At 46.8% G+C, this 57,671-nt stretch carries 46 protein-coding genes and 2 riboswitches (1 of these 48 running past the window's edge); of the genes, 33 read left to right on the top strand and 13 right to left on the bottom strand.

The window, feature by feature from the left end; all coding sequences use genetic code 11:
• Nucleotides 1–341 carry the 5' end (the start) of an ABC transporter ATP-binding protein gene (locus D829_RS0119110; protein ID WP_017690531.1) on the bottom strand. Its footprint begins 427 nt before the window's first position, so only the first 341 of its 768 coding nucleotides appear in the window; its start codon is at nucleotides 339–341; the stop codon falls past the left edge of the window.
• A gap of 160 nt (nucleotides 342–501) precedes the next feature.
• A riboswitch (TPP riboswitch) is annotated at nucleotides 502–604 on the bottom strand.
• Between the two features lie 206 nt (nucleotides 605–810).
• Between D829_RS0119110 and D829_RS0119105 the strand changes: the two genes are divergently transcribed.
• The 12 genes from D829_RS0119105 (at nucleotide 811) to D829_RS32565 (ending at nucleotide 17,015) form a co-directional block, all read left to right on the top strand.
• Nucleotides 811–1,686, top strand: a complete 876-nt coding sequence (locus D829_RS0119105) for a radical SAM/SPASM domain-containing protein (protein ID WP_017690530.1) — start codon at nucleotides 811–813, stop codon at nucleotides 1,684–1,686.
• A 349-nt stretch (nucleotides 1,687–2,035) separates the two neighbouring features.
• Complete coding sequence (locus D829_RS0119100) at nucleotides 2,036–2,704, top strand: pectate lyase (protein ID WP_017690529.1); 669 nt, start codon at nucleotides 2,036–2,038, stop codon at nucleotides 2,702–2,704.
• Nucleotides 2,705–2,747: 43 nt separating this feature from the next.
• A riboswitch (TPP riboswitch) is annotated at nucleotides 2,748–2,858 on the top strand.
• Between the two features lie 228 nt (nucleotides 2,859–3,086).
• The gene (locus tag D829_RS0119095) at nucleotides 3,087–3,680 is read left to right on the top strand and encodes an ECF transporter S component (protein WP_017690528.1); all 594 of its coding nucleotides are present in this window, start codon (nucleotides 3,087–3,089) and stop codon (nucleotides 3,678–3,680) included.
• The gene (locus D829_RS0119090) at nucleotides 3,681–5,252 is read left to right on the top strand and encodes an ABC transporter ATP-binding protein (RefSeq protein ID WP_017690527.1); all 1,572 of its coding nucleotides are present in this window, start codon (nucleotides 3,681–3,683) and stop codon (nucleotides 5,250–5,252) included.
• Nucleotides 5,227–6,021 (top strand): energy-coupling factor transporter transmembrane component T, encoded by a 795-nt coding sequence (locus D829_RS0119085; protein ID WP_017690526.1) that lies wholly within the window; start codon nucleotides 5,227–5,229, stop codon nucleotides 6,019–6,021. Before D829_RS0119090 ends, D829_RS0119085 begins: the two co-directional genes overlap by 26 nt.
• 100 nt (nucleotides 6,022–6,121) lie before the next feature.
• Nucleotides 6,122–8,425: a PQQ-binding-like beta-propeller repeat protein gene (locus tag D829_RS0119080; RefSeq protein WP_017690525.1), complete on the top strand. Its 2,304-nt coding sequence runs from the start codon at nucleotides 6,122–6,124 to the stop codon at nucleotides 8,423–8,425.
• 131 nt (nucleotides 8,426–8,556) lie between these two features.
• Nucleotides 8,557–9,366 carry a methionine ABC transporter ATP-binding protein gene (locus D829_RS31530; protein WP_017690524.1) on the top strand — a complete coding sequence of 270 codons (810 nt, stop codon included), beginning with the start codon at nucleotides 8,557–8,559 and terminating at the stop codon, nucleotides 9,364–9,366.
• Nucleotides 9,363–10,034, top strand: coding sequence for a methionine ABC transporter permease (locus D829_RS0119070; protein WP_017690523.1), 672 nt, complete (start codon nucleotides 9,363–9,365; stop codon nucleotides 10,032–10,034). Before D829_RS31530 ends, D829_RS0119070 begins: the two co-directional genes overlap by 4 nt.
• Before the next feature lie 46 nt (nucleotides 10,035–10,080).
• The gene (locus D829_RS0119065; RefSeq protein WP_026081287.1) at nucleotides 10,081–10,938 is read left to right on the top strand and encodes a MetQ/NlpA family ABC transporter substrate-binding protein; all 858 of its coding nucleotides are present in this window, start codon (nucleotides 10,081–10,083) and stop codon (nucleotides 10,936–10,938) included.
• Between the two features lie 286 nt (nucleotides 10,939–11,224).
• A complete protein-coding gene (locus tag D829_RS0119060) occupies nucleotides 11,225–13,222 on the top strand; it encodes a methyl-accepting chemotaxis protein (RefSeq protein WP_017690521.1) in 1,998 nt (665 codons plus the stop codon).
• A gap of 69 nt (nucleotides 13,223–13,291) precedes the next feature.
• Nucleotides 13,292–13,597, top strand: coding sequence for a hypothetical protein (locus tag D829_RS0119055; protein ID WP_017690520.1), 306 nt, complete (start codon nucleotides 13,292–13,294; stop codon nucleotides 13,595–13,597).
• 193 nt (nucleotides 13,598–13,790) lie between these two features.
• Nucleotides 13,791–17,015, top strand: coding sequence for a response regulator (locus D829_RS32565; RefSeq protein WP_193748488.1), 3,225 nt, complete (start codon nucleotides 13,791–13,793; stop codon nucleotides 17,013–17,015).
• 21 nt (nucleotides 17,016–17,036) lie between these two features.
• Here the strand turns inward: D829_RS32565 and D829_RS0119045 are convergent, their stop codons facing one another.
• Nucleotides 17,037–17,711 (bottom strand): response regulator transcription factor, encoded by a 675-nt coding sequence (locus D829_RS0119045; protein WP_017690518.1) that lies wholly within the window; start codon nucleotides 17,709–17,711, stop codon nucleotides 17,037–17,039.
• Nucleotides 17,712–17,845: 134 nt separating this feature from the next.
• Nucleotides 17,846–18,709 (bottom strand): helix-turn-helix transcriptional regulator, encoded by an 864-nt coding sequence (locus D829_RS0119040; RefSeq protein WP_026081285.1) that lies wholly within the window; start codon nucleotides 18,707–18,709, stop codon nucleotides 17,846–17,848.
• Nucleotides 18,710–18,847: 138 nt separating this feature from the next.
• Here D829_RS0119040 and fabF point away from each other — a divergent pair, with 138 nt between their 5' ends.
• The 5 genes from fabF to D829_RS34085 all read left to right on the top strand — a co-directional run bounded on the left by fabF (nucleotide 18,848) and on the right by D829_RS34085 (nucleotide 27,381).
• A complete protein-coding gene (fabF, locus tag D829_RS0119035; RefSeq protein ID WP_017690516.1) occupies nucleotides 18,848–20,086 on the top strand; it encodes a beta-ketoacyl-ACP synthase II in 1,239 nt (412 codons plus the stop codon).
• A 514-nt stretch (nucleotides 20,087–20,600) separates the two neighbouring features.
• Entirely contained in the window at nucleotides 20,601–21,020 is a 420-nt protein-coding gene (locus D829_RS0119030; protein ID WP_017690515.1) for a hypothetical protein, read from the top strand.
• Between the two features lie 24 nt (nucleotides 21,021–21,044).
• On the top strand, nucleotides 21,045–26,015 hold the full coding sequence (locus D829_RS0119025) for a DUF4132 domain-containing protein (protein WP_017690514.1): 4,971 nt from the start codon (nucleotides 21,045–21,047) through the stop codon (nucleotides 26,013–26,015).
• 380 nt (nucleotides 26,016–26,395) lie between these two features.
• Nucleotides 26,396–26,827, top strand: coding sequence for a WXG100 family type VII secretion target (locus tag D829_RS34090; RefSeq protein ID WP_017690513.1), 432 nt, complete (start codon nucleotides 26,396–26,398; stop codon nucleotides 26,825–26,827).
• A complete protein-coding gene (locus D829_RS34085; protein ID WP_241230796.1) occupies nucleotides 26,770–27,381 on the top strand; it encodes a hypothetical protein in 612 nt (203 codons plus the stop codon). Before D829_RS34090 ends, D829_RS34085 begins: the two co-directional genes overlap by 58 nt.
• Nucleotides 27,382–27,644: 263 nt before the next feature.
• Here D829_RS34085 and D829_RS0119015 read toward each other — a convergent pair whose 3' ends face one another.
• The 3 genes from D829_RS0119015 to D829_RS0119000 form a co-directional block, all read right to left on the bottom strand.
• On the bottom strand, nucleotides 27,645–28,433 hold the full coding sequence (locus D829_RS0119015; RefSeq protein WP_017690511.1) for a formate/nitrite transporter family protein: 789 nt from the start codon (nucleotides 28,431–28,433) through the stop codon (nucleotides 27,645–27,647).
• A 75-nt stretch (nucleotides 28,434–28,508) separates the two neighbouring features.
• Nucleotides 28,509–28,769, bottom strand: coding sequence for a hypothetical protein (locus tag D829_RS0119010; protein ID WP_017690510.1), 261 nt, complete (start codon nucleotides 28,767–28,769; stop codon nucleotides 28,509–28,511).
• Nucleotides 28,770–29,162: 393 nt separating this feature from the next.
• Entirely contained in the window at nucleotides 29,163–30,152 is a 990-nt protein-coding gene (locus D829_RS0119000) for a zinc-binding dehydrogenase (protein WP_017690508.1), read from the bottom strand.
• 181 nt (nucleotides 30,153–30,333) lie between these two features.
• On the opposite strand from D829_RS0119000, the gene D829_RS0118995 reads away from it, so the two are divergent.
• The 4 genes from D829_RS0118995 (at nucleotide 30,334) to D829_RS0118980 (ending at nucleotide 33,805) form a co-directional block, all read left to right on the top strand.
• Nucleotides 30,334–31,194, top strand: a complete 861-nt coding sequence (locus tag D829_RS0118995; RefSeq protein WP_017690507.1) for a LysR family transcriptional regulator — start codon at nucleotides 30,334–30,336, stop codon at nucleotides 31,192–31,194.
• 14 nt (nucleotides 31,195–31,208) lie between these two features.
• On the top strand, nucleotides 31,209–32,309 hold the full coding sequence (locus tag D829_RS0118990) for a beta-eliminating lyase-related protein (RefSeq protein ID WP_017690506.1): 1,101 nt from the start codon (nucleotides 31,209–31,211) through the stop codon (nucleotides 32,307–32,309).
• 115 nt (nucleotides 32,310–32,424) lie between these two features.
• Entirely contained in the window at nucleotides 32,425–32,895 is a 471-nt protein-coding gene (locus D829_RS0118985) for an SMI1/KNR4 family protein (RefSeq protein ID WP_017690505.1), read from the top strand.
• A 31-nt stretch (nucleotides 32,896–32,926) separates the two neighbouring features.
• Nucleotides 32,927–33,805 carry a LysR family transcriptional regulator gene (locus D829_RS0118980; protein ID WP_017690504.1) on the top strand — a complete coding sequence of 293 codons (879 nt, stop codon included), beginning with the start codon at nucleotides 32,927–32,929 and terminating at the stop codon, nucleotides 33,803–33,805.
• Here D829_RS0118980 and D829_RS0118975 read toward each other — a convergent pair.
• Together D829_RS0118975 and D829_RS0118970 are read right to left on the bottom strand one after the other, a co-directional pair.
• Nucleotides 33,802–34,791, bottom strand: coding sequence for an aldo/keto reductase family protein (locus tag D829_RS0118975; RefSeq protein WP_017690503.1), 990 nt, complete (start codon nucleotides 34,789–34,791; stop codon nucleotides 33,802–33,804). The genes D829_RS0118980 and D829_RS0118975 overlap by 4 nt on opposite strands.
• 105 nt (nucleotides 34,792–34,896) lie before the next feature.
• On the bottom strand, nucleotides 34,897–35,931 hold the full coding sequence (locus D829_RS0118970) for a PocR ligand-binding domain-containing protein (RefSeq protein WP_017690502.1): 1,035 nt from the start codon (nucleotides 35,929–35,931) through the stop codon (nucleotides 34,897–34,899).
• 304 nt (nucleotides 35,932–36,235) lie between these two features.
• On the opposite strand from D829_RS0118970, the gene D829_RS0118960 reads away from it, so the two are divergent.
• The 5 genes from D829_RS0118960 (at nucleotide 36,236) to D829_RS0118940 (ending at nucleotide 44,584) form a co-directional block, all read left to right on the top strand.
• Complete coding sequence (locus D829_RS0118960) at nucleotides 36,236–37,378, top strand: glycerol dehydrogenase (protein ID WP_017690500.1); 1,143 nt, start codon at nucleotides 36,236–36,238, stop codon at nucleotides 37,376–37,378.
• Nucleotides 37,378–39,147, top strand: coding sequence for a dihydroxyacetone kinase subunit DhaK (gene dhaK, locus D829_RS33000; protein ID WP_017690499.1), 1,770 nt, complete (start codon nucleotides 37,378–37,380; stop codon nucleotides 39,145–39,147). Before D829_RS0118960 ends, dhaK begins: the two co-directional genes overlap by 1 nt.
• Before the next feature lie 233 nt (nucleotides 39,148–39,380).
• Nucleotides 39,381–41,528 carry a hypothetical protein gene (locus tag D829_RS0118950; RefSeq protein WP_017690498.1) on the top strand — a complete coding sequence of 716 codons (2,148 nt, stop codon included), beginning with the start codon at nucleotides 39,381–39,383 and terminating at the stop codon, nucleotides 41,526–41,528.
• A 466-nt stretch (nucleotides 41,529–41,994) separates the two neighbouring features.
• Nucleotides 41,995–43,173 carry an alanyl-tRNA editing protein gene (locus D829_RS0118945; RefSeq protein WP_017690497.1) on the top strand — a complete coding sequence of 393 codons (1,179 nt, stop codon included), beginning with the start codon at nucleotides 41,995–41,997 and terminating at the stop codon, nucleotides 43,171–43,173.
• A 106-nt stretch (nucleotides 43,174–43,279) separates the two neighbouring features.
• On the top strand, nucleotides 43,280–44,584 hold the full coding sequence (locus tag D829_RS0118940) for a hypothetical protein (protein WP_017690496.1): 1,305 nt from the start codon (nucleotides 43,280–43,282) through the stop codon (nucleotides 44,582–44,584).
• Between the two features lie 343 nt (nucleotides 44,585–44,927).
• Here the strand turns inward: D829_RS0118940 and D829_RS0118935 are convergent, their stop codons facing one another.
• Together D829_RS0118935 and D829_RS0118930 are read right to left on the bottom strand one after the other, a co-directional pair.
• Nucleotides 44,928–45,275 (bottom strand): DUF1801 domain-containing protein, encoded by a 348-nt coding sequence (locus D829_RS0118935; RefSeq protein ID WP_017690495.1) that lies wholly within the window; start codon nucleotides 45,273–45,275, stop codon nucleotides 44,928–44,930.
• A complete protein-coding gene (locus tag D829_RS0118930) occupies nucleotides 45,272–45,847 on the bottom strand; it encodes a GNAT family protein (RefSeq protein ID WP_017690494.1) in 576 nt (191 codons plus the stop codon). Before D829_RS0118930 ends, D829_RS0118935 begins: the two co-directional genes overlap by 4 nt.
• Before the next feature lie 255 nt (nucleotides 45,848–46,102).
• On the opposite strand from D829_RS0118930, the gene D829_RS0118925 reads away from it, so the two are divergent.
• The 4 genes from D829_RS0118925 (at nucleotide 46,103) to D829_RS0118910 (ending at nucleotide 50,395) form a co-directional block, all read left to right on the top strand.
• On the top strand, nucleotides 46,103–46,558 hold the full coding sequence (locus D829_RS0118925; protein ID WP_017690493.1) for a GNAT family N-acetyltransferase: 456 nt from the start codon (nucleotides 46,103–46,105) through the stop codon (nucleotides 46,556–46,558).
• Between the two features lie 166 nt (nucleotides 46,559–46,724).
• On the top strand, nucleotides 46,725–46,853 hold the full coding sequence (locus tag D829_RS34280; RefSeq protein WP_017690492.1) for a hypothetical protein: 129 nt from the start codon (nucleotides 46,725–46,727) through the stop codon (nucleotides 46,851–46,853).
• A 137-nt stretch (nucleotides 46,854–46,990) separates the two neighbouring features.
• On the top strand, nucleotides 46,991–48,343 hold the full coding sequence (locus D829_RS0118915; protein ID WP_017690491.1) for an amino acid permease: 1,353 nt from the start codon (nucleotides 46,991–46,993) through the stop codon (nucleotides 48,341–48,343).
• Between the two features lie 297 nt (nucleotides 48,344–48,640).
• Nucleotides 48,641–50,395 carry a HAMP domain-containing methyl-accepting chemotaxis protein gene (locus tag D829_RS0118910; RefSeq protein ID WP_017690490.1) on the top strand — a complete coding sequence of 585 codons (1,755 nt, stop codon included), beginning with the start codon at nucleotides 48,641–48,643 and terminating at the stop codon, nucleotides 50,393–50,395.
• 115 nt (nucleotides 50,396–50,510) lie between these two features.
• Here D829_RS0118910 and D829_RS31515 read toward each other — a convergent pair whose 3' ends face one another.
• Complete coding sequence (locus D829_RS31515) at nucleotides 50,511–51,422, bottom strand: LysR family transcriptional regulator (protein WP_017690489.1); 912 nt, start codon at nucleotides 51,420–51,422, stop codon at nucleotides 50,511–50,513.
• A 141-nt stretch (nucleotides 51,423–51,563) separates the two neighbouring features.
• Between D829_RS31515 and D829_RS0118900 the strand changes: the two genes are divergently transcribed.
• Nucleotides 51,564–52,607, top strand: coding sequence for a 2,3-butanediol dehydrogenase (locus D829_RS0118900; RefSeq protein WP_017690488.1), 1,044 nt, complete (start codon nucleotides 51,564–51,566; stop codon nucleotides 52,605–52,607).
• Between the two features lie 133 nt (nucleotides 52,608–52,740).
• Here the strand turns inward: D829_RS0118900 and D829_RS0118895 are convergent, their stop codons facing one another.
• The gene (locus D829_RS0118895) at nucleotides 52,741–53,253 is read right to left on the bottom strand and encodes a GNAT family N-acetyltransferase (RefSeq protein WP_017690487.1); all 513 of its coding nucleotides are present in this window, start codon (nucleotides 53,251–53,253) and stop codon (nucleotides 52,741–52,743) included.
• 129 nt (nucleotides 53,254–53,382) lie between these two features.
• Nucleotides 53,383–54,147 carry an AraC family transcriptional regulator gene (locus tag D829_RS31510; protein WP_017690486.1) on the bottom strand — a complete coding sequence of 255 codons (765 nt, stop codon included), beginning with the start codon at nucleotides 54,145–54,147 and terminating at the stop codon, nucleotides 53,383–53,385.
• Nucleotides 54,148–54,557: 410 nt separating this feature from the next.
• Here D829_RS31510 and D829_RS0118885 point away from each other — a divergent pair, with 410 nt between their 5' ends.
• Together D829_RS0118885 and D829_RS0118880 are read left to right on the top strand one after the other, a co-directional pair.
• The gene (locus D829_RS0118885; RefSeq protein WP_017690485.1) at nucleotides 54,558–56,879 is read left to right on the top strand and encodes a beta-L-arabinofuranosidase domain-containing protein; all 2,322 of its coding nucleotides are present in this window, start codon (nucleotides 54,558–54,560) and stop codon (nucleotides 56,877–56,879) included.
• An 82-nt stretch (nucleotides 56,880–56,961) separates the two neighbouring features.
• Nucleotides 56,962–57,528, top strand: coding sequence for a Uma2 family endonuclease (locus tag D829_RS0118880; protein WP_017690484.1), 567 nt, complete (start codon nucleotides 56,962–56,964; stop codon nucleotides 57,526–57,528).
• The last annotated feature ends 143 nt before the right edge of the window (nucleotides 57,529–57,671 follow it).

Below are 57,671 nucleotides of genomic sequence, written 5' to 3'. Positions count from 1 at the left end.
CGTAACTTGTCCTTGTCTTGTCGGCCTGGTGCCAACTCGGCAGGCAGCATGCAGTTCTCCATGACGGTTCGCCAGGATAACAGCAGATCTTTCTGCGGCATATAAGCGACTCGTCCGAGCCGTTGTCCTTGCGGTACATCAGCTATATCGATGGTGCCAACGGTTGGCTCATGCAAGCCTGCGAGCAGCTTGAAGAGAGTACTTTTACCTGATCCGCTGGAGCCGATAAGCGAGACAAATTCCCCTTGTTGAACCTGAAGCGACACATTGGAGAGCACGGGGGAATCCTTTTTTTCGGGAAAAGCGAAGCTTACGTTGTGAATGGTTACATGGTTATCCATCTGATCCTCACCCCCTTAATTTCAGACTGCTGCAATAACAACGGCATCCTATGCTCTGCAAAAGGAACAAAAAAGACCCACCCATTTCCGGAGAAATGAGTGGGTCTGTAAGTTGAATCCGCAATTTATCTTCACATAAACATGAAAAAATTCCGCTTACTAAAAGGCCGCTCCACTTCCCTCCGCTGGTATGATCCAGATCAGGTTCAAAGGGTCCGAATAGTCATATTCGTCTCAGCCGCAAGGCTCCCCTAGTGCAAAAGTTCAAGATATGCAGTTGTCTGTTCAGCATATATCACTCGAACATGAACTGTAAAGAGGCAGCATGATGGAATTCTTGAGATGAACTCGAACAACTGAACAATTTACCTTGGCTCATGAACCCGATATAATAGGGATGGCCCGTATAGGCCGGATCACAAAATGCAGGTGGGATTGTTCTCCCTCCTAGGCAGAATGGGGACCCGAGTTGAAAACGTTCAAAAAAGTATATATTGAGATCACGAGTATCTGCAATCTGGCTTGCAGCTTCTGTCCGCAGACGCAACGTGCCAAAGGATTCATTGACCCTGAAGTCTTCAACAATATACTGGAACAAGTTAAACCACACACCAATCATATTTATCTACATGTCAAAGGTGAACCCTTGTTGCATCCCAAAATAGATCTGTTGCTCGATTCCGCACATGAGAAGGGACTCAAGGTAAATATTACAACGAATGGTACACTGCTGCCCAAGACTCAGCATAAATTGCTTGGCAAACCGGCGCTGCGGCAGATGAATTTCTCCCTGCACAGCTTCGATGGGCATGAAGGTTCAACAGACCGTGACGGGTATCTGCGTCATATTTTGTCCTTTGTACACGAGGCTGTTAAGCACAATGTCATCATCTCATTCCGGCTGTGGAACTTGACGCAGGATAACTTCACGAATGCTCAGATGAATCGAAATCGGGAGACCCTTGAAGTACTCGAACGTGAGTTCAATCTGGACTTCCGCATTGAGGAAAAAGTAGTTCCAGGCAGCGGGGTCAGAATTGCCCCAAATGTATACTTGAATCAGGACCATGAGTTCCAGTGGCCAAGTCTGGATGCACCAGAAGATGACGGCAAAGGCTTCTGTCATGCATTGCGTGGTCAGGCAGCTGTGCTTGTAGATGGAACGGTAGTTCCATGCTGTCTCGATGGCGAGGGTGTGATTAACCTGGGTAATGTGCACGAGAAGTCATTCTCGGAGATTATTGAGGGTGAGCGAGCGAACAATCTGGTATATGGTTTCTCCAAACGGGAAGCTGTAGAAGAGTTGTGTCGAAAGTGCGGTTATCGTCAGAGATTCGGAGCCTGATATCTTATATCAGCAAGCTAGAAGACATTCAAGATCACACATTTGGAGACAAATGTAGTGGTCTTTCTTTGTTATCGGGAATTCAAGTGAGGGGTACATACGTTACAAATGAGCATACCAGAGGTTGATATCAGCATATTGCTTGAGAGACCTGGCATGCAAAAAATGCCGATATGACAGGGATTGCAGGATGTCATGATATATCTGATCTAATGATTATTCTAGTTACCTTCCTTATTTGGTAGGATTAGGTTGTGGGTCGGACAGAGGTGCACCTCTGACGAACTTCCAGGACAAGCTCAGGCTTGTACAATACCAAATAACGAGAGAATGAGGGAGGAATAAAGTTATGAAAAAAATATTGACGTTGTTGTTGTCCGCTGGTTTGGTTGCTTCCATATTTGGTGTAGCTCCGGTTGCTGCTGCACCTACAGTTGTAAATTCAACGATTGTTGTTCCAAAGGGCACGACCTATGACGGTCAAGGCAAAACCTTTGTAGCCAATCCTTCCACACTGGGCGACGGATCTCAAGCAGAGGGTCAGAAGCCAGTCTTCCGTCTGGAGGCAGGGGCCACGCTCAAAAACGTAAACATTGGATCACCAGCTGCTGATGGTGTTCACTGTTATGGTAACTGTAATATATCGAATGTAGTCTGGGAGGACGTAGGCGAGGATGCACTGACATTGAAGTCGGCTGGAACGGTCAACATTACCGGCGGGGCAGCGTACAAGGCCTATGATAAAGTGTTCCAGATCAACGCAGCCGGAACGATTAACATCAAAAATTTCCGTGCAGATGATATCGGCAAGCTGGTACGTCAAAATGGTGGAACTACCTTCGCGGTTAACATGACGCTGGATAACTCCAACATTTCCAATGTGAAAGATGCTATTATGCGTACAGACAGCAGTGTATCTCAAGGGAAAATTACGAATACGCGCTATTCCAAAGTACCAACGTTGTTCAAGGGGTTTGCTTCAGGGAAAACGAGCCAGTCTGGGAACACGCAATATTAAAGGATTGCCACAAATACCCATCTGATGTACATTAGAAGCAATGAAATAAGTGAACCGGGAGCTCAATGAAGTTGGGCTGAGAGAGTGGCCGTGTGCTGCTGACCGTACATCTGATCTGGGTAATGCCAGCGTAGAGAACATGGATTTGCGATATGTAAGGGTGAATTGTAGGAAATGAACGTGATGAACAACAGACCTCTTTGAACTGTGGTGGTGTATCTGCCAGGGCGGAGGGGGATGGTTGATATTCCGTATTTTCGACATCCATCCAATACATCATTGTGAGGATTGTACACTGTGCGTAAGGCCTGCCCGGAACCGGGGAGGCTTTTTCGTTTATTTTGATAACCCTCACAGGGAACAGAGGAAGGACGTAGAGAACATGGCAACAACAGCAGGCAACAAGCGATTGAAACTAACGGATATTCTGGTAACCATCGTGATTGCAGTGGTGTTTGGGGTGATTTACAAGATATGGGGACCTACATATGACTTGATGAAACCATTTGGCGTTCATGCGGAGCAGATGATCTACGGCATGTGGTTTATGGCGGGCACGTTTGCATTTGTTATCATTCGTAAACCAGGCGTGGCGATTCTTGCCGAGGTTGCGGCTTCAACGGTAAGTGCTTTTCTGGGCAGTGAATGGGGCATGTCCACACTTGTATACGGCCTGTTGCAAGGATTGGGAGCCGAGATATTCTTCGCCGCATTTTTGTATCGCAAAACCAATCTGTTCGTTACCTCTCTTGCAGCCATAGGAGCCGCAGCGGCTTCGCTTTTGCTGGATTACCAATACGGGTATATTGATTCACTCTCGGCCTGGAATTATACGTTATTTATCGGATTCCGCTTCATCGGAAGCATCCTGATTGCTGGAGTGTTCGCTTATTATCTTGCCAAAGCATTGGAACTGACCGGTGTAACACGCTCACTCAGACCGGTATCCAAACAGGATTATGAGGCGCTGGATTAGATGAGCGGAGAGGGGGATTCGCAAGCGGTAAGTGTGACAAATCTAAGATGCAAGTTCCCGGGAGAGAAAGCCTTGGTATTTCAAGGCTTGTCTCTCTCTGTGCATCAGGGGGAGAAAGTGCTGTTACTTGGCCCAAGTGGCTCCGGTAAATCGACGTTATTGCAAATATTGAGCGGTCTGATACCACGTTCGGTTGAGATTCCGATGAAATGTGATGATATTCAGGTTCCCGCCAAAGCAGGAGTGGTCTTTCAAGATCCGGATACCCAGTTCTGTATGTCCTTTACGGATGAAGAGATCGCATTTGTTTTGGAAAACCGAAATATTCCGCGTGAAGAGATGCCTGCTCTGATTGAATATTATCTGAAACAAGTGGGGTTATCCTTTGAACAGAATCGTGTATTGATCCAGTCCATGTCTCAGGGGATGAAGCAACGTCTTGCGATTGCTTCGATGCTTGCCATGGACCCGGAGGTATTGTTTTTGGATGAACCCACTGCACTGTTGGATGATGAGGGGACTTCCCAGGTGTGGGATACCGTCAGACGAATTGCTAGTGACAAAACGATCATCATCGTTGAACACAAAATAAACAAGATTGTGGATATGGTCGACCGCATCATTGTGTTATCATCTGAAGGAAAAATTGTGGCGGATGGGCCAGCACAGCAGGTATTTACGGAAGAACGGGGCAAGCTGAAGGCTTATGGAGTCTGGTATCCAGGCATATGGGAGGAGCAAGAGAGGCTAGCTAAGGAAGAAGAGGGAAGTGCTTCTGGAAAGCTTCAAGTGTGTGTGGATCACGGCATCTCAAGTTTGGAAGCACAGGAATCGTCTGGCTCATCCGATACACCGGGTATATCCCCCATATCTCAAGTCTCAACCTTATCACCTGTATCACCCGCCTATCTGCCTGCACTGGACTTGCAGCAGTTCATCGGATGGCGTGGGAAAACACCTTTCATTCAGGTGGAACAGGCCAAAGTATGGCATGGGGATTGGATTGGTATTGTCGGAGCTAATGGAGCTGGCAAGAGCTCATTGTTGTTATCTCTGATGAATATCCTGAAAACAACAGGCCATTATCAGGTGGACGGTCAGCCTTCTGGAAAAACGGAGCAGCTTGCAGATCGAATCGCGTTTGTATTTCAGAACCCGGAGTTTCAATTTGTGACTAACACCGTCGCGGAAGAAGTGGAATTCTCATTGCTGGGGGGCAGGCTGACAACGGAAGAAAGACTTGTCAGGACTGATCAGATGCTGAATCAATTTGGTCTAATCGATCTGTCCGAGCGTCATCCCTACCAATTATCGATGGGGCAGAAACGACGCTTGAGCGTTGCGTCTGCACTGGTGAGAGAGCAGCGAATACTGCTGCTGGATGAACCTACTTTTGGACAGGATGCCCGCAATACGTTCGCCATGTTAGCACAGCTGGAGCAATTGCGGAGAGAGGGAACAGCTATTGTTATGGTTACCCATGATCGTGAAATTGTAAAAAGATATTGCACCCGAATCTGGACGGTGGATGAGGGGAGGTTATCTAATGCAACTGTCGTTTCCTCACCGTGAAACCTGGCTTCATAACGTCAATCCAGGATTAAAGATGATCATTCTGACGATGATGTTTGTCATCGTTATCCTCATTCACAATCTGAATGTAATGGCCAATGTTGCTGTGGCGATGATGTTATTACTGTGCTGGACAGGCCACCCGTGGTACAGATTGATACTGTACGCATCACCATTCATTCTGGTTTTTATCTCCACGTCTACAGGCATGATGATGTTTGGTAAGGGCGAGACCACATGGTATAAGTGGGGATTGATCCACATAACCGAAGAGAGTTTCTATCGCGGTCTACACTTGGGTTTTCGCTCGCTGACTATGGCCGCGGCTGGGTTACTCTTTGGTCTTACGACCAAGCCTGTGAGACTGTTTTATTCCCTGATGCAGCAGTGGCGGCTTCCCGCAAAATATGCCTATAGCTTTCTGGCCGCGATGCGCATGATCCCGATTTTGCTGGATGAATTCCAGACGCTCCGTTACGCTATTCGTATTCGTGGAACACAGCAACGCGGCTCTCGCTGGAATGTGTATGGTGCACTCAAGCGTTACGCTATTCCGCTGCTGGCACAGAGCATTCGCCGTGCACAGCGAATGGCGGTAGCGATGGAAGCGAAAGGATTTACGGATGGCGCGAGCCGAACGTATTACATTCAGATTGGCTATTCCCGAGCTGATCTGTGGTTTGTATTTTATTATATCCTCACCTTAACAGCTGCTTATTACATCGGGGTTACCTTTCCTTATCATGCTACGATGGTGGATGTAAGGTAATACGGGGAGATAGAGAGAAATATATTGAGGTAACCGGTAACTTTTTCCTGTTTGCAGCGTCTATATGGAAATAACTTCTAATGGATGGGGATGAACGAGAGTGAAGACGGGTCCTGATTGGCAGAGAATGGGGTACAAGTGGATTACCATGACTGGATTATCAGCTGTGCTGTTGACGGGATGGATGCTGCTGGATTCCAAAATGGTCGTGCTTGGAGGACAAGCTTTGGTTACAACGCCACAAGCTTTGGGTGCAAGTTCTCAAGTCTTATCAACACAGTTGGCCTACAAACAAGGAGAACCCGTTACACTCATGAATGACATTCCTCTGTTCAAAAACAGGAGGGACGGCAGTGTGGCTGCTGACCAAATGGGAATTGAATACTATACAACAAAAAACGAAAAGTATACGTTGTCATCGGTTCGAGGCGAGTGGGTGCAGTTCAAGTCAACCGATCATGGAGACTTTTGGCTGCCAAGTTGGTATGCACTGAAGGAGAGCAGAAGCATGACGGAAACAGCTCCCCAAAGCTTCACGCTCAAATCAGGGAGTAAGCTGTATCTGGCTCCGGATAGTTCTACAACTTGGTCTAGTGAGAAAGCGCTAACAGATAAGGCTGTTATTGTTGCAAAGTGGAAAGGATGGTATGGGGTCTCCATTGCCCCACGAGTCTGGAATAAAGAATCCTTCACGTATCGGCCAGGACTCTTCTGGATCAAGGCACAGGCTATAGAACAGCGGATGAATGTGGCGGATGGTTGGTTCCAACAGGATGCATCGCTGCCAACTTCGGTTATACGCCATCTGACAGATATTAAGCTGAACAAGGCAACCACCTCCAAACAAGTGGCTGGGTGGTTAGGCGAGCCGGATTGGAAAGAGAGTTCAAGCAATCTAAATTTCACGGGTTATTCAATGAGTATTGGACAGACCTGGAGATATGAACGGGAAGATGCGCAATTTCTGGTCACATTCAACAAGAATGGCAGACTGGTCAGAACACGCTGGAATTTAGCACAGGATAATCGAAATGCTTTTGTTTCCGATTGGAACATCAGTCGGGCGGATGAATATGGGTTCACAACAAAAATCTATGGCACAACACTGCCGACGACAATCCCTTGGAAACCGGTATGGACCAACCAGGGGGATATTAACTACACTTTTTTACAAGCAGCCACGGATGATGTACTCCTGATGAAAGGGGATGATGGTGGATTTAGCGGTGATTACTACGAAGGTTCCATATATGCCCTTGACCGACATTCCGGCCAGCAATTATGGGAGATCAACGGGGGTTTTGGAAGACAGCAGGCAGAGGTGGATGCAGAGCGCAAATACGTTACAATCTACACTGATTATGACCCTGACAAGAAAAAATACGTGGATCGTATTCGTCATCTGAACTTGAAGAACGGAAAGGTCGCGTGGACGTACACCCCTAAGCAAAATTTTAGATTAAATGGCATCACCGCTGCTAAGAACGTTGTGGTTGTGGATAACCCGGTTGTTGAGAGCTCAAGCAACAGTTGGTTAACGGTTCTGGACAGTGCAAACGGAAAAACATTGTGGACGCGAAAACTGGCTACAGGTTATGAATTATTAAACAAGAGTGCAGATGACCCCTATGTGTTGTATTGGGAAAAGAATAAGCTGATTGCAGCCGATCCGCAATCCGGGCGAACCGTATGGAGCTTAAAGGGCAAACGATCCACCATAGAACAACTTTGGAATGATCCATATACTGGTGGAATTGAACGTCTTGATCCCTTTGCAACCAGGAATGCTGAAAGATGGCTATCACTAGATAATCAGTGGCTTTTGCTTGATCTGAACACGGGGAAAAAGCTTGCCCAATTTCCTGCTCGGGTAGGACAGAGATTTGAGGAGTTGAATGATGGCATGCTGTTGATCCGTGAGAACAAAAACGGCGATCATTACGGAGAAAATGAAGATTTTACAACCACCCTGTACGATGCTAAGACAGGCAAAACACGCTGGACGCTCAAGGGTAAGATTGAACGAGGACTGGTGGAAGAGGATCAGTTGTATGTGATTAAGAATGGCTATCCAGCGGCTTTGGATTATGATACGGGGGAGACGCGTTGGAATGCAAAAGATACGATTGCAACTCTAAGGTATCCAACGAATCAGGGAAGTTATCTGGTCATTGATGATCAGTTGCTGTTGCCCATGGACGAAAATCTTCTCGTAATGAATAAAAATAATGGAGCATTGTTAGGTCGTGCACATGACGTTGTGATGGGAAGCCCGGAGCACCGGGACCGGGATGCGAAGAATGGAATGATTAACCGAATCGGAAATGAAGTGTATGTGGGTTCGTCCAACGGACGTTTTCGTGTATATGAAGCCAGCCGCCTTCAGGAGGCAATCTCATCTTAAAAGCTTGTCTCGTAAGGGATGTTGATTTATTATAAATGAACAGGCTTGCTCGCGCTCCGGTTATCGGCTGTGCGGGCTTTCTTCATGTGTTCTTAAAGAACCATGCATGATCATTCACGGGAGGACTCTCCATGATCTCATTATATGGTGTAAGCAAACGTTATAACGAGCGCGGTTCCCGTGCAGATCAGGGATTCGAAGCATTAAGCTCGGTGTCCCTCGAAGTGGGACAAGGAGAAATACATGGCATCATCGGATCGAGTGGTGCAGGCAAATCCACACTTCTGCGGATGCTCAACGGATTGGAAAAGCCGGATGATGGTGAGGTTGTTGTGAATGGGCAGCACTTGACCCAGATGAATGAACAGAGTCTGCGTCAGGCACGAAGATCCATTGGCATGATCTTTCAACACTTCAATCTTGTCAGTAACCGAACGGTGAGTGGCAATGTCTGCATGCCATTGGAACTGGCAGGTATATCTCGTGCGCAGCGAGTTGAACGTGGACTTGAGGTACTGCGGTTTGTTGGACTGGAAGACAAGGCAGATCAATATCCTGCTCAGCTTAGCGGAGGACAGAAGCAGCGTGTAGCAATTGCACGAGCGCTGGCCAGTCGTCCGGATGTGCTGCTCTGTGATGAACCGACCTCTTCGCTTGATCCACAGACCACGAACGGTATCCTGGATGTGCTGCGTCATATCAATGAAACGCTGGGCGTGACCATTGTTGTAGTGACGCATGAGATGGAAGTGGCTCGCAGACTATGTCACAGGATATCCGTCATGAAGGATGGGCGGCTCGTTCGAACGTTGACTGAAGCGGAAGTGAGCAGTATTCCCGCTCCGCAGCCTGATCTGCTGACCTCCTTGCTTGCGGGTGACGAATATGGGATGGCAGGTTCGTCTTTGTTCCGTCAGGCAGACCAGGAGGACAAGTCATGAAGTTACCTGAATCTGTGCTCAAGTATCAGCATGAGATATGGCAGGCGATCGGAGAGACTTTTGTCATGGTGGGCATCTCCATTGCGGCAGCTGTTCTGATTGGGTTACCTCTGGGTACTCTGCTGTACTTATTCCGTAGAGGACAACGGTATCAGAATCAAGCATTTTCCTTTGTACTCGGTAGTGTCGTCAACATCGTTCGTTCGTTTCCGTTCTTACTGCTAGTTGTATTCATGATTCCATTCACACGGATTGTCGTGGGAACGTCCATAGGTACGCTGGCGGCAACCGTGCCACTCTCGGTTATTGCGATTGCCTACTACGCCAGACTGGTGGAACAAGCGTTGTTGGATGTACCGAGGGGAGTGGTTGAAGCTGCTGCTTCCATGGGGGCATCGACGATGCAACTTGTGGTGAAATTCTTGTACGTGGAGGCACGATCTGGCCTTGTACTGGGACTCACGACAGCTACGATTAGCTTCATCTCCTACTCGACGGTGATGGGCATTGTAGGTGGCGGCGGGGTTGGCGATTTTGCCATTCGCTACGGTTATCAGCGCTTCGAAACGGAGATTATGGTATTTACGATCATCATTATGATTATCCTGGTACAGATGATCCAATTCACAGGTAGCAGACTGTCCCACTGGCTGGATCGCAGATCCTGAACGGTTGGACCGTGCATTATCACGAATAACCAATACAGATTATACGATGAGGGGTAGACATGAAATGAAAGCAAAAATGATGCTTATGTTGCTTGCAGTAATGCTTGTTGTAGCTGCTTGTGGCAAAAAAGAAGAAACACCTGCGGCTGAAGGAACAAAGGAAGACACACAGGCAGCACAAGAAGTTACGTTGAAAGTGGCCACGTTGATTCCACCGATGACAGATGTGCTGGATATTGTTAAACCGCTATTGAAGGAAGATGGCGTCAATCTGGAAGTTGTTGTGTTGTCAGATAACGTTCAACCAAATACGGCACTCGCGAATAAGGAAGTGGATGCAAACTTCTTCCAACACGTGCCTTACATGACCCAGTATAATGAAGCGAACAATGCCAATCTGGTGGCTGTACAGCCTATCTATAATGCCATCTATGGCGGCTACTCCAAAAAGTACAAAACGATTGAGGAATTGCCAGAAGGTGCAACGATTGCAATTGCAAACGATCCTTCCAACATTGGTCGCTCTCTTGTGATGCTGGAGCAGAACGGATTGATTAAGCTGAAAGAGGGCGTAGGTTTTAACGCCACACTGGCAGACATCACCGAGAATACGAAGAACTTCAAGTTTGAGGAAGTGGACTTGTTGATGCTGGCTCGCATGATGGATGATGCTGATCTGGTAGCCATGACTCCGGCATATGCCAGTCCGCTCGGTCTTACACCGAAGAAGGATGCACTGTTAACCGAGAAGGATGATTCCCATTTTGCAATTACCATGGTTGCTCGTGAGGATAATAAGGACTCCGAAGCAATCCAGAAGCTGGCTAAACGCATGGCGGGTCCAGAGGTCAAAGCCTTCTTCGAAGAGAAATATGCAGATATCGCGATCCCGGCATTTAAATAGAGAATACGTTGGTCCAATGTAAATAACCTTTAGATCTGAGCGATAACGCTTGGATCTTTTTTTTTGTCGTCCGCGTGCTTATTAACAAGTATTTAAAAACTTAACAATTTGGTCATATCCACGGAACACTTTATTTAATAGTTTTTTTGTATAATTTGTTTAAAACTAGTTCTTTAGGATTGTAAATTAAGAGATTTTAATCATTTTTTTAGCGAGATAAATGTTTGTTACGGAGAAGTGAGACCTAGTTTTTAACTAAAAATTAATCTGGAAGAGGTAGAGAAATTTGTCCCGAAAAAATAGCAAATCGAATTGGTTCAACAAGATCCATAATAACTTTAAGACGAAGTTGATCGTGTCCTTTATTGCTTTCCTGGCCATTCCTTCGTTAAGTATTGGAGTTTTATCGTATAACAGTGCAAAAGATGAAGTGGAGAAGCAAATTTTACATAGTGCGATGGAAAATGTGAACCTTGCCAGTGCAACGATAGATCTTTCAGTCAATGCCAAGCGGAACCACATTGAATATTATGCGAGTACACTCGCGGAGCAATTGCGTCAAGAAGATGCCGAGGTTCGGGTTGTGAACGAATTGAAGGGGTATGCCGCGCAGAACACAGATATCATCACCATAGGTGTAGGCACAGAGGCAGGTGTGTATCTGATGTCCTCCGATGCGGAAATGCCTGAAGATTACGATCCGCGAACAAGACCATGGTACACAGAAGCGATGGGTGCTCCACAGCAGGTCATTGTTACAGACCCTTATATTTCTGCCGAGACAAAAGAGATCACCATTACGATTGCAAAGGCACTGGAAGACCAATCCGGCGTGGTCCAATTGGATCTCAATCTGTCGGACATTAGTCAATTGGTTAGCGGAATTAAAGTAGGAGAAAAGGGACATCTGATTCTGCTGGATGCCAGCGAAAAGTATATCTATCATCCGACGATGCAACCTGGAGCAGATGCAACAGAAGATTTTTGGACACAAGTGTATACGAATGAATCCGGCAACTTCAACTATACTTTTGATCAGGTTGATAAGGTCATGTATTACGCTACGAATGCATCCACGGGATGGAAGGTTGCAGGTACCATGTTCTCTTCTGAAGTAGAGGATGCCGCTGAGCCTATTCTGAATCGAACAATTATGGTGATCGTTTCCTGTCTTGTCATCGGAATTTTGATCATTTGGCTGGTGATGCGATCGATTGTTAAACCGATTCGTCAGTTGAAGGATCAGGCGATTCAGGTGAGCGAAGGGGATCTAACCCAGACCATAACAAGTACAAGTCATGATGAGATTGGTGAACTGAGTGATGCTTTTGGCAAAATGCAGAGCAATCTGCGTGTGTTGATTCAAAATGTGGAGAACAGCGCCAGTCAGGTAGTCATCTCATCCGATGAAATGACTCAGAGTGCGGAATCAACCAGTGCAGCCAGTGAGCAGGTAGCGCGAGCCATTCAGGAAATTGCGAGTGGTGCGGAGAAACAGACCGAAGGTATTGAACATAACCATCAGGCCATGAATGAAATTACGATTGGTATTACAAGAATCGCCGAACGTTCCATACATGTCGCTGATTTGGCGAAACATACAACCGTACAAGCAGAAGAAGGCGGCAACACCGTCAAGCAGACGGTGAGTCAGATGCAATCGATTCAAGAGACGGTAGAACAGACAAACCAATTGATTCAGGCGTTATATGAACGATCACACCAAATCTCAGCGATCACGGAGTTAATCGGAAATATAGCCAAACAGACAAACCTGCTCGCGTTGAACGCATCCATTGAAGCTGCTCGTGCAGGTACACATGGCAATGGATTCGCCGTTGTAGCAGCAGAGGTTCGCAAGTTGGCAGAGCAATCCGGACAGTCTGTCAATGAAATCACCGTGCTGACTACGGCGGTACAGGAAGATATGGCTGCTTCCGTTCGCATGATGGAGAAGGTGACTTCAGAGGTTGGAGAGGGCATGGACATCTCTACAGAAGCGATTCGGAAGTTTGAACGTATTCTGGATAGCATGCGGGAAACGACACCTCAGATTGAAGAGATTGCTGCCACGTCGCAAGAGATCACAGCAGGTGTACAGGAAGTATCTGCTGTATCCAATGAGTTGGCAGGCATTGCGTCAGGCAACGCCGCAACTTCCGAAGAAGTGGCCGCTTCCTCAGAGGAGCAACTGGCAGCGATGGAGCAGATTTCTTCCTCGGCTCGTGGCTTGTCTACCCTGGCTGAAGAGCTGCAGCGCCTGATTAGACAGTTTAAGTATTAAACGGGATCGCAGAAGAGAGTATCACAGGGACAGCATCACATCATGTTTCATTAGAGGGAGTGGACAACCATGCAAACGGAACTCAAAGCCTTCTTATTGCTAACGGATGCGGTCATGATTACAAATGAGGAGGGTGTGATTCTGGATGTGAATTCCGTTTATGTAACCAAAACAGGATTCTCACGGGAGAGCACCATAGGTCAGCCTGCCCGATTGCTAATGGATACCCACTGGAGAGGAAATCAGACCTGGTCCGGCGTAGCCAAACTGATGAAGGCTGATCAGGAAGTGTGGGAAGCCCAAGTTACGATTACATCGGTCCATTTGGATGATTCTCTTTTTTATATCAGCATATTTAATGATGAATTTTCATGAAAAAAAACGTTGTTTGGTGATAAGGGGATGTTAGCTGAAAGTAGTAATTATTTTCAAGAAAATGGTCAATATCGTCAATTGAATAAGGGAGCACGGCATACTATGATTTGTGTACTGGGGAATTGCGACCATGAATCTGACAACATTCATTGAATGCATGAAATCCTGAAGTCGTAATGTGGACGGTGACCATTTGCTACGCGATCTTGTATTAAATTTCACGCTAATTTTGATCTTTGTTTTCCTAATTCATCACTACCTGAACCATACAAATGCTACCCGTTCAACATCCATCACGACTCGGATCATTATTGGTGTTACGCTGAGCATGTTGGGCACGGCGCTCTATTATTTCTCTATTGTGCTTGAGGATGGTACATTGTTGAATTTCCGGGCCAGTGTGTATCTGCTTGCTGCTTATTTTGGTGGGAGTGGGTCTGCTTTCGTTACTTTTGCATTCATGTGGATTTTTCGGATTAATATGGGGCGTAATCCCTTGTTGGAGAACTGGCAATATGCGTTGCTAGAGTTGTTATTTGTTGCAGCCATATGCCTAATCTTTAAATATGTCAGGGGATTTATGCAGAAGTGGTTGTCCGGAGCGTTGCTGCTGATTACTGTGTATGAGTTTTTTGTACTAAAGACATATTCTCCTTCTCTACCGATTCAGGGGAAGACTCTATTTTTTCAATGTATCTGCCTGCTATCCGTTATATTATTCCTTTATTATCTGAACCAAAATCATCGATATAGGAGATTGGTCATTCAGAGGGATCAGGAAATGCTGGAGATGCTTCGTATGCAGCCGGGGTTTACTTTTAAAATCCGAAAACAGAATGGGAAATTCGAGTATCTTGTGCTTGAAGGAGAGATGCTCTCCCGACTGGGCTTGGATATGAGGAGTCTGAAGCAAGATTACAAACTGGGCACATTGGATATTTTACCTCAGGAAAAGGTAGAATTTCTGCGAAAGCAGTTTAACCGGGCATGGGAAGGGGAATCTTTTTTTTACGAGTTTGAGCATGAAGGTTACTATTCGCTGGTGAAAGTTCGCCCTCTGCGAGAAGAGGGTGTGGTGAAATATGTCGTGGGATATGGACTCGATATTACGGAACACAGAGCAGTTAAACGAAGGATTCAAGAAAGTGAAGAGCGATATCGAACACTTGAGCGAGTGTCGGCAGACTGGCTTGTCGGATTGGATAACAACAGATGTATTGTGTCAGTTAATCAGAAATTTCTGGATGATCTCGGTCTCGGCAGGCAGGAAGTGATTGGGCGTCAGTTTGAAGATTTGTTGTTCATTGAGCAGCCGGAGAACTGGTTGTTCGTTTTTCAAAAAGCCTTACATCACAATATAGCACAGGATACGGAACTGAGATTCATTGTTGGAGAAGGTCATGAGCAGCATGTTCGGGTTCACCTATACCCTGTTAAAGTACTAAATTCGAGTGAGAAAATCAAGGCAGTCATTCATGACATTTCGGATCACTATAGACGTGTTAAGGCCGACAAAGCAAGCCAGGCAAAGAGTGAGTTTCTCGCATTCATGAGTCACGAGATTCGTACCCCACTGAGCGGCATTATCAGCTTTTCGTTGTTGCTTCAACGAACAGATCTATCTCCACAACAAAAGGATTATTTGAGTAAAATCAACGCGTCCTCTCAAACCTTGCTTGCCCTCGTAAATGATATTCTTGATTTTTCGAAAATTGAGGCAGGCAAACTGATGTTAGAGAAGGTCTCTTTTTCACCAGAGGATGTGATCAAACGTGTGGCAGATCAGATCGGCGTGGCCATCGGGCACAAAGATATCCAAGTGATCTTTACAACCGATCCCGATCTCCCGTTAACAGTGATTGGTGATCCGTTCCGACTTGAACAGGTTTTATTGAATCTGCTCAGTAATGCAATTAAATTTACGGAGCATGGATATGTAACGTTGCAGGCAGAGGTACTTTCATTGGAGGCGGAGCGAGTTCAGGTCTGTTTTGAGGTAGAGGACACGGGAATCGGAATTTCACCCGAACAATTGGAACGGCTTTTTGTCCCGTTTACTCAAGCGGAACCCTCGACGTATCGAACATATGGTGGTTCTGGACTTGGGCTGGTCATCTGTTACCTTCTGGTGACCTCCTTGGGAGGAGACTTGCGGGTGGATAGTGTGTTGGGAGAGTACAGTCTGTTTTCATTCGACTTGATATTTGAACTTGCAGATTCGGAAGAAGAAAGTTCCTTCCTGCAAACATACCCTCTTCTATATTGTGCGGATGATGTGGTTATCGTTGAAGAGGATGAACGAATGGGCGAGAATCTGAAGCAGATACTCTACTCATTCGGAATGAAGCCGAAGCTGTATCCTTCGTTGAACCATATGATGGAAAGTGATTGGTGTGTCCCTCATGTAGATGGGGCAAGTTCCATGTTGATGATGATGGATATGGATGCAGAGGACACCGTCAACGGATCGTCATGGGACAGCTTCATGAAGCGATTGAATCGAACCAAATTTCAAATGGTGGGTTATACCCATGCCTTTAGTGAAAATGCCCTGTGGAGTGAGGAGAGATCCTTTCGCCCGGATCTCATGATGATCAAACCGATTACACGTCTGGGATTGTTCGAAGTGTTACTTGCACTTCAGGGTGAAGGGCCATTAGAGAAAAAGCGGATGATAGAAGGCGACGAATCCTATTTGCTTAAATCCAAAGGGCACATTCTGATCGCTGAAGATCATGAAATCAATCAACTGGCCATTCGGGCCATGTTGGAACATACCGGATTCAAGGTGACGCTGGCATACAGTGGCACAGAGGTTTTGAAAAAATTGGATGAACAAACATGGGAACTGATTCTGATGGACCTCTATATGCCAGACATGAATGGAATGGATGCAGTACGACACATTCGCAAGATGAGGAAATATGATCGTACACCCATTATTGCGCTTACAGCGAATGGTTTAAAAAGGGACCATGAATTATATCTTGAAGCAGGCATGAATGCCATACTGACTAAGCCCATACATGAACAACAGATCACAGACATTTTAGCCATATGGACTGATCTAAAAGGCATAAGGGAGATCAATGGAATTGATGCAGATAAGGCGATCAGACAGATGGACGGCAAGCCACATATTCTGCAATATGCGCTCACGAAATTCAGAATGGAGTATGGCTCGTTTCAGAAAAAACTGGCGATTCAGCTTCAGCAACAGCAGATTGCTGATGTAATTCGTAGTGTTCATTCTCTTCGAGGCGTAGCTGCGAATCTGCATGCAGTGGACCTGATTTGTGCGGTTTTCCAACTGGAATCGCTCTTGTCCCGTCCATTATACGAAGAAAAGGAACTAAATTCGGTATTGGAGAAGGTACAACAGGAAATTGATAAAATAACCGGGTCTCTGCCATGGTGATCGGAATGAAGCTGTGTTGTTTTAAGGTGTAAACTTATATCCGACCCCCCAGATGGTTTGAATATATTGGGGGTTTTTTGGATTGTCCTCAATTTTTTTGCGAAGCTTGGTAATGTGCACATCGATGGTGCGATCATTAATGTAGGCATCAATACCACGAATGGCTTCAATCAGGGCATACCGACTGTAGACCTTGCCAGGATTGAGAATAAACAGCTTCATGATCTCAAATTCGGAAAACGTCATCTCCACGCGCTGGTTATTCAACAGAACGGTTCTTCTCGCCAGGTCGAGTGATATTCCGGTTTCCTGTTCAGTGACAACAGAGCTGTTTAATATGGAGTAACGACGCAATACAGCCTCAATACGTGCTTTCAGCTCCTGCATGCTGAAAGGTTTACAAACATAGTCATCAGCCCCATCTGATAATGATCGAATCCGCTCAGAAACTTCGGTTAACGAAGAGATGACAATGATGGGGATCGCCGTATGTTGGCGCATGAGAGAACAAGGATTCTTATTACCCAAATCAGGGAGAATCAAGTCAAGAAGCAGGATATCAGGCCGCGCTTGAAGCTGTAGAAGACCATCTCTTGCGTTATCGACACGGATAACATCATACCCTTCACCTTGCAAATACAAGGATAATGTATCGCCTAACATGTTGTCGTCCTCTATGATAAGCACTTTCGTCATGATATTCCTTTCTGAACCCCTTCTTGTAGAAGGACTAAGATCCATGGATTAACTTAATATACCTGATATTTAAAACATGCAACATGAGGATGTCAAGACTCTAACATGACTCCAAGAAGGTGAGAGACTCTGATTTAATGCTTGCCAAGATGTGAATCAGTTTCACGCTGGATCAGGCGCATCAGTTTGCGCTCGGTAGCGGTCTCTGGCGCAGGGGTGTAGACACTGCAACGCAGATCGGAACTACCCTGAACCTGCAACGAAGTCAGATCAAACAACATTTTGCCTGCTTTGGAATGCCTGAATTCGATTAATACGTCCGGGGCACTGCTGACGCTGCTTTGTTTCCAAAGGGTATGAAAATCGGGATGTCTGTTCATCATGTCATCCAAAAATAAATTATACCATTCATCATCAACGTACTGACCATAGTAAGCACGAAAAATCGCCAGAAATCCGCTAACAAAATCCTCCCAGTTCACCGCGAGCCTGCGAAATTCCTTTCGATCAAATAACAGACTGATCATATTCCGCTGTTCGGGGGGGATCTGTTCAAAATCCATAAAAACATGCCGGGCAGCATCATTCCAGCCGACAATGTAACAACGCCGATCCGAGATCACGGTAGGGCAGTGGTGAAGTTCTTGCAAGATTTTCTGCAAGGAAGGGTGAAGTTGAAACGGTTCTTCTTCCAGTGTGGGCAGCTCCGTATGATGCTCCATGGCGAGCGAAAACAGATACTTTCGTTCATCTGCAGTAAGCCTTAGTGCTGAAGCAATGTTATCCAACACGGAATGGGATACCTGAATATCCCGACCTTGTTCAAGCCAGGTATACCATGTTGTACTCACTCCCGCCAGTTGGGAAACCTCTTCTCTCCTCAGCCCAGGCGTTCTTCTCCGACTTCCAGTGGGTAAACCGACCGATTCGGGAGAAATTTTGGAACGTTGTGTTTTCAGAAAAGTAGACAATGCCTGTAACCTGACATCGTAGTTCAATTCATCACCTTCAATCCTCGTTATCATGGTAGTCATTATACTATTATAATTGACAACTTGTAATAGGATATTCAAAAGTGCACTATTAGTGGCAGAGCGTGAGATTAAGGTAGACAATAGCGCTGAAGGAGGATGGACATGGAACGAGTCGTGATTACAGGTATGGGAGTCATCTCTCCTTTGGGAAATGATGTACATACATTCTGGAATGGATTAATTGAGGGTAGATCAGGTGTATCGCCTATAGAGCATTTTGATACAGCTTCGTACAAAACCAGAATCGCTGGGGTGGTCCATGATTTTGATGGTGAAGAGCGTTTTGGGCGTAAGGAAGCAAGGCGTATGGACCGATTCGTTCAATTTGCTGTTGCTGCTGCGGACCAGGCTGTATCGCAATCGGGTCTTGTGATGGATGAACTGGACCGTGAACGGGTAGGTGTATATATTGGTTCAGGCATAGGCGGCATCCAGACATTGATGGAACAAGGCAAGACGTTGTCAGATCGGGGACCTGCGCGAGTCAGCCCAACACTGGTACCTATGATGATATCCAATATGGCTGCGGCGATGGTCAGTATGAGGTTCGGTTGCTGGGGGCCGACGTTGTCGCCAGTAACGGCTTGTTCCATTGGCAATACAGCCATTGGAGAGGCTTTCCGGTTAATTCGTCATGGCGGAGCCGATGTCATTATTGCTGGCGGGACAGAAGCGGCTGTAACCGAAGTGTCACTGGCAAGCTTCGGTAATGCGACAGCGTTATCAACAAGAAATGAAGCGTTCCAAACAGCGAGTCGTCCATTTGATGCGGGGAGAGACGGTTTTGTCATGGCGGAGGGCGCTGGAATTCTGGTTGTTGAGTCACTATCTCATGCACTGGGAAGAGGGGCGAATATTCTTGCCGAAGTGATTGGATATGGTGCCAGTTCAGATGCGTATCATATGGTAGCTACCCACCCGGAAGGACGGGGGGCATATCTGGCGATGAAAGCATCACTGAAAGAGGCTCAGATTGGACCTGAAGACATTGATGTAATTAATGCTCATGCCACCAGTACGGAGGCGGGTGACCTCTCTGAGACAAGAGCGATTAAACAACTTTTCGGGACAGGTGCCTATGATATTCCGGTCACAGCGAATAAGTCCATGACGGGACATATGCTTGGTGCAGCAGGCGGTGCGGAGGCGATCTCACTTATTCAAACCCTGCGGCATGGTATCATCCCTCCAACTATTAATCAAGAGCAGAGGGACCCCGAATGTGATTTGGATTACGTACCTAACGAGGCAAGAAAAGCAGAGTTGCGGATCGGGATGTCTAATTCCTTTGGATTCGGTGGACATAATGCCGTTATTGTTCTTCAAAAATATTCTTCTTAAGTAAAAAGAACAGCGCACCCTGGTGGGATTGCGCTGTTCTTTGGTTACTTATGGATCACTCGTAAACACTGTACCTTGGTTAACGGCCGAGTGGTTGTACGCCTCAGGAAGAGAGGGATGTCGATTCGGCCATGCCTTTGTTGCCTCGGCTCAGCCAGCTTACACGCCAGCGGGATTGCATGAAGAGAACAACGAACAGGGAAGCTGCCAAGCTGATATATAATGGTAGCTAAGCGGCTGCCCAGTCCCATAGTTATATGAGACTGTGCGGCTTTTTTTGCGTATATGTACGCAAGTAGGCCATAGTTCCGTGGTTCCACGTAAACATGAGGATTGGCTCATGAATATAGCTTGAATTTTAGTTATGATGTTCATTAGGGGTACATATGTACGTATTTTTGATTTTATTTTGAGACAGATCGTCATTTCGAGTTTAGGTTATTCCGCATCGTGGTATAGATATCGGGGCTTATGGAAGCTTCTTCAAATAGAGCAGGACAAGGGAGGGAATGCAGTGAACGTATGGATAACGGTAAAAAGTCTGGGTAAGCGCAAGCCGGTACTTGCCAAGCAAGCTGCCGAACTTCCGGAAACAACTCATACGTTAAGGCAGCTCATTAAGAACATGGTGGCTCTGCAAGTAAAAGCGCTTCAGGACAAGAAGCAACAGGCTGAATTACTAGCCTACCTGATGCCGGATGATATTGAGACGCAGGGAGCGGCGGGGAAAGTCGGTTTTGGCGCAGTATACAATGAGGGCGTTCCTGATCTGGAAGTTGCGATGGAGACAGCTATAACCGCCTATGAGGATGGATTGTACAAAGTGTTTCTCAACGATGAAGAATTGCAGGAGCTGGATGAGTCACTTGTTGTAAAAGACGGAGATAACGTGGTATTTATTCGTTTTACAATGCTTGCTGGACGTCTGTGGTAGAGAGCGATGAAGGAGGAGAACAGGATGAATCAGGAAGAGCAAGTACAGGTGTATATGGATGGATTGCAGGAAAGAGCCAAGTCGTTAACGGGGGTACAGCTCGAGTTGGCAAACTATGTTGTGGAGATCGCCGGGTCTACCTATTTGCGTGGAGACGAAAAGATGTTTTTGAATACTGATGAGTTGCTTGGAAGGTTGGCTGCAGAAACGCAGAAACCATTATTCCAGCCACTATTGGATGTGCTCCAGCATCTGGCGAGCGAGTCATTGGTTGCACGATTCCGTTATATTGCAGAGCGTGGGACTCGTTTCCCATACAGTAACAACTATGAACGCCGGCCTTTTCGCACATCCGATCCGGAGCAGCATGTAGAACAGGTCATTCGCAAACTGATGGGATTGTTCCGTATGGAAATGAAAAATTTCTCCCTAGAAGAATATGTGTCACTTCGTGAGTACAAGCTGGATTATTTGCATGAGATCCGTTCGGTACTGCCGGATTGTATTGCTTATGAACTGGATCATCAGGGCGGAGATATGAAGCAGGCACTGCATGATATTATATATGGTGACAATCAGACAGCGTTGTTAACCCATGAAATGATCAAAGGTATATTCATGAGCGATCAGGCGGATGCCTACCAGATGGTGGGTGAGTTGCTCGTTGCAGCAAGGTTACAGGAAGGGCTGCGCCAAAGCATTGTGGAGCGGATGGATGAAGGGACACTGGAAGCCTATATTTACATATTAAAAATCATTATCGACAACAACCTGATTCGTTTCAGTTCCGTTGTAAGAGCGCTTGCCGTATGGACGGGGATCGGCATAGAAGCAGCTAACCAGCGTGTTGCCGCACAGTTGATTGAACAGGCCTATGAGTCCCTTGTGCAACCAGAAGTACGCGAGGCCTGGCAGCAGGAAGCGAACGCCAACAAACTCTTTATCAGTTTGTGGGCGACAGCGGTCATTGAAGAGAATGAATTGAAGAGCAAGATAATCGAGATTATGGATCAAGGTCAGTTATATCAGAAGATTGTTGCCCAATACGTACTGGCTAACAGCCAGAACAGGGAGCTTCGTTTGCACATTGCACGTCGTTATCTGGAGGCGCAGGATACTGAGTTGATGCACTGGATTGTGACAAACTATGATGCGATGTATATGTACAACTGGAGTTTCGAGAATGGAGAGAATCAGCGTAGCGTGTACGTGTGGCCATTGCCTGCTCTGGGAGATAAGGCCTTGCGGCGCCAGGACTTTGATCGGTTCAAACAGATGCTGGCTGCCATTCCAAAAGGCGGGTCAGGTGGACCGTCGGGTGTACTTGAGTATGTTAACTACCGGATTGATACGGATGATGTAGTCAAGAAAATGTTATATTTGGCCGCTTATGATATGGACCCGGAGTGGATCGGGGAGGTCATTGCAATCAAGGACCGTTTAAGCCCGGAACTGCGCGGAGAACTGTTGTCCCAGTTTGTTCAGCATCCCGATAATGAGGTGCAAAGAGAGTTTGTGTTTGAGAGTTTGTCTGATAAAAGCATCAGTAATCGGGAGAGTGCACTCGCCAAGGCGAAGCGGCTCACGTTGACGGTTGAAGAGATGAAACAGATGGAGGCGTTGATGAAGCTCAAGACTGGCTCACTTCGTCAGAAGGTCATCCATGTATTGTTACTGCAACCCGTGGACCAATTGACCATCTCACTGAAGCGACTTTTGCAGGCCAAGAGTGAACTGCAGCGCTTGGGTGCGCTAGAATTATTGACCGAGATTGCGGTAGATCCAGAGCGGATAGATCAGCAGGAGCAATTGCAGCCATTGGCGCAGCTGATTGAGACACCCACTGCCAAGGAACAGAAACTGCTGGATAAGCTGACCGATCAGGGGAGTCGTTACACAGCCTCTAATGGATTTGGTTTATTTGATCCGAAGCGACGTGAGCCATTGCTGGATGAGAAGCGTGATCTCAAGGGCCATAATCCGAAGGATATCTTTACACTCTTTCTGGATAAGACCAGACCATTTCTGGAGGGACTTAGTGAATTAGTGCATGAACACAGGGATTATGAGTATCAAGTGGAATACTACGCTGGCTATAAAGACACATTGTTAGTCGGAGCGAGTCTTCGCTCCAAGGTTCCATATGGAGAGCGGAATGAAATGAAGCAGATGGAACAGTTTCCGCTTCATGACGTATGGGAGAACTATATTCAACATGCCGGGTTCAGCAGTGTGGAACTGATGCAGCTATACATGGCTATACAGCTTCGGGAGTTCAATGGCAATTTGAGCGACCATTACAGTTATTTCCGTGAGCAGTATGACTATGACGAATTGCAGAAGATTCCGTTATTGGAAGGCTGGCGCAAGTCGTTTACCGAACAGATCTATCCTCTGGATGACATCGAAAAGCTGCAGCAGATGCTGGATTCGTTAACGTATAAGGATCAGGTAATGGCACTGATATCGGCGGCATTTCTGGATAGCGATCCGATCGACACGTTTGAAATAGCTGAGAAAACCTGGGCCTCCATCATCGCGAGTATGCCTGCTGATCGACTCGAGAAAGAGTCAGGCATGCTTCATATTCTGACTGGACCTTGGAATTATGTAGTTCGTAGCAAAATCCATGACGACAACAGCTTCAAACGTTTCTTCCAGACAGCTTACCAGTTCACCAGTCTTGTAGAGAGTAGTCAACCGCTGTCTCTACTGTCACTTGAAGATTTTCTGCGTGCGTACCAGTTGAACCTGATTGATGATCAAGAGATATATCGACAGGTGCTGGTCGGTGGGAATCGTCTGTTGTTTATTCGGGACTTAACATCCACTCGTACAGAAGTGATCGCGAGTGATCCAAAGCTTGTTCAATTGCGAGATGCGGTGGTCGATCGCATTCTGGAGATTGAGCTTACTCGGGGTGAACTATCCACAGAAGTAAGTACACTTGCCATGAAACTGAATCGAATTGAAGGCATGGAACACTGGGTACATCTGGTCTCTGCGATGGATCAGGATACATTTGTCCGTGGATATATCTATAGTTATGGGGACAACACAACACGTAAAGAGACGTTTAGCTATCTAATTCAGAATGGTCATCCACGGGATGGAGAGGATGAGAAGCGTCTTGGGGAATTGCTCCAGAAGTATCCGGTGAATGAGAAAAAATTACTGGAAGCAGCCATGTACGCCCCGCAGTGGATGGAGATTGTAGCGAAATATCTGGGATGGGAAGGTCTTCGCAGTGCGGCCTGGTACTTCCATGCCCATATCAATGAACGCTTTACTGCGGAGAAAGAAACCATCGTGGCCCACTATTCTCCAATCTCGCCACAGGACTTCAATGAAGGTGCGTTTGATATCGCGTGGTTCGAAGAGGCCTATGCTGCTGTCGGGGAGGAACGGTTCAATCTGTTATACGATTGCGCCAAGTACATTTCCGGGGGAGCTAACCACCGCAGATCCCAATTGTTCGCAGATGCTGCACTGGGCAAGCTTCGATTGGACGATATGCGTGAGTCCGTGTCAGACAAGCGAAACAAGGATCATTTGTTAACCTACAGCCTGATCCCATTCGCGGCTAATCGGGAACAGGATCTGCGTGAGCGATACGACTTCATTCAGAAGTTTCTGATGCAGAGCAAACAATTCGGTGCACAACGCCGTGCCAGTGAAGGTGTGGCATCACAGATTGCACTGGGCAATCTTGCTCGTAATGCAGGTTATGCTGATGTTACGCGGCTGATGTGGGACATGGAAGCACGTAAGTTGGATGAGATGAAATCTTTCTTTGAACCTCATGCATTGGATGCTGACACGACAGCGCAATTGGTCATCGATGAGGAAGGCCAACCCGAGATGGTTATCGTTAGCAAAGGTAAGACACTCAAATCTGTACCTGCCCGGTTCAAAAAAGATGGATATATCGCTGAACTGAAAGAGCTCAAATCGGATCTGGTGGATCAGTATCGCCGGGCACGACAGGAGCTGGAACGCTCGATGACTGCTGGAACGTCATTTACACGTCAGGAAATTGCCAGTCTGATGCAAAATCCGGTTATACAACCGCTGGTAAGAACACTTGTATTCCAGTCAGGTGACAAGACTGGACGATTCGATGTATCGACCAGTGGTTTGGTTGCTCCAGGACCGGAGGGTACGATCCATGCACTATCGGAACAGGATCAACTGTTGATTGCTCATTCGCTTCATCTGTATCAGAGCGGAAGCTGGAGTGAATTCCAGCGGGATCTGTTCACCCGTCAGGAGCGTCAGCCGTTCAAGCAGGTATTCCGTGAGCTGTATCTTCCTAACGAGGACGAATTGGCTAATGGTACGGTGTCCCGCCGATATGCCGGGTATCAGATTCAACCGAAAAAAGCAGTAGCTCTGCTTAAAGGACGCCAATGGACTGTCAGTTATGAAGAAGGTCTGCAGAAGGTAAGCTATGAGCACAATCTGATTGCGAATCTCTATGCCATGGCAGATTGGTTCTCACCAGCAGATACCGAGGCACCTACCTTGGAGACGGTGCAGTTCTACGATCGTAAGAGCTACAAACCTGTAGCGCTGCAAGATGTGCCGCTGACGTTCTTCTCGGAAGTTATGCGTGATATCGATCTGGTGGTCAGCGTTGCACATGTGGGAGGCGTAGATCCGGAAGCCAGCCTGACAACAATAGAGATGCGTCACGTCATTGTGAACGAGTCGTTGCGTCTGCTGAAGATTGACAATGTACGTCTGGATGGGAATTACGCGCGGATTGATGGTGAATTGGGTGAGTATGCTGTTCATCTGGGTAGTGGCAATGTGTTCAAACAAGCCACAGGTGCGCTCCAGATTGTACCGGTGCACAGCCAGCATCGGGGCCGAATCTTCCTGCCATTCCTCGATGAAGATCCGAGAACGGCTGAGATTCTGTCCAAGGTGATGTTGCTTGCCGAAGATAAAAAGATCAAGGACCCGCAGATTCTTGCACAGTTACAGAACTAGGAAACCAGATGTGGGTATGGACGCAGATTCGTTTCGGTATGCAATACCTTCCCGATCTGCCACAATCTTTCGTTGGATTGCGTAATTGGTAGTAGGATGTTGACTCAAGATTAGCCATTATGGGTACAGATTGAGTAATGGACATGGTAAAATACATGTAGAGTTATTTCAAGTTTGATGTATCAAACAAGTCCGATCCCAGGATCGGGCTTTTACATAACCTTTTACTGTTAGTAGAAAAGGAGCATACGTTGGACATGTTAGTCTCTGCATATCGGGAACAGGATCATGACAAGTTAGTCGAGATCTGGGAGAGTGCTGTTCGGGCAACACATTGGTTAACCACGGGATATAAATGACCACGAAGGGGAGTGTGCAGGATGACACAGATCAAGGTGACACCGGAACAACTGGAGACGGTCAGTGGGCAGTTCGCTGAGGCACATCAGCAATTATCGGGCTTCATGTCTACATTGGACGGCAAGATGAGTGTCATGCGCAGCAACTGGGATGGGATGGAGCGTGAGCGTTTTTATAACGATTATTCAACGGCTCAAGGCACGATGAAATCTGTTCTGGAACTGGTTCTGTCCATTCAGTCGGAGCTTAAGAAGATTGCCGAGCGTTTCCGCACGACAGATGAAGAGGCGGTGAGCCAGGCAATCATGACGGCGCTGACCGCAGCGCGGGCGCTATCAACCATGGGCAAAAATAAAGGCGATGATCTGGACAAAACGCCAGGTCCACCAAGAACATGGATGAATGGGATGAGAAGGATGCCGAGAAATACCAGAACTATGAGGAAATGCTGAAGAAAGCCAAAGAGATGGGTGACGAAGAACTGGCGCAGCAGATTCAGGCCAGTATGAACATCATTCGGCTTCAGTATGAAGATGTAATCTATCAGACTGACCCCAATACGGGCAAGACGGTAAAAATAACCGAGGATTCCATCGTAGGTACGTATCAGGTGAAAAGCGACAAGGGCGAAACAACCACCATCAGTCTGGATAAACAGGGCAATGTGGTGGACTATAGCAAGGATACGGAAAAGTATAGGTATTCGGAGCAAACGCACACGACTAGTCAAGGAGAGCATCTCTTTGGCAAAGCGGCACAAACGGCTACAGCCTACGGGATTGGTCTGCTGCTCACAAGCAAGACGGGCTCTGCCTTTACAGAACATGCCACTGGACTTGGTTCTTCCTTCGTTGCGGACAAGTTCCTGTTCTCTGTACCGGAAGAAGGCGAGACACGTACGATGATCTACCGGACCAATAAGGACACAGGCAAAATCGAGAATATGATCGTGGTCACGCGCGGCGACAACGATATTGAATATACTCCGTGGCTAGAGTACTTCTAAGCCACGGATGGGGTTGGCAAGCGGACAACACAGGCTACCTGATTGCGGCCTGCTTGCCGACCCACAGCATGGAGCCATGTGGTTGTGTATCACATGGCTATGCGTGTGGAGGGCAGGCGGCTTATCCGTGAGCCTGCCCATAGAGAAACACCCCGGCAACCTTCTCCCTGAGATGGGAAGGATGCCGGGGTGTTTTGGATTCTCCTTACCGATTAGCCACGGTCGAAGGACCGGGCCGGAAGGGAATCTTTTTTTGCCAGAGATTAATGTGTCTCTTCATCCAGAAACGGTTTGTTCACCGCATAATACATAAAGCCCATCAGCAGCACACCGCCCACCAGATTACCCAAAGTCACGGGAACCAGGTTGTGAAGAACACCTTCAAATGAGATCGTCCCCGGGTGGTTCAGCACAAGTGCAATCGCGAACGTACACATATTGGCGATGCTGTGCTCGTATCCCGAGATGAAGAAGCAGAACACAAAGAGCATCATGGCAAACATTTTGGCTCCATTCTCCTTCATGAACATTGGGACAAAGAACGCCATACATACAAGCCAGTTACACAGAATTCCCCTGAAAAAGAGCTGCATGGTCGGAACTTCCATTTTGTGCTCCACCACGCTTAACAGAAAACCGTTCACCTGGGACGAGTCGAACAATCCGGTCAGGTAGATTAACAAGGCAAACACGGCTGCGCCCATCAGGTTACCGCTATAACTCGCGATCCACAGCTTGATGACTTCGAACCAGCGCAGTTTCTTGCGCAGCGCGGCATACGTGTAATAAAACGTATTGCCCGTGAACAGGTCACCCCCGCCATAGGCGATCAGAATGATAGCCGCGCCAAACGTAATTGCCGCCATCGGATAGGTGAACGGGGACTGCTCCATATAAAAGAAGTTACCTGTCTTAAACGCCACGATGACGCCGAATCCGATAAACATACTGGCCAGCATGGAGCGTGCAAGGTACCTGATTAAACTTTGTTTATAAATCTTGTGTTTCTTCAGAGCTAGTTGTTCCACGTTGCGTAAAGCTTCCGTTTCCATAATTCTCCTCCAATAACATGATGTCTTGCTTACCATTATAACGAAATTATGGAAATTGGGGAGGGGGAACTTGGTTTATTGATTATAACTTCCTTGTTTCGAATACAGTACCCGCATTGCAGAAGAGCCAAAATCAGGATCGGATTGAAGCGATTCTAACGCGGATGCTGCACCATTAACTTGTTGATGTGCAACAAGAATAGCAAAGGCCGCTTCTCTGACTAATATGTAGGCATTTCCCTCCAGAACTTCCTGAGCCAATTGGATCTCGGCTTCCGTTCCTTCAGAGTCCATCAGTTTGCGAACCAATTCGACCAAATGTAATGGATTGTTCATAACGATACCTCCTGAATGATTCATAGCGTGAACAAACTAGTCTTTCATGGGCTGATTCAATGGATCATACGTGATGAGCACCGGTAAAAATTTGGGCTCAAGCATCAGACTAATGAGTTGTTCGTCTTGATCAGTATAAGAAATGATATAGTTCCCGAAATGAGACTCGTAGATGAAGTCTTGGAATTGAAAGGAATGTTCGGGATATTTTATCTTCACATATAACGTAGTTACTCCTCGGGCTAAGGTTTCTTTTAATACAGGAATTTGGGCCAAAATGATAATAGCAATAAGAACAATTAGTATACGTTTAGCGAGACTAGTCAGATGGATTCACCCCATTATCGTAAATCAATTTTCAACAATTCATGAAGGCCCATCTCAAAATAGATGTCACTCCATAAGTATAGCCAGATTACCAAATTGCTCGCCTTTTTCCATACGTTCGAATGCGTTTGCTACGTCTTGCAACGGATATACGCTATCGATCACAGGATGTATATCATATTGCTCCACCCATTGCAGCATCTGGATAAATTCCTCACGGCTACCCATAGAGGTGCCGATCAGACTGATCTGCGGGAAGAAGATAGAGCGAATTGGTATGGTCAGATCATCCCCCGAGCTTGCACCATACATCACGATACGTGCACCTGGTCTGATTATATCAAAATATTTCGGGAACATGGCTTGTCCGATGCTATCCAAGATGATGTCCACAGGTTCCAGATCGTTCTGCCAACGCCAATCGGCATGACTATCCAATGCATGGGTAGCACCCAAGCGCAGTGCCTCATTTCTTTTGGCTTCACTTCTGGAGGTGACGGTCACCTTGGCACCAGCCGCTACCGCCATCAGCAGGGCATAGGTCGCTACACCACCGCCAATGCCAGGAATGAGCACATGTTCACCTTTCTTCAATACGCCGCGAGTGAATAAGGCGCGATAGGCCGTCAGCGCTGAAAGGGACAACACGCCTGCTTCCTCCCAGGATAGATGGGCTGGCTTAGGCAGGGCATTTTCAGCAGGCAACGTTATATATTGAGCCAGTGTTCCATCCGAAGGACCACCAACAATATCGGGCACGATGGGCACGTTATTCGCAAATTCCCAACCGAGCGTAGGATGGATAATGACTTCATTTCCTATCGTAAACCCTCTTACGTTTTCGCCAATCCCTACGATAATACCTGCCCCATCAGAACCGGGAATGAGTGGGATGTCCTGAGGGCCGCGTCCTGCCATGATGAATAGATCCCGATGGTTGATACCAGCGTATTTTAATTGAATCTGCACTTCCCCGGCTTCTGGTGCTCGTGAGATTGACTCTGTATATTGAAGACCTGCAAGGCCGCTCTGGGCCGAATGGACAATAGCTTTCATGTTTAATATTCCTCCTGTCAGTGTAGCCAGATTTCACTACTGAGCCTCATTGTACAGACGGAGCAGATTCACGTAAAATGAACAAAAATGATTGTCAGTATCATTGAAAATAATAGATAAGCACTTTGCATGAATCGGATGATGCAGAATGCCGATATAACGACGAGCAGGTGATCAGGATATGGATGCAGGTGATTTGAAAATATTTCAGGCGGTTGCCCGCGAAGGTAGTATCAGTAAAGCTGCGCTCGCACTCAATTATGTGCAGTCCAATGTAACCACACGAATTAAGCAGTTGGAGACTCAACTGCAAGTACCGCTATTTCATCGTTCCAATCGAGGGATGTCGCTCACACCAGCGGGCGAGAACCTGCTTGGGTATGCGGATAGAATATTGGATTTATTATATGAAGCAGAGCAGGCTACACAAGTGGGTAACCCACCAGCTGGCATGCTTCGTCTGGGTGCCATAGAGACAGCGGCTTCTACTTTTCTGACGCCGCTCCTGGCTGAATATACTTCATGCTACCCGGAGGTACAGCATTCGCTTGTCACGGGTGGGACTCATGAGCTGAACCAGAAGGTGATTCAACATGAATTGCATGGCGCATTAATATATGGCCCAATTGATCATCCTGAGCTGAACTATATGAAGATGTATGACGAGGAATTGGTGTTGATCGCTGAACCTGGAGCGCATGAGATGTACACGTTATTGTCCAGGCCGATGTTGTTTTTTGAGATCGGATGCACTCATCGCGATCAGGCGGAATCCTTTTTGAAAGATCAGGGTATCCACGCGCTTAACATCATGGAATATGGAACACTGGACACGATTCTGAATGGTGTATCTGCCGGGCTCGGTGTATCATTGTTGCCACGTTCTTCGGTTACCAAAGCAGAAATAAGAGGCGAGATCGCGGTGATGTCTTTGCCTGATCCCTATTGCCGGTTGGAAGTAGGATTTGTGTATTCCCGTGGTGAACATATATCTAGTGCGTTGAGCGCTTTGGTACAGATCATTACAGAACCAGAACTATAAAGGAGTGAGTGATCTTGGAGGATACTACGTTAACGCTCGCGGAAGCATTTAGTCAGGCAGACTTTATTGTAGGTGGTCATGGCAGTCGCCAAGTGAAGGTACTTCAGAACGTACTGGACCAGATCGATGGGGAGTTGTTCAGTGACCACTACGGGAACGGCCCACTCATTGAAGAATTTCAGCAACAGATGGCTGACGTTCTCGGCAAGGAATCGGCGGTGTTTTTCCCAAGTGGAACGATGGCACAGCAGATTGCATTACGGATCTGGTGTGACCGCAAAGGGATAAAGCGAGTAGCTTACCACCCTCTGTGTCATCTGGAAATCCATGAGGAAGACGGATTGAAAGAGTTACACCAGATTGAATCGATTTTGCTTGCGGACAAGGATCGTTTAATTCGTTTGCAAGATGTACAAGCGCTTGATCAGGATATTGCCTGCCTGCTGCTGGAACTTCCGCAACGTGAGATTGGTGGGCAATTGCCAGCATATGAAGAACTGGAAGCGATCTCGGCCTATTGCCGTGAACGCGGGATTAAGCTGCATCTGGACGGGGCACGCCTGTTTGAGATCACTCCCTATTATCAGAAAACGCCTGCGGAGATTTGCAGTCTGTTTGATACGGTGTATGTTTCCTTTTACAAAGGCATTGGAGGTATTGCGGGGGCTATATTGGCGGGTGATCCGGATGTGATGCAAGAATCGAAAGTATGGAAACGTCGGCACGGCGGAGATCTGATCGGCTTGTATCCGTATATTCTGAGTTCTCAGTATTATTTCAATGAACGGATTGGCAAAATGGAGCTTTATTACGAGCAGGCTCAAGAACTCGCCTCCCTACTGAATGCGTGTCACGGGATACATACCTTACCCGAGGTGCCGGTATCGAATATGTTCCATGTACACTTTGCGCTCGCTGCTGCCGAAGTTGAACCCATTCTTGTGCAAATGGCTCAGCAGCGTGGCATAGGAATGACTTCATATCTGAACAAAACGAGTGGGAATAGCTGTTCTTTTGAATATTCTGCAGGTGATCGTTATGAGAAAGTTCCCCAGGACAAGCTGCGTGCAGCACTGGAATGGCTGGATCAAGAGTTGCGTAAACAGGTGAGATAACAAGATGATTTTAATGTTCAACTTGCTTTTTTGGGTAAGGTGTTGCGCTTCAAGCAAAACTATTGAATTCACAACGGCTGATCAGTGGGGAAAGGTACCTTAAGGGGGAGTTCAAGTGGCATCGATAGAATTGCAACCGATTCGTGATCTTTTGGTAAAAGCCTACGATACAACAATGGGAGAAGGATGTACTCCTGAGACGCAACAGAGCATTGAGGATTTTGAGCAAAAGCATAACGTGAGACTGCCCGCAGCGTATCGCGCACTTTTGCTTGAGTTCGGTGCATGTAACTTCGGCGACCCTGCCTTGTATTCGGTGAAAGAACTGAGCTGGGCTTATCCCGATTTTCTGGAAGTGTACCGTGAAGTTGAGAAAGAATACGAGCTGCCAGCTGACCTCCAGCCTTTCCCTATTGGTGGATTTGGTGAAGGAAGTATGGCTATACTGGATCAAAGTTCAGGCAAGGTGCTGATGTTGATTCACGATGCAGGAGAACTACCTCTTCAGGAGATTGCTGTGGACTTTAATGAATTAATGAAGATGCTGGCTGAGTCGGCAATCTGGGTTCAGGAACAGATGAATTAACAAGGTAGAGGGAAGGAAGCGCAATCGACGTATGGATATTCGAAAGTTAAGATACTTTATCACCGTGGCAGAGGAGCTTCATTTCCACCGTGCAGCGGAGAAATTAAACATGACGCAACCACCGTTGAGCCAGCAGATTCAGAATCTGGAGGAAGAACTCGGTGTGAAGTTGTTGGAGCGCACTAGAAAAATGGTTCGTCTCACACCAGCGGGTGCCGTATTTCTGGAACAGGCCAGACTCATCATGGCCCAACTAGATCGATCCATTCAGCTCACGCAAAAGGCAGACCAGGGCATCATCGGGCATGTATCCGTAGCCTTCGTAGATTCGGCTTCGGGGAGCATCATGGTGGATGTCCTTAGGAAATTTCGCGCTGCATATCCGCAGATTGAATTGACGCTGCGTGAGATGACTTCGTCCCAACAATTGCAGGCCCTGGAAGACGGACAGATTCATATTGGATTTTTGCGATATCAGGAAGATACTCGTCATGTCTCGTTCCGTCCCTGTCAGATGGAAACGTTGATTGCCGTATTGCCAGATCATCACCCGTTGGCTTCTCAGACTCAAGTTTCAATTCGAGAACTGGCGGATGAAGATTTTATTTTATTCCCAAGGCACCTCGGTTCTCCGTTCCATCGTCTCGTTCTGGATTATTGCAGGGAGCATGGCGTAGACCCTCGAATTACACAGGAAGCGATCCAGATGTATACGATTGTGAATCTCGTTGCGGCGGGAATGGGCATTTCCATTGTTCCGTCATCGGTGAATGTGTTCCAGCGAAAGGGTGTAGTCTTTCTTCCATTACAAGAAAATCCGCCCTCCGTACCGTTGTACACGGCATGGCGGACGGATATGAATCAGGAAGTGGTATCCCGCTTTATGAACTTTGTTGATGAATGTGTTTAACCCGTCTTGGCTGGATCACGCTCAATCCATGGATTCAATATTTCGTCGATGCGAGTCATGATCGCAGAGTCCAGTTTCACACCGGAGGCTTTTACATTTTCCAATACCTGCTCTGGTCGGGATGCACCGATAATAACGGAACTCACATACGAATGTTGTAGAACCCACGCCACAGCGAGTTGAGGAAGAGTTAGACCAATCTCTTTAGCGAGTGGAACAAGTTGTTGCACAGCGGTAAGAACATCTTCACGTAACCACTGACCAGCCAGTTTATTGAAAAAGGGTGCTCCCGCCTCAGCAGCTGCACGTGATCCGGTGGGCAATGCTTCGTTAGGCGCATATTTGCCTGATAGTATACCCTGAGCCAGAGGAGACCATGTAATCTGCCCAAGTCCTGCTTGGTCGCTTGCAGGTACGACTTCTTGCTCAATCACACGCCACAACATCGAATATTGGGGCTGGCTTGCAATAAAGGGCACATGAAGTTCCCGCGCCAAAGCGGCTCCTCGTGCAATCTGATCCGCGTTCCATTCGCTTACGCCAATGTAATGAACTTTGCCCTGACGCACCAGATCGGAGAATGCCACAAACGTCTCTTCCAGCGGAGTATTGTAGTCATAACGGTGAGCGTAATAGACATCGATATAATCAGTCTGTAGCCGCCGCAATGAACCATTGCAGGCTTCCATGATGTGTTTACGTGAAAGTCCGCGGTCATTATGACCTGTGCCGGTTGGGTGACAGACTTTGGTGCACAGTTCAATACTTTCTCTTCGTATATCCTTAAGAGCCTGTCCCAGTACGGTTTCTGCCTTGGTATTGGAGTACACGTCTGCGGTATCAAATGTGGTAATACCTGCCTCCAATGCGGTTCGCACACAAGCTTCTGCTATTCCATCCTCGACTTGCGCTCCATGCGTAATCCAGTTGCCGAGTGAAATCTCACTGACGGTTAATCCACTGTTTCCTAATTTGCGATATTTCATTCATGTCGCCTCCCTAAGTCATCTGGACTCCATTGTAACTTTGGCAGATTAATAGGTGAAATATCTTTTAACCTCATCTTTGATACGAAAAAAGTATCAGTGAACCTACATTTTCTCTTGGAGGTATTTGCGATAGAGAGCAGGCGTAATCTCCTCGAACTTTTTGAATATTTTGATAAAATATCCCGATTCATTAAATCCCAACTCATCACTGATCTGTGAGACAGGCATGTCGGTCACCTCCAGCAATTGCTTGGCCCACTTAATCTTGAGTTTTGCCAGGTAGGTGGTGAAGTTCTCGCCCGTTTCCTTGGCAAACAGTCTGCTGAAATAACTCGGACTCAGGTGGCATAGATCGGCCATTTGTTTGAGTGAAACCTGCTCACTTTTGTGACTGTGAATGTATTCAAAAGCAGGCTGAAGTATCGGACTGGAGCTTTCCGTGTCACTTGGGCTGTTCTTGAGATAGGCATCCGCTATCGCATTGGTCATCTCTTTTTTGATCGACTCGATATTACGAATGGAGTAACCCGGTAGAATGGTGGAGAGGTTCAGAGACTCCTGATTGCCTGAAGCTTTCTCGAACATTTCAACTAACAGATTTTTGTTGAGCGCTTCTTCTACAATATAGTTGCAGAGCAGGGATAACATGTTGGAGATTTTCACAATCTCTTCATAGGTCATCACAGGCAGCTGGGCGTAATCGTCCTTTAATTCCTCCAGCTTGGCTGCATGCATGGGTACGTTTTTGGACGTGACAATTTGCTCCAATTCACTACCCTGTTCCGGGTCGGCGAGTTTCACTTGTCCTGCCATGACGGCACCGATATATTTGCCATCAATCGTGATCGGAATCGCGATATCAATAATATTGAAATGGCATAGATACACATAAGGCTCATTCAATCGGACCGCTTCCAGACCACCACGAGAATCACATTTTTGGCAGTAGGGGAGCAGCTCGGGGTCTTTACGCACATTCTGACAGAAGGCCTGACAGCTGCTGTGACTGGTTACGGGAATGCCTTTATAATCCACGGTGAGGATCGCGAGTTTGGTTACTGTTGCGAGAGAATCTTGTAGACGCTTCCATTTATTAAGGTCGAGAATTTTATTGATATGCAGATATTCTTTAATCATTCGTGCAACCTCCATATTTAACCTGATTCATGATTTAGGTCGTTAAAAGTTAGCAAGTTGTACATATTAAGATGTAAGGATGACGGGTAATGTATAATGGGAGGTCAAAATTCAACCATCTCATGACAATAACATACCATGATTGCGCTAAAAAGCAAAAAATTACGATTGTAAATTATAATAATTTGTTATCAAAGTCCACTGTAAACCTGCTGCTCATGCGTTATATTAAGGTCAATTGTAAGAAATTAAAATTTGATGTAATCACTACACCAATTCATATCATTAGGAGGCATATATTATTATGAGAAAAGCATTTATCAGCCCAACCAAATATGTACAAGGCGAAGACGAATTGTTGAACTTGGGGTACTTTGTTAAATCCTTCGGAGAATCTGCCTTGCTGATTGCACATCCGGATGATGTACAGCGTGTCAAAGCAAAGCTTGATGCAACAGCAGAGAAATTCAATATTACATTTGTTGAAAGCGGTTTTAAAGGGGAATGTTCCCGTGAGGAAGTTGCTCGTCTGCAAGCGATCGCGAAGGAAAAAGGATGTGACTCTACCATCGGTCTTGGTGGCGGTAAAGCGATCGATGCTGCGAAATGTGTAGCTGAAGGCGAAGCACTGATCATCTGCCCAACGATTGCGGCAACAGACGCACCGACAAGTCACTCCGCTGTATTGTACACACCGGATGGTTCTTTCGATGACTATGCTTACTTCAAACAAAGCCCAAGTGTGGTTCTCGTTGATACAACCGTAATTGCCAATGCACCAACACGTTTCCTCGTATCCGGTATGGGAGATGCGCTCTCTACATACTTCGAAGCAAGAGCAACAGCGAAATCCTATTCCCGTGTAAACGCAAGTCTGCCAATGGGTTCCCGCGAAGGATACACACCATCTGCAGTAGGTACCAATGCGGCGCTTGCACTGGCAAAACTGTGTTATGAAATGCTGCTGACTGACGGTGCAAAAGCAAAAGTAGCGAGTGACAGCAACGTTGTGACACAAGCGCTGGAAAACATCGTTGAGACCAATATTCTGTTGTCTGGTCTTGGATTCGAAAGTGGTGGGCTGGCCGCAGCACATGCGATTCACAACGGTTTGACTGTTCTGGAAGGCACACATCATTTCTTCCACGGTGAAAAAGTATCCTTCGGTACGATTGCACAACTCGTCCTTGAAAATGCACCAACCGAAGAGCTGCATGAAGTCATGGACTTCTGTCTCGAAGTGGGACTGCCGATCAGCTTGGCGGATATCGGTGTAGATACGATTAGTCAGGAGGAACTGTTGAAAGTTGCAGAGATCGCTTGTATTCCGGAAGAATCCATTCACGCGATGCCATTCCCAATCACCGTTCCTGAAGTGGCTGCTGCCATTGCAGCGGCTGACCGCATGGGCCGTGAGTACAAAGCAGCTCGCCGGGAGGTAAAATAATGAAGAAAATTATTAACCAGGCCGAACATGTTGTTATGGAAATGTGCAACGGGATTGCGCTTGCACACCCGGAGCTTGAATTTCTGAAAAAATATAAAGTCATCAAACGCAGAGAGATTCAGGCTGATAAAGTCAGCCTGATCAGTGGTGGCGGCAGCGGACATGAACCTGCTCACGCTGGTTATGTGGGTAAAGGGATGCTGGATGCAGCGGTATGTGGAGATGTATTCGCATCTCCTTCCCAAATCCAGGTGTATCAAGCGATCAAGGCAACAGCCAGCAACAAGGGTACACTTCTGATCATCAAGAACTACAGCGGCGACATGATGAACTTCAAGAATGCAGCGCATCTGGCTGAAGAAGATGGCATCGACGTACAATATGTGCGGGTTGAGGATGACATTGCTGTGCAAGACAGCCTGTATACGGTAGGACGTCGGGGTGTTGCTGGAACCGTATTTGTTCACAAAATTGCCGGAGCCGCAGCAGAAGAAGGTCGTAGTCTGGCAGATGTGAAACTCGTTGCCGAAAAAGCAGCCAAGAACGTACGCAGTATTGGATTCGGGTTCACATCCTGTACCGTGCCTGCCAAAGGCACGCCTACATTCGAGATTGCTGAAGATGAAATGGAATTCGGCGTAGGGATTCATGGTGAGCCAGGTATTCGACGTGAGAAATTGGTATCAGCGGATGAATTGACAGGCCGCATGGTCGAAGCGTTGCTCGCTGACATGAAGCTGGATAAGGATGCTTCCGCTGAGATTGCGGTGCTCGTGAATGGTTTCGGTGCAACGCCACTGCAAGAACTGTACCTGCTCAACAATTCCGTTCAGCGTGAGCTTGCAGGACATGCAGGTCTGAAGGTTGCTACTACGTTTGTAGGCAACTACATGACAAGTATCGATATGGCGGGTGCGTCGGTTACGATCCTGAAACTGGATGAGGAACTTAAAACGCTGTTATTCAAGGAAAGTGATACCCCTGCGTTTAAAGTATCCGGTCCTCCAGTAGCACAAGTGGCGTATTCCGAAGCGCTGGAAGCTGTTGTGGGTGAAGATGTTCCCGTATCTTACGAAGTGGAGACAGATGCATCAGCTGCGGTAATCAAAGGCAATCAATTTTCACTGGACAATGTCGTCTACCTGATCGATAAAATGGGTGAGATCATCATCAAGAACGAAGTACCGTTCTGTGAACTGGATTCCCATGCCGGTGATGGCGATTTCGGTATGAGTGTGGCAAAAGGCTTCCGCCAGTTGAAACGCGAATGGAATCACATCATTAACGAAGATAAAAAAGACATCGGATCGTTCCTGGATGCATGTTCCTTAGTCATCATGGAATATTGTGGCGGCGCATCCGGGCCAATCTGGGGTTCGGCATTCCGTGCGGCTGGCAAAGCAGTAGGGGATAAACAGCAATTAAACGTTGCTGAATTCGCCGAGATGATCCATGCAGCGGTGCAAGGGATTCAGTCTACAGGAGAACGTTCCTTCGGACGTGGTGCCGTTGTAGGTGATAAAACCTTGATTGATGCACTCGTTCCGTGTGCCGATTCCTGGACACAAAGTGCGGAGTCTGGCGATGACTTCAAAACAGCATTTGCCAAAGGTGCAGCAGCGGCCGTTGAAGGTGCGAAGAAAACCGAAGACATCGTGGCACGTATGGGACGTGCAGGTGCCGTCGGCGATCGTAGTCTGGGCTACCCGGATGCTGGCGCGTATGCGCTGGGTGTTATTTTCACAGAATTATCCGAGTCGATGAAATAAGATAGAGTTAGTCAGCGTTTCAACTATGAATGATATGAGTCAAAAGTGACACAGGTAACGGCGTCAGACGTTAGGCGTCGTTATGTGTGCCTTTTTTTCGGCCATAGTAAGTCAAAATTTACATGTTATCATTTACACCTAAATTGAACAGCTTACTTTATGTTTATTCTTTGTATACACAACATGTATATGTCTGATTATTTATCATTTTATTTTTACTAAAGGAGTTTTATATGAGAACAGTCACATCATTCTTGAAAAAACCGCAGGGGTTGCTGGTTTTATCACTCGTTTTGGTCATTTTCGGCAGCTTGTTTGCTGGAATGTTCAACTCTTCCTTTTATTCCGTTAAGGTCAAAGAGATCAAATTCCAAGCCGATCACGGCACGCTGTCGGGTCTGCTCTATATGCCCAAAGGTGCTGGTGCAGATGATAAACGTCCGGTCATTATTACAACACATGGGTATCTGAATACCAAAGAAATGCAGGATGCACCTGCCATTGAAATGTCCAGACGCGGTTATATCGTGCTTGCACTGGATATGTACGACCACGGGGATTCCCGCTGGAGTGCAGATATTCCGGTGAAGGACCTGTTCGGTACGTTCTGGATTTACTCGCAGTTTGATGCCGCGAAATATATCTATGAGCAAGATTTCACCAAAAAGGATGAGCAAGGCAACGCATATGTAGCGGTCAGCGGCCATTCCATGGGCGGATTCTCCACCCTGTTATCGATGTACATGGATGAGATGACTGCACTGCAGACGGGACACCGTATGATCTACGCAGGTATCACGGCGGGTGCAGATTATTCCTACGCCGCAGCTGTTGCACCGCAGGATCAGCTTCAAGCAGCATTCGGCAGTCGTACCGTTGGTATGATTGCAGGTAAATATGATGAGTTTTTCTTCAACAAATCCGACGAAGAGAAGACTGCTGCCGAAAAAGAAATCATAGGAACGGTGATGCGCAAAGATTTTGCCACAACCGCTTCGGGTAAAGCGTTCCTTGGACTCGCGCCAGATGCACCGAGAGGAGAGACGGATCAGTTTACCAAAGTACCATCCGGTGATCTGACCGTGGATGGCAAAGTGGTGCGTGCTTCCCAGACGGGTGAACATATTATGTTTACGCCGAATCAAACGCACCCATGGAACCATTTCTCCAGTACAACGACTGGGCATTTGATCGACTTTTACGCGCATGCCTTTAATGGTGTAACGTCACCGAACCAGACGAATGTGAATCTGGATTCCGGCAATCAGATCTGGTGGGCGAAGGAAGCATTTAACTTTGTCGCGCTGATCGGATTCTTCCTGATGATTGTGCCGCTGATTACGTTGCTGCTCAGACTTCCGTTCTTGCGTAACGCGGCAACAGGCGAGATTGCAACCGTGTCCGCAGCGGTCAATGGAAAACAAAAAATAATGTATTGGCTCGCTATTGCATTTAGCACGCTGATCCCAGCAATCTTGTTCCCTACCTTAATGGATAAAGAGGCGAGTGGACTGAATGTACTCCGCATCATTGCTCTCGTTTTGCTGATCGTGAGTGTGCTTGGTGCCATCATTGGATTCATCGTGGCTGGAAGCAAGAAGAACGACTTTAAGGCAAGCCGCCGGATGAAAAATATCGCGGTGGGCAGTGTCCTTTTGGCTATCGTATCCCTGGGGATGTGGCTCGTCTTCCAATATGCAGGCCACATTGTTGTAACAAGCGCGTACTTCAACGAACCAACGACGAACCAGATCGTATACTGGGCGCTGGTATCGGCGTTAATTATGATTCTGGTGACCTTTGCCTTCCACTATTTCTCCAAAAAGGATGCAGGAACCCGTTTCAGCGATTATGGTATCAGCCTGAACCCTGTTACGATAATTGCCAGCCTGGTAACCGCAGTACTTGCGGTAGTCATCGGTTATGCGTTGCTGTTTGTAGTGCAGGCAATCTTCGGAACGGACTTCCGAATCTGGACGTTCGCAGTTCGTACGTTCGAAAGTGAACATTTCATTACCGCATTGCGTTATACACCATTCTTCCTGATCTATTACTTCGTCAGCGCAGTAGCTTTGAATGCCAATACACGCGGCAAACGTGGCGGCACATTCCTGGCCATGCTACTGAATGTTGGCGGGTTGGTGCTGTGGTTGCTGGTGCAATATGGCAAAGACTTTATGACAGGTGTGGCGTTGTATCCAGGTCAGGCATTGAATGGCATTTTGCTCTTTGCACTGGTGCCTTGTCTCATCATCGCCGCCGTGTATGCACGCAAATTGTTTGAAAAAACGAATAATGTATGGCTCGCCGCATTTGTGAACACATTATTGTTCACCATGGTTACGGTGGCGAATACCGCACTGTTCTGGAATTTGGTTTAACGTAAAAAGACATGGAACCCGTGAAGTAGATTACACTTAACCACTCCGATTGCAGACCATACTTGATTTAGACACTCAGGAACTAGACAGACAGAAAACCTTTCGATCTCTCTTATCCCCGGATTTTGATGATTTTTCCCCTGAAGGTAGAAATCCGGTGATAAAGGCGAACGCTTCGCTTCTTCAGGTCCTTTCTGTCTGCTTCGCTCTTGTGTCTATAATAAGTAATGTGACTGCAATCTCCGTTCCGGTGTAATCATGGGTCAAACCATATCCAACGTTACAGTAAACGTGGATATAAGTAAGGAGACCGCTCTGTAGCTTGGCTTACAGAGCGGTCTTTTTGATATGGAGGAGCGATTTGGTGTGCCTTAAAATTGGATTCGCAGTTCCAGATAGTGTAATCTGGAGGTTAGGTGCAGATCGGTAAAAAACCATTTGAACGAGAAGGGAATGGGATGATTCAATGACGCAAAAAATCTATTATGACTCTGCTTATACAAGAGAGTGGCATACAACGATTACAGGCAAAGTGGACAAGGAAGACGGTGTATATGTCACGCTGGCGGAGACTGCTTTTTACCCGCATGGGGGCGGACAACCTTGTGATCTGGGACAAATTGGCGGCATCGCAGTTCTGGATGTGAACATTGAAGATGGCGAGGTGTGGCATAAGCTGGAACGCGTCCCTGAACAGAACAAGGTACATTGTGAGCTGGATTGGGAGAGAAGATTCGATCATATGCAGCAGCATACGGGACAGCATTTGTTATCGGCAATAACGTTGAAAATGGCTGAAGCGATGACGCTCAGTTTCCATCTTGGTACGGAGTATGACACGATTGATGTGGCTGCGGCTGAACTGGGAGCGAGTCAATTAACCGCCATTGAACAAGAAGTGAATCGTCAGATCTATCGTAACGCTCGTATCAACACGTCCTGGGTTACAGCAGAAGAGGCTGCACAATTACCATTGGTGAAGCAGCCTACGGTAACGGAAGACATTCGTATCGTCGAGATCGAGGGTGTGGAGTATAACGCCTGCGGCGGAACCCATGTGTCGGCGACAGGTGAGATCGGCATCATCAAACTGTTGAAAACCGAAAAAGTGAAGGGCGGCACCCGCATTTATTTCAAATGTGGAACAAGGGCCCTGAATGAATTCACATCCACACAAAACGTGCTCAATAGCATCATGGTTAAGTTAAAGACCAGCAAGGACGAATTATTGGAGCGTATTGAGAAAATGGAACTGGAGCAAAGACAGCTGCAAACCGAGCTGAATGCAGTGAAAACAACCAATGATGCCTATTATGCGGAGGAACTTCTGGCCGCTCGGCAAGGGCTGGTGATTGCTCAGGTCTTTGAAGACAAATCGCTCAAGGATATGCAGAGTCTTGCTACCAAGCTGACGGCAGACCATGAGGGGCTTGTACTCTTTGCCAGCATCTCAGAGGCCAAAGTAGTTCTGGCACAGAACGGCCAACCGCCTGAATGGGCTTGTGGACCTTTCTTTAAAGGCAATCTTGGAGCTTACCAAGGCAAAGGTGGGGGCAGTGAAAAGATAGCTCAGGCAGGCTTTGCCAGCAGTGAAGACGCGCTTGCCTTTTACGAATTCACCAAGGACCAGCTGGGACATCACTAATTGCGTCTTGCGATATAAGACCGACAGCATTTAAATATGGAGTAAGGGTCAAGCACGTCACATTGTGGCGTGTTTTCCATTGCCAATAGTTGAAGGGGGTTGGAATATGACAGAACGAATTCCGTGTATACGGGAGGGGTGTGCAAATACCATTTTACCAGCAACAGCAGCGAAAACGGGTGGTTATTGCATGCCTTGCAAGCAGGAGATGGAACGCGAGGAGCGTCAGAGATACATTGAAGCGAATCGACGTGACGTGAACTTGTATGCAGGTATCACAGACCCGGTCGAAATTTTGAAAATCATGCACAAACCTCAGGTTCGCGATCCACTAATTCGTTATGTGCCATATGAACAATCCAAGGAACAAGTATATCTGTCCTTGTCTGCGGAGCAGCAGGATGAGATGAAGGACTATGCGATGCAACGGATTCGTACAGGTGATGAAGATACGGGCAAAGACATTCTGGTATATCTGGTCTGCTACCATGATATATCGTTGACTGCCGAAATTCCTGAGCTGCTGGAACAGGAGATCTATTATCCTGCAATTTTGTATAAAAGTGCCTCGGGTGAGGCGCGTGATCATCTCTTGCAGCAGGTGAATACCGATGATGAGAATCGGAACCACATATTGCTCATGCTGGCCCATATCGGAGATGGTGTTGTCGTGCAGCAGTTCCGGCAGTGGAGACAATCTCCGCCATCATGGGCGAGCGAATTGTACGTGGCACCTGAGCATTACACCACTGAAGCTGGTTGGGAGCTTACAAAAGACGGGCAGCGCAGGGAATTATTCATCACCCCAAGTTATTCACTCTATAAAGTAAAAGAGAATGAAGGAGCTAACGTGGAGTTAACCGGAAATTCACTCTCGATGCTGAACCCTAGCAACAATGGCTGTCCATGGTGTGGCAATGCGTTAACCACCTTAATTAGTCTGGATGTTAAACATCCCGCTCTGAAGGACGTGTCTTGGCATGCCCAGCGACTTCAGATACAGACTTGCGTGATATGCAGCAGTTACGGTGTGGTTTACATGGAGATGGACGCGGCAGGGGAACCGTTATGGAGTTCACATAATGTCATGCCTACGGGAATGGACGAGATTGACCTGGACGACTATGGTAAACTTGCACCGGATGTTGGCCAGCAGTTTCGGATTGCGAATGCATCGCGTCATGCATTCCATGCCAGTGAGTGGGCGATGGAGCCATCGTTATCTCAGGTCGGCGGCCATCCAGGATGGGTTCAGGATGCGAAGTATCCAACATGTCCACGCTGTTCCACGAGAATGAAGGCTGTCGCACAACTGGATTGGGGCGAGGTTCAGGAATATGGTGAGGGTATGTATTACATGTTCATATGTGAGCCGTGCCAGATGACCGCCGTATCATACCAGCAATCTTGATGGTGGAAGTTGGTATAACAGTCTAACGAACCTGGCACATCTTATTGGGCGAATTTGCAGCAGTATAGAATTCTAACGAATCGTAGCCACTTTATTTCTCCTATTGGCAAGGTTTTATGAAGCAAATCAGAGGTTTTGTCTGTAATAAGACTGCTGAGATTCGTTAGAATTTCATATGCCAGTTTAACTGCGACATAAGGTGTGTCCGATTCGTTAGCGCTTGGCCCAAACCCAAACCTAAACTCACCCCACACACTACCCGCACATTACGGCCCACGCCATACGTTCCGCACATTACCACCTAAATTACTACTTCGGCGTATGAGCCAATTCAAACATCCGTCTACAAATCCGCAGATGCCTGCTTTAACAAACCAGCCAACCATTCATAGTCCGGCGTATCTTTTTCCTTGAGTTTGATCGTTTTTCGTTCTTCCGGGCCTTCAAATATCCCATCGGGGAGATCGAGTCCAGTTGCATGAAAGATGGTGAAGGACATGGCTTGTTTGGATGGCGAGATGACCGCAGCATACTTTCCGTTTTTTAAAAAATGAGGTTTCTTGTATTGTACGCGTTCTTGTACATCAGGGATGGTATCATGCACTAACTGTCGCAATTGTTCAGCGACTTGTATTTGCCAGGGGATCTGAATCTGTTCAATAAACGCAGTAACTTCTGCATTCTTGGTCATACTTGTTCACCCTCCGTGTGGATCTGATTGTGCGTTTCCCATTCTGGTCGTAGGATTCCCATCATTAAGCGGTCGTAACGCTTACCATCACGAAATACAGCTGAGCGTGCCCGACCTTCCAACTGAAAACCAACCTTTTCATAGGAACGGATTGCTTTCGCATTGTAGGCGATGACATCGAGACCAACCCGGTCCAGATTCATCTCGTGGAACGCATATCGTAAAATAAGATTCAACGCTTCCGTGCCATATCCCTTATTGCGATGTTTGGCAAGTCCAATGCCGATGGCAAGCTGTCCGCAGCGGTTATTCCATTCAATGCTGTGGATAACGACAAAACCAATCAGCGTATCCTCTTCATGCGTGCGAAGTCTGAAGTAAACTTCCTTGTTCTTCGTTTCGCCCTCATCCTCCAACTGTTTCTCCGAATAGGGAATGGCCAGGTCAGTATCCACATTCCGAAGGTACTCCGGGTCTTCGTTCCATTGCAGCATGGTCTGCACGTCTTCAGAGCGTGGTGGCGTCATCTTTAATCGTTTGCTATAAAACAGGTTATCCGTAGTGAGTGTCATAGGGTTCTCCTTTAAATTAAGTTAAGCTTGCTTCACCTTAGTTCCACGTTTAACTCTATGTATATTTCGCAATAGACCTCGCCCCTTTGGCATATGATAGCCTCATCATACTGGAAATTATAGGTGAATCACAATAGCGTATTTCAGTGGATATAAGTAACCTCTTGTCATAAAACCTAACACGGTAGTAAGATAAAATGATTGATATACATTCAGTGATAAAACCAATAAAAATGTCGGCGGGAGTGGTACGTTATGGAGATCAAAGTGGATGATTTGAGTGGAGTCCAAGTTAAGGCTTTAATTGCGGAGCACTTGCAAGGGATGGCAGGGGATTCCCCTCCAGAGAGTATTCATGCGTTAAATCTGGATGGGCTGAAGAAGCCTGAAATTACATTCTGGTGCGCATGGGAAGCGGGCGACCTGATGGGCTGTGGGGCAATGAAAGAACTGAATCCGGAGCATGCAGAGTTGAAGTCGATGCGTACCGCTTCGGCTCATCTGAGAAAAGGCGTAGCGAGAAAAATGTTGGCTCATATTATGGACGTTGCAGTAGAACGTGGTTATAAGCGAATCAGTTTGGAGACGGGCTCAATGGATTCGTTTATCCCGGCACGGAAGTTGTACGAAGACTTCGGATTTGAATATTGCGAACCATTCGCGGATTATACATTGGACCCGAACAGCACGTTTATGACGAGAACAATTTAAATGGATTTACATGAGAAACCAGTATTCTGTTTTTTTACAGGACGCTGGTTTTTTAATTTTGCAACATATTGTACATTTTAAGAGATGGAAAAAGAGTAGAATAAACTAAATAATACAGCATTAAAGCAACGTGGCCTTGTGACGAAGAATGTGGAGGGAGTCGTGCATGATATATTGGTGGTTCGATGATATGAATCCGCTGTTTGCTGTCTTGGTGTTATGTCCCATCATTGCTGTGGTGCTCAGCTGGATTGTATACAGATTGCTTCGTGCCATTGTGGGGTATAAAACATAGGTTATGTCCATATATGTTTGGGATGAATTGGCCATAAGGAACTTCTGGGCTGATTGATGGACAATAGGGTATACTGGACATTATGTCTATGAAACAAGACAGCATTACAGACGTTTTTTACATCAGGAGGAGTTGAATTGGCTCAGACAGAAGGAACACTACAAAAGAGACTTAAACCAAGACACATCAGTTTTATGGCTATGGGTGGTGTCATTGGAACCGGGATTTTCAAAGGTAGTGCAGAGACGATTGGACTCGCGGGTCCGGGCGTTATTGTCACTTACATTTTTGCCGGATTATTGCTGCTGGTTGTGATGGCCGCGATGGCAGAGATGGCTACGGTGTACAAGAACAAAAATATGAAAGACTTCGTGCAGGAGGCATTTGGTAGCAGAGTTTCCTTTGTTATGGGATGGATGTACTGCTTTCTATGGTTATCGGTGTGTGTCATTGAGGTGATTGCTGCCGGGAGTTTTTTGCAGTATTGGTTCACGGAAGTACCGCTGTGGATGCTGAGTCTAGCTTGTGCGGCGTTCATTATACTGGTTAATCTGTTGAGTGTAGGTGTGTTCGGGGAATTTGAGTTTTGGCTGGCTGGGATCAAAATTGCCATGATCATTATTTTTATCTTCTTGGGTGCAGGGTTGATCTTTGGCATTATCCCAAGTGATAACACTGCGTATCTGCAAAATTATACGCAAGCAGGCGGATTCTTCCCGAACGGATGGTCTTCGATCTTCTCGGCACTGCTTGTGGTCATGTTCTCTTATGGGGGATCGGAACTGATAGGTCTGACCCTGACCGAGACGGAAAATGCAGAAAAAGTCATGCCCAAAATCGTGGGCAATTTCATGCTCAGAATTATTCTGTTCTTCACCTTGCCGATTCTCATCATCTGTGGCCTCATCCCATGGAATGAGATTGGGCCGGAGAGCAGTCCATTTGTACAGGTGCTCGCCTCAACGGGATTACCAGGAGCGGCACACATTATGAACTTTATTTTGGTGACGGCAGTCCTATCTGCAGCTAACTCAGGTATCTATGGTGCATCCCGGATGATGCACTCCATGGCAGTAGGCGGGGAAGCTCCGAAGGCATTGTCACAGACCAATCGCAACGGTAGCCCTGTTAACACACTTCTGGTGTGCTCAGTAGTTTTGCTCGGAGGTTCCTTGCTAGGCCTGTTCGCGCAGGATCAACTGTTCCGCGTATTGCTCGCAGTTCCGGGGTTTGTCGTAATTCTTGTGTGGATATGTATTGCCTCATCACAGTTGAAACTGCGGAAGAGATATCCGGTTCAACCGACCTTCAAAGTTTGGGGATTCCCTTACATAACCGGAGTCGTGGTACTATGTCTCAGTGTGATTGCGGTGATGTTTGTGTTTGATGAAGGTAATCGGTTCAGCATTAGCATCTGTCTTGCCGTGCTCGCGTTGCTGATGATCTGGTCCCTGATTCGATTCAGGAGGACGAATGGACGAACAGTTTAATATTAGTGACATTCAAATGTAGAACAACATGACATCTCGGCGCTTGCGCCGGGGTGTTTTTTTCTATCATTTTTCACTGCAAAGAACCTAAACAAATCCTCCGAAATTAAGCCTGAATGCAGTTCCAATGAACAAAGCTACCACAGCCATGATAGCGTTTTTATGTAAACCCAATATTTTCTTGCCTAATTCGACATATTCGTTTACTATTTTCCCATACATAGTGCTTCAAACATGTGTTTTTTGGGTAGCGCCTAGTCAAAAAGGCTTGGGTTCACGGGAGAGGAAGAGGAGCGGATGATTGTTTTTTTTAGAAAACGTTTGGTTGTGCGCATTGTTGCAGTAGTCACACTGGTCATTACGATTATAGCCGTTGGAAGCATGCTGTTACAGGTGGCCAATATGAAACTAGCTGCGCAGGAGGCCATTTCGAGTTACAACATCCAGATTGCTCAGAGTTATGTGAATCAGCTGGATACAGCATCTTATGCCGAGTTTGCCAAGGACCCCAAGGAGAATGACGAATTCGTGAAGATTCGTGATGAACTGGATGACTTTCGCGTAAGCATTGGTGCAATGTATGTGTATTTCGTCAAAATAGATGACAAAGGTACGCCACTTATTATGGTGGACGGTATGAAGGATACAGATAAAGCCTCACCGATTAATGAAGTTACGGATGTCCCTCAGGAGGCTGTTCAGAAGCTGTTGCAGGGGCAAACAGCCAGTTCTTCAATTATTAACAATGAGGAGTACGGCGACTATATTTCCTCTTACGCTCCCATGCTGGATAGTAATGGCGCTGTAACAGGTGTAATTGGTATCGATACGGCGGTATCGGTGATCGGAAGCATTGAATCGGATATTATGAAATCGAGTATTCCCTTCTATGCCTTATTGCTACTAATTACACTTATAGGCATTGCTGTTGTCACGTGGTTTATCGTAAGAGGACTGCGACCACTTCAACCGCTGAAGGCGAGTGTGGAAAAAATGGCACAGGGTGAGCTTGCAGAAGCGAATCAAATTTTGACGTCGTATCGTTTACGCAGCCAAGATGAGATTGGAACAACATATCAAGCGATGATACATATGTCCGGTAACTTGAATAAGATTGTGGGTAACATGGTTGAAGGCGTAGCAGTAACCACAGATATTTTATCAGAATCAACGAAGGAATTTAATCGCAGTACCGAAGAGATGCTTGAGATGGGCAAGACGGTTGATCAATCTGTCGAACAGATTAGGGAGGGTGCACATACGCAGAAGCAGGGTGCAAGCGATAGCGCGCATGCGATGGAAGAGATTGCAAAAGGCATAACGGATATTTCCGAATCCTCGATGATTGTATCGGATGCAGCAACAAGTGCGCTTTCTACGGCGGAGTCCGGTAAACAGAGCATGACACTGATGAAAACACAGATGGAGAGCATCTCAAATGTCTCAAGTGAAGTTGTAGCGATGGTTCAGGTGCTGAACAACTACTCCCAGGAAATTGGTGGTGCCCTGCACACGGTTCGTGATTTTGCGAGTCAGACGAAGTTGCTTGCGCTTAATGCATCCATTGAGGCAGCACATGCAGGAGAGCATGGCAAAGGTTTTGCTGTTGTGGCGGACGAGGTTCGGAAGCTTGCGGAAGCCTCCAGTACATCCATGGAACGGATCTCGGATCTGCTGCTTCGCATTCAACAAGAATCACAGCAGATTGGCTCCCGGATGGGGGTTACCGCACAGGAGATTGGACAAGGGGTTACGATTACCACAGAAGCGGAGCAAGCTTTCGCCCATGTGGTTGATGCGTTCCAACTGGTGACCCATCGCATTCAGGAAGTCTCCGCTGCGGCAGAGGAAATCTCGGCAGGATCGGAAGAGGCCGCAGCCTCCGTCAATACGATCTCGCAGATATCAGCCGGGGTGTCGGATCATTCGGATGAAATCTATCGCTTGATGCGTGAACAGTCGGCCATGTTCAACAGGGTGGCGCAGACCTCCACAATGCTGGAGCAGCAGACGAACGAGATGAGTGAAGCCGTACGCAAAGTTAAAGTATAGTTTGAGTAAGGTGTAGTAATAGTAACCCAAGAAGTAGTTAGAAAAGTGTTCCGCTCTTGGAGAAGTTGGTGTTCATCCTAAACTTCCTTCAAAGGGTGGAGCACTTTTTTTAGATTTAAACTTTTAAATGATCCAGCTCTATCGCTTGTCTGAAGCGTCGGGCGAATCGTTCTGCGGAAACGGCGGCTTCCTTGGATTCCGTCTGCACGAAGCCAATTTGCATTTTGGGTTGATCGATTCCAGCGATCTCTACCATCTTCACCAGACCTTCTTTCCATAATGGATTCTGGTGAAAGGAAAAGTCGTGACCAATCGTTGCGGCAATATCGTTTCTTAAAACCATGTTGATGGCTTCTGAATTATTTGTTTTAAACAGAATGGACAGAGATCCATGATCATAGCTAAATTCCTTGATAAAGTCTTCGATGAAACCATCTCGATAGAGTGCCAGCTTGTGTTCTTTTAATTGATCAGGTGTAACGCGGCTGTGCTTGGCAAGTTCAGACAGGTGATGAGTACCAACTACCAGCTTGCCCGAGTACATGGGACTGAAGTGAAGTCCATCGAATTCCCGCAATTGTTTGGCGTAGATCGCGATAAAGCCCAGATGTGTTTTGTTATTGCGAATATCCTCGATAATTTCCATGGACCCTTTCTCTTCAATGGAGATGTTAAGTTGCGGGTGCTCACGCTTCATATCTGCAGCAGACTGGACAAGATAGGGCATGACACTTGGAAAAGTAGCCACATGAAGCTCTCCGCTAAGAGAGGAGGCTTCTGCGTTCAGGGATTTCAATTCATCAATCCGCTGTAAAATGTCCAGTGCCTTGGCAATGAATTGTTTACCTTCGGGAGTAGGGTGAGTTCCCTGCCGCGAGCGTTCGAACAGGATGATACCCAATTCTTTCTCCAGACGATGAATCGATTGGCTGATCGCCGATTGAGTGACATGCAGATGCTCCGAGGCGGCGGAGAATGATTTCGTTTTCGCAATTTCAACGACATATTCGAGCTGTTCCAGATTCATGATTTCATCTCCGTTTAGCATTAATACAACTAATGTTAACATTAGTATCTATAAATATGAATAATACATGAACAGCGATATAATATATAGACAAGCATTACGATTCTACATTTTATTAGCTAATCAAAGGGGATGAACTTCATGAAAGCAGCAGTGTGGTATGCCCATAAAGATGTGCGTGTGGAAGAGCGGGAGGTTCCGGTTGCTCAAGCGGGTCAGGTCAAAATCAAAGTGGAATACGCGGGGATCTGCGGCAGTGACTTGCATGCCTATCATCATGGTGTGGGGATTCAAGAAGGCGAGAATCATCCGCTCTCAGGACAGAAAGCACCGCTGACATTGGGTCATGAATTTGCAGGAACCGTGAGTCAATTGGGGAATAATGTAAGCGGTATCAGTGTAGGGGATCGAGTCGTGGTAGAGCCGTTGTACCATTGTGGAAAATGTGAGTACTGTATCCAGGGTCGTTACAACCAATGTACTCAATTTGGATTCGTTGGACTGAATGGTGATGGTGGTTTTGCGGAGTACGTTGTTGTTGAAGCATACATGGTTCACACCATACCGGATAACGTAACTTTCGAAGAAGGCGCGCTCGTTGAGCCCACGGCAGTAGCCTTTCACGCGGTTCGTCATAGCAAGCTGAAAGTGGGAAACAAGGTAGCTGTATACGGAGCCGGTCCAATTGGATTATTGACGATTCTGTCAGCCAAAGCAGCAGGAGCCTCTGAAATCTATGCAGTCGATGTTTTTGAGGAACGTCTCGACCTGGCAGCCAAGCTGGGAGCGATTCCGGTGAACAGTGCCAAAGTTAATGCAACAGAGGTGATCTTGCAGCAATCGGGCGGCATTGATGTGGCTTATGAAGCAGCGGGTGTGCAACCAACGATGGATAGCGCCATTGCGGTTGTCAAAAAAGGTGGAGAAGTTGTTGTCATCGCTGCGATACCCAATCCACTTCAAGTGAACTTCTTCGATCTTCTGATCAAAGAAGCGAATCTAACGGCAACGCTGGCATATCGCCACATTTTTCCTGAAGTGATTTCATTGATTGCTGAAGGGGCGCTCGATGTGAAACAGGTCATCACCAAGAAAATCAAACTGGATGACATCGTACAGGAAGGACTTGAGCTGCTGATGAGCGACAAGAGCCATGCGAAGATTTTGGTAGAGATTGGCGGCTAAAACAATCAATAGCGATGTATCATTTCAAATGTTGATTGATCATTTATAAACGTAAAACAGACCGTCATGAAGATGATTGGTCTGTTTTACGATTCATTCTCCGCTGCTGACCACGTGTTGCTGTTACCCAACACTAGGAATCATAACGGTAACAGATCGCCTTGCCCCCGCTACTCTCGGAGCTGAATTCCTCATCCTCTGTAAATCCAAAACGCTCATATAAACGGATGGCATTGACCATCTGACCGCCCGTATATAAATACACCGTATTTTTGCCCATGTCCTTGGCAGATTCTACGCATTGCTGGAGCAATTCTCTGGCGATCCCATGACCTCTCCATTTTGGATCAACACCCAACAGCCGAATAAACGGATAATCGATCGGCAATTCAAAGTTTGGATAAGCCTTGCGTGCTGTTTCGAATAATTGGACTGTACCGACAATCTGATCATCAATCTTGGCGATCCATAATTGTGTCAGGTACGGATTAACCACAGACTCTCTAATATCTTTGAGGTAGGCCTCCCATCGTTCATTTTGTTCAAAAGTCTCCCGATACTCGGCGTAACTTGCAACAAGGATATCTACAATCTCTGGATGGTCCGTTTCTGTGGCAGGGTGAATCGTAACGGCAGCCGTTGTCATCTTATAATTCCCCTTCTCTTATGGGTTAAGTATGGAATGTAGTTTTCTTGCATTTTACCATAACGGATTCAATCCGATTCATTCAAATTTTCTATAGTTAACTCAGTCATTTCTATAGATCAAAGCATATCAGCGATTGAGCTGTGTGGAATACAGATGATTGCGATATTCGGTTGGCGTATTGCCTTCGTATTGCTTGAACATGCGCAGGAACAGCTTGTAGTCGGAGAAGCCGCATTGTCCGGCAATTTCTTTTACACTGGCATTGGTGTTCAGCAGAAGCTGTTTCGCCCGGTGAATACGTTCTGTGAGGATATAGGTTTTGAGTCCAGTCCCTTTCTCGCGTTTCACCATTTTGGAGATATAGTCTTTATTAAAATTAAAATTTTCTGCAATCTGACTCACCGTGATGTTTGTATGCAGATGAATATCCACCCACTTGCAGATATGGTCCACAATCGCATTGTGCGGGCGATAATCCGCCTCTATATTCCGCTCCAGTTCTCTGAACAACAATAACAAAGCAGCGTTGGCTTCCTCCGTTGAAAAGGATGACACATGCAGCAATTGCTTGAATAACTGATTGGCCATGGAAGGTACCTGAATGGTGGCATGTGTCCTAAAGCGGCTGAATTCTGCCTGCACGGCATCATAGTGAACCCAGTAGAAACTGACGGGTGTGTCGCTGATCTGGTAGCCGTAATGGGTGCGACCGGCGCGCAGAAACAACAGATCGTTGGCACGAACTACATATTGTTCCTCTTCTTCCGCGATGTACATCTCACCTTCCAGCATCAAAATGATCTCATGCACAGGCATGCTGCGTCTCATGTGGCTCCAGTTGCCTTCGGATATGAACTTGCCGCACAGGTAATGTTCCAGTGGCTTTTGCATAGGACGGATTTATCCACCTTTTCTTGGATTATGAGTCTGATGTAATTGTATTTTATTTGATACTATGGGGATATTCAAGCTCTACAGTGGATTGATGAGTATTAGTCATATGGAACAGAACACGGATTTTACCCCTTAAGAATGAATGGATATATATGTAAGTTGAACTAATCATTTACATGATAACGGAGAGGACAGAAAAAACCTGAAAAAGCGGAGCGTTCGCCTAAAAGCTTTCTGAAAGAAAGCTGCATCGGAAGCATACGCGATCCCCGGATTTTCCCCTTCGGAAAAGGGAATCAAAAAATCTGGGGGTAACAGCGATTGGAAGGTTATTCTGTCATCGTAGTGTCAGTGTAAATAATCTTTAGTTCAACTTATATATTACATCCCGAGAAGGAGTGAGTGTCATGATTGATACGAAAAAAGGATTTCTGGGACCGGAACATGTAGATCTGTTAAATGGTGTGTTCCAAACATCACAAGAGGTGGGGGAGCGGTACCTGTTATCGCTGGATATTGATCGATTCCTGGCTCCATGCTTCGAAGCTCATGGTTTACCTGCCCGAAAAGAGCGCTACGCGGGTTGGGAGGCACGTACCATCAGCGGACATTCCCTCGGACATTATCTGTCTGCCCTGGCTGTGACGTATCAGGCAACCGGGAATAATACGTTAAAAGAAAGACTGGATTATGCCGTCACCGAACTGGCGAGAATCCAACAGACCACGGGGAGCGGATATATCGGTGGTTTGTCCGAAGAACCTTTCCACATGGCTTTTCGAGCAGAGAATATCGGTGGATTCAATATCGGTGAATACTGGGTTCCCTGGTACAGTGTGCACAAAATCTATCGCGGCCTGATTGATGCGTATAAACTCACTGGCAACCGACAGGCACTGGATGTCGTTACTCGATTTGCAGATTGGGCGGTAGAAGGTTTGCTCCCGATGACAGAAGAACAGATGCAGACGATGCTTCAAAGTGAACACGGGGGCATGAATGAAGTATTTGCACATTTGTATGGGATTACCGGCAAAGCCTTATATCTTGAGATCGCTAACAAGTTCACCCATCAATTGATCCTGAGACCCTTGGAGCACAAGCAGGACGATCTTCAAGGCAAACACGCCAATACTCAGATTCCCAAAGTGATCGGTGCTGCCGAAATCTACAACCAGGACCATACCCATGAGAGTTATCGGACAGCGGCAGAGTTTTTCTGGAATACCACGGTGCATCATCGTTCTTACGTATTTGGTGCGACGAGCATTTCGGAGCATTACGAAGCAAAGGGCATGGAGAGTCTTGGCATCAAAACAGGAGAGAGCTGTTGTACTCACAACATGTTGCATCTAACGAAGCAACTCTTTGCCTGGAATCACGATAGCGCCTACATGGACTATTATGAAAACGCCATCTATAATCACATCCTTGGCACGCAGGACCCGGATACGGGGAACAAAACGTATTTTGCATCAACGCTGCAAGGCCACTACAAAATCTATGGTACTCACGATACCGCTTGGTGGTGCTGTACAGGATCAGGCATGGAGAACCCGGGCAAATATGCCGAGGCCATCTATTTCGAAGACGAGCAAGACCTGTACGTCAACCTGTATATCGCTTCCCACTTGGACTGGACGTCACAGGGATTATCCCTGAAGCTCGAAACCGACTTTCCTTATTCGGAAAAGGTAACCCTGACGATCACCGGAGGCAGCGCCTCGGCCCATCTAAGATTACGCGTACCCTCATGGCTGCAACAGCCAATGACGGCAACCGTTAATGGGGATACGGAACATCCGTATACACGGATGGAACCCGGCTATCTTTCCATCGATCGCACATGGACAACGGGCGATGTCATCACAATCACACTGCCGATGTCGCTTCGCCAGTACACCTCCCGGGATGATGCACACAAAGTAGCCTTCCTGTACGGCCCGATTGTACTCGCCGGTGCATTGGGAAACGAGGGTCTTCCAGAGGACACGATTGTGGACGAAACAGCGCTGAATCCCAAGACTGCACCTGTACCTGTGATCTGGACGGAGCAGGAGGATGTACAAGAGTGGATCAAGGTTGTGGATGCAGACACGTTAACATTTGAACTTAGCAAAGATGTTACTTCCACAGGCGAAGCCGTGAAGCTGATTCCGTTCTACGATGTGCATCATGAATTTTATACCGTTTACTGGCCGTTTAACGACGAAGGGGATGCGCTGGAGAAAGAGTTGAACGATATCACGATCGACAGGGTTCAGGCCGACGGTCAGCAGGATGAGATTGGACATCACCTGGATAGCAACTGTCGTGGTGAGCATCACAACGGTTCAACCACAGATGGTCGTAAGAAGTTGCATATGTGGCGAGAGGCTTTTGGCGTCAGTGGGGCTTACTTTAGTTACCAGCTGGCAGTGGATCATAGAGCAACCAATTATCTATGTGTGGCCTATTGGGGCGGAGATCATTCCACGTTTGAACGGGAAGGTACGTTATATGACAGACAATTCACCATTACCGTGGATGGAACACTCATTGGCGAGCAGCGAATTCACATGAATAAAATTGGCGACGTGTTCTATGTGACCTACGATATTCCTGAGGGCGTAACATCAGGTAAAGACAGCGTTACAGTGGTATTCCAAGCGAAGGGCGACAATGGTTGTGCCGGGAAAGTTGTAGAGGTGCGCACCACGCGAAGCAAACCGGAATCCATCTTTTCGTGATAAGAGGCATGGTGTGAAAAGGCGCAAACACAATGTTATAATGAAAATAAATTACGGTTAGTTGGAAGAGGAGGTTGGAAGTGTGGCAAAACCCGATAATAAAGGTACTTATAGCTTTCAGGATTGGTTAACTTGGGAGGGGGCATGGGAATTAATTAACGGCAAAGCTTTTAATATGTCTCCAGCACCCACTTCATTGCACCAGTTTATTGTGGGTGAGCTGCACTTCTCTTTGCGGACTTTTTTTCAGAATCGGAAATGTTTCGTGTTTGTTGCCCCTATCGATGTGTATTTTAGCGAAAATGAACAATACGACTTACCAGATCAAATTGTACAACCTGATCTTTCGGTCGTGTGCTCCAAAGATCAGATATCTAAAAATGGCTGTCATGGTGCACCTTCTTTAATTATCGAGGTGTTATCACCTTCGACTGCGTTAAAGGATTTTAACGAAAAATTTAACTTGTATCAGAAATATGGTGTGAACGAATACTGGATTGTTGACCCCGGCAATCAAACCGTCCATGTGTACACGCTCGAGGATGGCAGTTACCAGACCCGTCACCTATATACAGAGCAGGAAACGATTCAATCGGTTATATATCCCGAACTGGTAATCCCGATGGATTCGCTGTTCAAGCTCAGGTAGTGCGAAGCGTCAATCTGTCTGCTACAGAGGAGGCAATAAGGCAGTTGTTTTCTAAATTCTAACGAACCGCACACACCTTATATGGGGGATTTTGGTGAGGTGGGAAATGTAACGAATCTCAGCGATGCTATTTCATTCGAAAT

Origin of the sequence: Paenibacillus sp. PAMC 26794 (assembly GCF_000316035.1) — a bacterium.
Lineage (GTDB): Bacteria > Bacillota > Bacilli > Paenibacillales > Paenibacillaceae > Paenibacillus.
Note: the sequence above shows the minus strand (reverse complement) of the source record. Positions and strands in the feature narration are given on the sequence as shown.

What these genes read in the sequence shown, in the direction of transcription:
- D829_RS0119065 (WP_026081287.1), top strand. Translation starts at nt 10,081, where the DNA reads ATGAGGGGTAGACATGAAATGAAAGCAAAAATGATGCTTATGTTGCTT.
- D829_RS31530 (WP_017690524.1), top strand. Translation starts at nt 8,557, where the DNA reads ATGATCTCATTATATGGTGTAAGCAAACGTTATAACGAGCGCGGTTCC.
- D829_RS0118910 (WP_017690490.1), top strand. Translation starts at nt 48,641, where the DNA reads ATGATTGTTTTTTTTAGAAAACGTTTGGTTGTGCGCATTGTTGCAGTA.
- D829_RS0119000 (WP_017690508.1), bottom strand. Translation starts at nt 30,152, where the DNA reads ATGAAAGCTATTGTCCATTCGGCCCAGAGCGGCCTTGCAGGTCTTCAA.
- D829_RS31510 (WP_017690486.1), bottom strand. Translation starts at nt 54,147, where the DNA reads ATGCAAAAGCCACTGGAACATTACCTGTGCGGCAAGTTCATATCCGAA.
- D829_RS0119085 (WP_017690526.1), top strand. Translation starts at nt 5,227, where the DNA reads ATGCAACTGTCGTTTCCTCACCGTGAAACCTGGCTTCATAACGTCAAT.
- D829_RS0118960 (WP_017690500.1), top strand. Translation starts at nt 36,236, where the DNA reads ATGAGAAAAGCATTTATCAGCCCAACCAAATATGTACAAGGCGAAGAC.
- D829_RS0118930 (WP_017690494.1), bottom strand. Translation starts at nt 45,847, where the DNA reads ATGACACTCACTACGGATAACCTGTTTTATAGCAAACGATTAAAGATG.
- D829_RS0119090 (WP_017690527.1), top strand. Translation starts at nt 3,681, where the DNA reads ATGAGCGGAGAGGGGGATTCGCAAGCGGTAAGTGTGACAAATCTAAGA.
- D829_RS0119055 (WP_017690520.1), top strand. Translation starts at nt 13,292, where the DNA reads ATGCAAACGGAACTCAAAGCCTTCTTATTGCTAACGGATGCGGTCATG.
- D829_RS0118950 (WP_017690498.1), top strand. Translation starts at nt 39,381, where the DNA reads ATGAGAACAGTCACATCATTCTTGAAAAAACCGCAGGGGTTGCTGGTT.
- D829_RS0118970 (WP_017690502.1), bottom strand. Translation starts at nt 35,931, where the DNA reads ATGATTAAAGAATATCTGCATATCAATAAAATTCTCGACCTTAATAAA.
- D829_RS0119070 (WP_017690523.1), top strand. Translation starts at nt 9,363, where the DNA reads ATGAAGTTACCTGAATCTGTGCTCAAGTATCAGCATGAGATATGGCAG.
- D829_RS0118885 (WP_017690485.1), top strand. Translation starts at nt 54,558, where the DNA reads ATGATTGATACGAAAAAAGGATTTCTGGGACCGGAACATGTAGATCTG.
- D829_RS0118940 (WP_017690496.1), top strand. Translation starts at nt 43,280, where the DNA reads ATGACAGAACGAATTCCGTGTATACGGGAGGGGTGTGCAAATACCATT.
- D829_RS0119025 (WP_017690514.1), top strand. Translation starts at nt 21,045, where the DNA reads ATGAATCAGGAAGAGCAAGTACAGGTGTATATGGATGGATTGCAGGAA.
- D829_RS0119045 (WP_017690518.1), bottom strand. Translation starts at nt 17,711, where the DNA reads ATGACGAAAGTGCTTATCATAGAGGACGACAACATGTTAGGCGATACA.
- D829_RS34085 (WP_241230796.1), top strand. Translation starts at nt 26,770, where the DNA reads ATGGATGAATGGGATGAGAAGGATGCCGAGAAATACCAGAACTATGAG.
- D829_RS31515 (WP_017690489.1), bottom strand. Translation starts at nt 51,422, where the DNA reads ATGAATCTGGAACAGCTCGAATATGTCGTTGAAATTGCGAAAACGAAA.
- D829_RS0118895 (WP_017690487.1), bottom strand. Translation starts at nt 53,253, where the DNA reads ATGACAACGGCTGCCGTTACGATTCACCCTGCCACAGAAACGGACCAT.
- fabF (WP_017690516.1), top strand. Translation starts at nt 18,848, where the DNA reads ATGGAACGAGTCGTGATTACAGGTATGGGAGTCATCTCTCCTTTGGGA.
- D829_RS0118900 (WP_017690488.1), top strand. Translation starts at nt 51,564, where the DNA reads ATGAAAGCAGCAGTGTGGTATGCCCATAAAGATGTGCGTGTGGAAGAG.
- D829_RS0118995 (WP_017690507.1), top strand. Translation starts at nt 30,334, where the DNA reads ATGGATGCAGGTGATTTGAAAATATTTCAGGCGGTTGCCCGCGAAGGT.
- D829_RS0118925 (WP_017690493.1), top strand. Translation starts at nt 46,103, where the DNA reads ATGGAGATCAAAGTGGATGATTTGAGTGGAGTCCAAGTTAAGGCTTTA.
- D829_RS34280 (WP_017690492.1), top strand. Translation starts at nt 46,725, where the DNA reads ATGATATATTGGTGGTTCGATGATATGAATCCGCTGTTTGCTGTCTTG.
- D829_RS0119095 (WP_017690528.1), top strand. Translation starts at nt 3,087, where the DNA reads ATGGCAACAACAGCAGGCAACAAGCGATTGAAACTAACGGATATTCTG.
- D829_RS0118945 (WP_017690497.1), top strand. Translation starts at nt 41,995, where the DNA reads ATGACGCAAAAAATCTATTATGACTCTGCTTATACAAGAGAGTGGCAT.
- D829_RS0119015 (WP_017690511.1), bottom strand. Translation starts at nt 28,433, where the DNA reads ATGGAAACGGAAGCTTTACGCAACGTGGAACAACTAGCTCTGAAGAAA.
- D829_RS34090 (WP_017690513.1), top strand. Translation starts at nt 26,396, where the DNA reads ATGACACAGATCAAGGTGACACCGGAACAACTGGAGACGGTCAGTGGG.
- D829_RS0118975 (WP_017690503.1), bottom strand. Translation starts at nt 34,791, where the DNA reads ATGAAATATCGCAAATTAGGAAACAGTGGATTAACCGTCAGTGAGATT.
- D829_RS0119100 (WP_017690529.1), top strand. Translation starts at nt 2,036, where the DNA reads ATGAAAAAAATATTGACGTTGTTGTTGTCCGCTGGTTTGGTTGCTTCC.
- D829_RS0118980 (WP_017690504.1), top strand. Translation starts at nt 32,927, where the DNA reads ATGGATATTCGAAAGTTAAGATACTTTATCACCGTGGCAGAGGAGCTT.
- D829_RS0119010 (WP_017690510.1), bottom strand. Translation starts at nt 28,769, where the DNA reads ATGAACAATCCATTACATTTGGTCGAATTGGTTCGCAAACTGATGGAC.
- dhaK (WP_017690499.1), top strand. Translation starts at nt 37,378, where the DNA reads ATGAAGAAAATTATTAACCAGGCCGAACATGTTGTTATGGAAATGTGC.
- D829_RS0118935 (WP_017690495.1), bottom strand. Translation starts at nt 45,275, where the DNA reads ATGACCAAGAATGCAGAAGTTACTGCGTTTATTGAACAGATTCAGATC.